General features: G+C 68.6%; 54 protein-coding genes (2 of these 54 running past the window's edge). 37 read left to right on the top strand and 17 right to left on the bottom strand.

Annotated features, from left to right (window positions below; all coding sequences use genetic code 11):
• On the top strand, positions 1–1,763 hold the 3' portion of the coding sequence (locus APZ21_RS02145; RefSeq protein WP_239476454.1) for a primosomal protein N'. Its footprint begins 493 nt before the window's first position; only the last 1,763 of its 2,256 coding nucleotides appear in the window; its start codon lies off the left edge, out of view; it ends in the stop codon at positions 1,761–1,763.
• Positions 1,764–1,767: 4 nt separating this feature from the next.
• Here APZ21_RS02145 and APZ21_RS02150 read toward each other — a convergent pair whose 3' ends face one another.
• The gene (locus APZ21_RS02150) at positions 1,768–2,619 is read right to left on the bottom strand and encodes an alpha/beta fold hydrolase (protein ID WP_054811492.1); all 852 of its coding nucleotides are present in this window, start codon (positions 2,617–2,619) and stop codon (positions 1,768–1,770) included.
• 55 nt (positions 2,620–2,674) lie between these two features.
• On the opposite strand from APZ21_RS02150, the gene APZ21_RS02155 reads away from it, so the two are divergent.
• The 6 genes from APZ21_RS02155 (at position 2,675) to APZ21_RS02180 (ending at position 8,437) form a co-directional block, all read left to right on the top strand.
• The gene (locus APZ21_RS02155; protein WP_082392752.1) at positions 2,675–3,268 is read left to right on the top strand and encodes a TetR/AcrR family transcriptional regulator; all 594 of its coding nucleotides are present in this window, start codon (positions 2,675–2,677) and stop codon (positions 3,266–3,268) included.
• A 111-nt stretch (positions 3,269–3,379) separates the two neighbouring features.
• On the top strand, positions 3,380–4,033 hold the full coding sequence (locus tag APZ21_RS02160) for a PadR family transcriptional regulator (RefSeq protein WP_054811539.1): 654 nt from the start codon (positions 3,380–3,382) through the stop codon (positions 4,031–4,033).
• A 73-nt stretch (positions 4,034–4,106) separates the two neighbouring features.
• Complete coding sequence (locus APZ21_RS02165) at positions 4,107–5,129, top strand: esterase/lipase family protein (protein WP_239476450.1); 1,023 nt, start codon at positions 4,107–4,109, stop codon at positions 5,127–5,129.
• Positions 5,130–5,356: 227 nt separating this feature from the next.
• Positions 5,357–5,920: a peptide deformylase gene (gene def / locus APZ21_RS02170; protein WP_054811494.1), complete on the top strand. Its 564-nt coding sequence runs from the start codon at positions 5,357–5,359 to the stop codon at positions 5,918–5,920.
• A complete protein-coding gene (gene fmt, locus APZ21_RS02175) occupies positions 5,920–6,843 on the top strand; it encodes a methionyl-tRNA formyltransferase (protein WP_054811495.1) in 924 nt (307 codons plus the stop codon). Before def ends, fmt begins: the two co-directional genes overlap by 1 nt.
• Positions 6,844–6,880: 37 nt before the next feature.
• Positions 6,881–8,437, top strand: a complete 1,557-nt coding sequence (locus APZ21_RS02180) for an RsmB/NOP family class I SAM-dependent RNA methyltransferase (protein ID WP_082392753.1) — start codon at positions 6,881–6,883, stop codon at positions 8,435–8,437.
• Positions 8,438–8,652: 215 nt separating this feature from the next.
• Here APZ21_RS02180 and APZ21_RS02185 read toward each other — a convergent pair whose 3' ends face one another.
• Entirely contained in the window at positions 8,653–9,555 is a 903-nt protein-coding gene (locus APZ21_RS02185) for an RNA polymerase sigma factor SigF (protein ID WP_054811496.1), read from the bottom strand.
• Positions 9,555–9,977, bottom strand: coding sequence for an ATP-binding protein (locus tag APZ21_RS02190; protein ID WP_054811542.1), 423 nt, complete (start codon positions 9,975–9,977; stop codon positions 9,555–9,557). Before APZ21_RS02190 ends, APZ21_RS02185 begins: the two co-directional genes overlap by 1 nt.
• Positions 9,978–10,090: 113 nt before the next feature.
• On the opposite strand from APZ21_RS02190, the gene rpe reads away from it, so the two are divergent.
• Entirely contained in the window at positions 10,091–10,744 is a 654-nt protein-coding gene (gene rpe, locus APZ21_RS02195; RefSeq protein WP_054811543.1) for a ribulose-phosphate 3-epimerase, read from the top strand.
• Here rpe and APZ21_RS02200 read toward each other — a convergent pair.
• The gene (locus APZ21_RS02200; RefSeq protein ID WP_082392754.1) at positions 10,719–11,222 is read right to left on the bottom strand and encodes a hypothetical protein; all 504 of its coding nucleotides are present in this window, start codon (positions 11,220–11,222) and stop codon (positions 10,719–10,721) included. The genes rpe and APZ21_RS02200 overlap by 26 nt on opposite strands.
• A gap of 588 nt (positions 11,223–11,810) precedes the next feature.
• On the opposite strand from APZ21_RS02200, the gene APZ21_RS02205 reads away from it, so the two are divergent.
• From APZ21_RS02205 to APZ21_RS02220, 4 genes are all read left to right on the top strand, one after another.
• Positions 11,811–12,434, top strand: coding sequence for a riboflavin synthase (locus tag APZ21_RS02205; RefSeq protein WP_054811498.1), 624 nt, complete (start codon positions 11,811–11,813; stop codon positions 12,432–12,434).
• A gap of 84 nt (positions 12,435–12,518) precedes the next feature.
• Positions 12,519–13,763 carry a bifunctional 3,4-dihydroxy-2-butanone-4-phosphate synthase/GTP cyclohydrolase II gene (locus APZ21_RS02210; RefSeq protein WP_054811499.1) on the top strand — a complete coding sequence of 415 codons (1,245 nt, stop codon included), beginning with the start codon at positions 12,519–12,521 and terminating at the stop codon, positions 13,761–13,763.
• Between the two features lie 25 nt (positions 13,764–13,788).
• Positions 13,789–14,268: a 6,7-dimethyl-8-ribityllumazine synthase gene (gene ribH / locus APZ21_RS02215; RefSeq protein ID WP_054811500.1), complete on the top strand. Its 480-nt coding sequence runs from the start codon at positions 13,789–13,791 to the stop codon at positions 14,266–14,268.
• Positions 14,269–14,286: 18 nt separating this feature from the next.
• A complete protein-coding gene (locus tag APZ21_RS02220) occupies positions 14,287–14,793 on the top strand; it encodes a PH domain-containing protein (protein WP_054811501.1) in 507 nt (168 codons plus the stop codon).
• 123 nt (positions 14,794–14,916) lie between these two features.
• On the opposite strand, the gene APZ21_RS02225 is transcribed toward APZ21_RS02220, so the two are convergent.
• On the bottom strand, positions 14,917–16,857 hold the full coding sequence (locus APZ21_RS02225) for a gamma-glutamyltransferase family protein (protein WP_054811502.1): 1,941 nt from the start codon (positions 16,855–16,857) through the stop codon (positions 14,917–14,919).
• A gap of 270 nt (positions 16,858–17,127) precedes the next feature.
• Between APZ21_RS02225 and APZ21_RS02230 the strand changes: the two genes are divergently transcribed.
• From APZ21_RS02230 to tpiA, 8 genes are all read left to right on the top strand, one after another.
• The gene (locus tag APZ21_RS02230; protein WP_054811503.1) at positions 17,128–17,541 is read left to right on the top strand and encodes a hypothetical protein; all 414 of its coding nucleotides are present in this window, start codon (positions 17,128–17,130) and stop codon (positions 17,539–17,541) included.
• A gap of 41 nt (positions 17,542–17,582) precedes the next feature.
• The gene (gene uvrC / locus APZ21_RS02235; RefSeq protein ID WP_054811504.1) at positions 17,583–19,607 is read left to right on the top strand and encodes an excinuclease ABC subunit UvrC; all 2,025 of its coding nucleotides are present in this window, start codon (positions 17,583–17,585) and stop codon (positions 19,605–19,607) included.
• Between the two features lie 112 nt (positions 19,608–19,719).
• A complete protein-coding gene (gene rapZ, locus APZ21_RS02240) occupies positions 19,720–20,685 on the top strand; it encodes an RNase adapter RapZ (protein ID WP_082392756.1) in 966 nt (321 codons plus the stop codon).
• Complete coding sequence (locus APZ21_RS02245; protein ID WP_054811505.1) at positions 20,682–21,728, top strand: gluconeogenesis factor YvcK family protein; 1,047 nt, start codon at positions 20,682–20,684, stop codon at positions 21,726–21,728. The genes rapZ and APZ21_RS02245 overlap by 4 nt, the downstream gene beginning before the upstream one ends.
• Positions 21,719–22,702, top strand: coding sequence for a DNA-binding protein WhiA (gene whiA, locus APZ21_RS02250; protein WP_054811506.1), 984 nt, complete (start codon positions 21,719–21,721; stop codon positions 22,700–22,702). Before APZ21_RS02245 ends, whiA begins: the two co-directional genes overlap by 10 nt.
• A gap of 302 nt (positions 22,703–23,004) precedes the next feature.
• Positions 23,005–24,024, top strand: coding sequence for a type I glyceraldehyde-3-phosphate dehydrogenase (gene gap / locus APZ21_RS02255; protein WP_054811507.1), 1,020 nt, complete (start codon positions 23,005–23,007; stop codon positions 24,022–24,024).
• 3 nt (positions 24,025–24,027) lie between these two features.
• Positions 24,028–25,242, top strand: a complete 1,215-nt coding sequence (locus tag APZ21_RS02260; protein WP_054811508.1) for a phosphoglycerate kinase — start codon at positions 24,028–24,030, stop codon at positions 25,240–25,242.
• 3 nt (positions 25,243–25,245) lie between these two features.
• Positions 25,246–26,031: a triose-phosphate isomerase gene (gene tpiA, locus APZ21_RS02265; RefSeq protein WP_054811509.1), complete on the top strand. Its 786-nt coding sequence runs from the start codon at positions 25,246–25,248 to the stop codon at positions 26,029–26,031.
• 78 nt (positions 26,032–26,109) lie between these two features.
• On the opposite strand, the gene APZ21_RS02270 is transcribed toward tpiA, so the two are convergent.
• Positions 26,110–26,943, bottom strand: a complete 834-nt coding sequence (locus APZ21_RS02270) for an META domain-containing protein (protein WP_054811510.1) — start codon at positions 26,941–26,943, stop codon at positions 26,110–26,112.
• Positions 26,944–27,022: 79 nt separating this feature from the next.
• Here APZ21_RS02270 and APZ21_RS02275 point away from each other — a divergent pair, with 79 nt between their 5' ends.
• From APZ21_RS02275 to APZ21_RS02285, 3 genes are all read left to right on the top strand, one after another.
• A complete protein-coding gene (locus APZ21_RS02275) occupies positions 27,023–28,657 on the top strand; it encodes an MFS transporter (protein ID WP_054811511.1) in 1,635 nt (544 codons plus the stop codon).
• Between the two features lie 83 nt (positions 28,658–28,740).
• Positions 28,741–28,974 carry a preprotein translocase subunit SecG gene (gene secG / locus APZ21_RS02280; RefSeq protein WP_040708285.1) on the top strand — a complete coding sequence of 78 codons (234 nt, stop codon included), beginning with the start codon at positions 28,741–28,743 and terminating at the stop codon, positions 28,972–28,974.
• Positions 28,975–29,078: 104 nt separating this feature from the next.
• Positions 29,079–29,993, top strand: a complete 915-nt coding sequence (locus APZ21_RS02285) for a LysR family transcriptional regulator (RefSeq protein WP_054811512.1) — start codon at positions 29,079–29,081, stop codon at positions 29,991–29,993.
• Between the two features lies 1 nt (position 29,994).
• Here APZ21_RS02285 and APZ21_RS02290 read toward each other — a convergent pair whose 3' ends face one another.
• From APZ21_RS02290 to APZ21_RS02310, 5 genes are read right to left on the bottom strand one after another with little or no spacing between them, the layout of a single operon-like run.
• Positions 29,995–30,807: a carbohydrate ABC transporter permease gene (locus APZ21_RS02290; RefSeq protein WP_054811513.1), complete on the bottom strand. Its 813-nt coding sequence runs from the start codon at positions 30,805–30,807 to the stop codon at positions 29,995–29,997.
• The gene (locus APZ21_RS02295) at positions 30,797–31,780 is read right to left on the bottom strand and encodes a carbohydrate ABC transporter permease (protein WP_082392757.1); all 984 of its coding nucleotides are present in this window, start codon (positions 31,778–31,780) and stop codon (positions 30,797–30,799) included. Before APZ21_RS02295 ends, APZ21_RS02290 begins: the two co-directional genes overlap by 11 nt.
• 4 nt (positions 31,781–31,784) lie before the next feature.
• A complete protein-coding gene (locus APZ21_RS02300; protein ID WP_239476451.1) occupies positions 31,785–32,672 on the bottom strand; it encodes a metallophosphoesterase in 888 nt (295 codons plus the stop codon).
• Complete coding sequence (locus tag APZ21_RS02305; protein ID WP_054811514.1) at positions 32,669–34,042, bottom strand: ABC transporter substrate-binding protein; 1,374 nt, start codon at positions 34,040–34,042, stop codon at positions 32,669–32,671. Before APZ21_RS02305 ends, APZ21_RS02300 begins: the two co-directional genes overlap by 4 nt.
• Before the next feature lie 42 nt (positions 34,043–34,084).
• A complete protein-coding gene (locus tag APZ21_RS02310; protein ID WP_054811515.1) occupies positions 34,085–35,221 on the bottom strand; it encodes an ABC transporter ATP-binding protein in 1,137 nt (378 codons plus the stop codon).
• Positions 35,222–35,426: 205 nt separating this feature from the next.
• On the opposite strand from APZ21_RS02310, the gene APZ21_RS02315 reads away from it, so the two are divergent.
• Positions 35,427–36,137 carry a DUF8020 domain-containing protein gene (locus APZ21_RS02315; protein ID WP_054811516.1) on the top strand — a complete coding sequence of 237 codons (711 nt, stop codon included), beginning with the start codon at positions 35,427–35,429 and terminating at the stop codon, positions 36,135–36,137.
• 91 nt (positions 36,138–36,228) lie between these two features.
• Here the strand turns inward: APZ21_RS02315 and APZ21_RS02320 are convergent, their stop codons facing one another.
• Positions 36,229–37,251 carry an alpha/beta hydrolase gene (locus APZ21_RS02320; RefSeq protein WP_082392758.1) on the bottom strand — a complete coding sequence of 341 codons (1,023 nt, stop codon included), beginning with the start codon at positions 37,249–37,251 and terminating at the stop codon, positions 36,229–36,231.
• Between APZ21_RS02320 and APZ21_RS02325 the strand changes: the two genes are divergently transcribed.
• From APZ21_RS02325 to APZ21_RS02335, 3 genes are read left to right on the top strand one after another with little or no spacing between them, the layout of a single operon-like run.
• Positions 37,250–37,432, top strand: a complete 183-nt coding sequence (locus APZ21_RS02325; protein WP_054811517.1) for a hypothetical protein — start codon at positions 37,250–37,252, stop codon at positions 37,430–37,432. The two genes, APZ21_RS02320 and APZ21_RS02325, sit on opposite strands and share 2 nt — an antisense overlap.
• A 54-nt stretch (positions 37,433–37,486) precedes the next feature.
• Positions 37,487–38,359, top strand: coding sequence for a glucose-1-phosphate thymidylyltransferase RfbA (rfbA, locus tag APZ21_RS02330; protein ID WP_054811518.1), 873 nt, complete (start codon positions 37,487–37,489; stop codon positions 38,357–38,359).
• 2 nt (positions 38,360–38,361) lie between these two features.
• Complete coding sequence (locus APZ21_RS02335; protein ID WP_054811519.1) at positions 38,362–38,931, top strand: dTDP-4-dehydrorhamnose 3,5-epimerase family protein; 570 nt, start codon at positions 38,362–38,364, stop codon at positions 38,929–38,931.
• 88 nt (positions 38,932–39,019) lie between these two features.
• On the opposite strand, the gene APZ21_RS02340 is transcribed toward APZ21_RS02335, so the two are convergent.
• Positions 39,020–40,486, bottom strand: coding sequence for an MFS transporter (locus tag APZ21_RS02340; RefSeq protein ID WP_054811520.1), 1,467 nt, complete (start codon positions 40,484–40,486; stop codon positions 39,020–39,022).
• An 85-nt stretch (positions 40,487–40,571) separates the two neighbouring features.
• On the opposite strand from APZ21_RS02340, the gene APZ21_RS02345 reads away from it, so the two are divergent.
• Positions 40,572–40,976, top strand: coding sequence for a MarR family winged helix-turn-helix transcriptional regulator (locus tag APZ21_RS02345; RefSeq protein ID WP_054811521.1), 405 nt, complete (start codon positions 40,572–40,574; stop codon positions 40,974–40,976).
• Here the strand turns inward: APZ21_RS02345 and APZ21_RS02350 are convergent.
• Both APZ21_RS02350 and APZ21_RS02355 read right to left on the bottom strand, forming a co-directional pair.
• The gene (locus tag APZ21_RS02350; protein ID WP_239476452.1) at positions 40,973–41,797 is read right to left on the bottom strand and encodes a helix-turn-helix domain-containing protein; all 825 of its coding nucleotides are present in this window, start codon (positions 41,795–41,797) and stop codon (positions 40,973–40,975) included. The genes APZ21_RS02345 and APZ21_RS02350 overlap by 4 nt on opposite strands.
• A 285-nt stretch (positions 41,798–42,082) precedes the next feature.
• Entirely contained in the window at positions 42,083–42,646 is a 564-nt protein-coding gene (locus APZ21_RS02355) for a DUF4282 domain-containing protein (protein ID WP_054811523.1), read from the bottom strand.
• 178 nt (positions 42,647–42,824) lie between these two features.
• On the opposite strand from APZ21_RS02355, the gene APZ21_RS02360 reads away from it, so the two are divergent.
• From APZ21_RS02360 to APZ21_RS02370, 3 genes are all read left to right on the top strand, one after another.
• Positions 42,825–43,328: a hypothetical protein gene (locus tag APZ21_RS02360; protein ID WP_174553623.1), complete on the top strand. Its 504-nt coding sequence runs from the start codon at positions 42,825–42,827 to the stop codon at positions 43,326–43,328.
• Positions 43,329–43,486: 158 nt separating this feature from the next.
• Positions 43,487–45,688 carry a molybdopterin-dependent oxidoreductase gene (locus tag APZ21_RS02365; RefSeq protein WP_054811524.1) on the top strand — a complete coding sequence of 734 codons (2,202 nt, stop codon included), beginning with the start codon at positions 43,487–43,489 and terminating at the stop codon, positions 45,686–45,688.
• A gap of 206 nt (positions 45,689–45,894) precedes the next feature.
• Positions 45,895–46,551: a pyridoxamine 5'-phosphate oxidase family protein gene (locus APZ21_RS02370; protein ID WP_054811525.1), complete on the top strand. Its 657-nt coding sequence runs from the start codon at positions 45,895–45,897 to the stop codon at positions 46,549–46,551.
• Between the two features lie 20 nt (positions 46,552–46,571).
• Here APZ21_RS02370 and APZ21_RS02375 read toward each other — a convergent pair whose 3' ends face one another.
• On the bottom strand, positions 46,572–47,012 hold the full coding sequence (locus tag APZ21_RS02375; RefSeq protein ID WP_156370579.1) for a GtrA family protein: 441 nt from the start codon (positions 47,010–47,012) through the stop codon (positions 46,572–46,574).
• A gap of 167 nt (positions 47,013–47,179) precedes the next feature.
• Between APZ21_RS02375 and APZ21_RS02380 the strand changes: the two genes are divergently transcribed.
• The 6 genes from APZ21_RS02380 (at position 47,180) to APZ21_RS34955 (ending at position 56,021) form a co-directional block, all read left to right on the top strand.
• Positions 47,180–48,640, top strand: coding sequence for a decaprenylphosphoryl-beta-D-ribose oxidase (locus APZ21_RS02380; protein WP_054811550.1), 1,461 nt, complete (start codon positions 47,180–47,182; stop codon positions 48,638–48,640).
• Entirely contained in the window at positions 48,637–49,416 is a 780-nt protein-coding gene (locus APZ21_RS02385) for a decaprenylphospho-beta-D-erythro-pentofuranosid-2-ulose 2-reductase (RefSeq protein ID WP_054811526.1), read from the top strand. Before APZ21_RS02380 ends, APZ21_RS02385 begins: the two co-directional genes overlap by 4 nt.
• A 223-nt stretch (positions 49,417–49,639) precedes the next feature.
• Positions 49,640–51,616, top strand: a complete 1,977-nt coding sequence (locus APZ21_RS02390; protein WP_054811527.1) for an arabinofuranosyltransferase — start codon at positions 49,640–49,642, stop codon at positions 51,614–51,616.
• 49 nt (positions 51,617–51,665) lie between these two features.
• Positions 51,666–52,052, top strand: a complete 387-nt coding sequence (locus APZ21_RS02395; RefSeq protein WP_054811528.1) for a hypothetical protein — start codon at positions 51,666–51,668, stop codon at positions 52,050–52,052.
• 129 nt (positions 52,053–52,181) lie between these two features.
• Positions 52,182–55,556: an arabinosyltransferase domain-containing protein gene (locus APZ21_RS02400; RefSeq protein ID WP_239476453.1), complete on the top strand. Its 3,375-nt coding sequence runs from the start codon at positions 52,182–52,184 to the stop codon at positions 55,554–55,556.
• 306 nt (positions 55,557–55,862) lie between these two features.
• Positions 55,863–56,021: a hypothetical protein gene (locus APZ21_RS34955; RefSeq protein WP_169334860.1), complete on the top strand. Its 159-nt coding sequence runs from the start codon at positions 55,863–55,865 to the stop codon at positions 56,019–56,021.
• A 115-nt stretch (positions 56,022–56,136) separates the two neighbouring features.
• Here APZ21_RS34955 and APZ21_RS02405 read toward each other — a convergent pair whose 3' ends face one another.
• Positions 56,137–56,946, bottom strand: partial view of an arabinosyltransferase domain-containing protein gene (locus tag APZ21_RS02405; protein WP_054811530.1) — the end only. 2,526 nt of this gene lie beyond the right edge of the window; the window shows 810 of its 3,336 coding nt (coding positions 2,527–3,336); its start codon lies off the right edge, out of view; its stop codon occupies positions 56,137–56,139.

A 56,946-nucleotide genomic window follows, 5' to 3' on the forward strand; every position in this document is an offset into this window, starting at 1 on the left:
CAGCTTCCACCTGCGGAGACAGCGTGGATGGCGAGGATTTCACGGATATCGCGGACGACCGGAGTGCCGCTCCCGAGTTCGCCGCGGACAAGGTATCCAGCACCCTGGCGGACACCGCCTCGCCGTCCCCGGAACTACCGTCCTGGACAGTAACGCCTGATGTGCTCGATTCGTGGCGTCGTTACGTTCACGGGGCCGCGTTCGTCACCGCGTTGTCCCGGGGGCGCGGCGTGCGGGCCGCCTGGCAGGCGCTGCCGGGGGAGGATTGGGCCCGGCGGCTGGCCGAACTCGCCGCGACCGTGGCCGCCACCGGACGCAGCGCCGTCATCCTGGTTCCCGACCAGCGCGACCTCGATCGGGTGCTCGCGGAATGTGCCGCCCTGGTGGGTGATTCGGCGGTGGGCTTGTCGGCGGGGCTCGGTCCGGCCGCGCGTTACCGCCGCTGGCTCGCCGTGCTGCGCGGCACCGCGCGGGTGGTGGTCGGCACGCGCGCCGCGGTCTTCGCTCCCGCTGTCGACCTCGGACTACTCGCGATATGGGACGACGGCGACGATACCTACGCCGAACCCCGCGCGCCGTATCCGCACGCGCGTGAGGTCGCCATGCTGCGCGCGCACGAGACCGGCGCCGCCTTCGTCGCCGCCGGATACGCCCGCACCGCGGAGGTACAGGCGGTGGTCGACAGCGGCTGGGCCCACGACCTGGTCGCCGACCGCGCGACGTTGCGCTCGCATACGCCGCGGATCAGCGCGCCGGGCGATTCGGACTTCGCGTTGGAACGCGATCCGATCGCCAGGGCCATTCGCATACCCGGGGTGGCCTTCGCCGCGGCGCGGGCCGCACTGAAGGAGGGCGCGCCGGTCCTGGTACAGGTGCCAAGGCGCGGGTACGTGCCCGCGCTGGCCTGCGCGAAATGCCGGACGCCTGCGCGTTGCCGTCACTGCAACGGTCCGCTGGCCTTGCCGGATGGACGCGGCCGGGCGGATCCGAACGAGGCGCACAGCCCGGCCTGCCGCTGGTGCGGTGTCACCGAGGCGGCCTTCCGGTGCCCGGTCTGTGCATCGCGGGCGTTGCGCGCGGTGGTGACCGGCGCGGTGCGTACCGCCGAGGAACTCGGACGGGCCTTTCCCGGGGTGCCGATCCGCGGCTCTAGCGGTGGCGCGCTGCTCGACAGCGTCGAGCCCGGTCCGCAGGTCGTGGTCGCCACCGTCGGCGCCGAGCCCACGGTGCGCGGCGGGTACGGGGTCGCGCTGCTGTTGGACGGTTGGGCGCTGCTCGGGCGCGCCGATCTGCGCGCGGGCGAGGACACGCTGCGGCGCTGGATGGGCGCGGCGGCGTTGGTGCGCGCCCGCGGTCAGGTGATCGTGATGGCCGAACCGTCCATTTCGACCGTGCAGGCGCTGGTGCGCTGGGATCCGGTCGGTCACGCCCGCGCCGAGGTCGATGCGCGCGCCGAGGTGGGATTCCCGCCCGCCGTGCGCCTGGTCGCGGTGGACGGCGCGACCGAGGCGATCGATGAACTGCTGACCGCGGCCGCGCTGCCCGCCGATGTCGAAGTGCTCGGACCTGTGCCGCTGCCGCCGTTCGCCCGCAAGCCGTTCGCGGGCGATTCCCCGGCGGAGGTGGAGCGGATGATCCTGCGTGTGGACCGTCGGCACGGCGCGGCGCTTTCCCGGGCGCTCGGTGGCGCGTTGGCCGTGCGCAGCACCCACCGGTCCGACGCGCCGCTGCGGGTGCAGGTGGACCCGGTCGACATCGGCTGAGTGATCAGCGCGGGCCGCCCACGTGTTCACCGGTCAGGAATGCCGACATGGCGGTGGCCACGGCATCGGGTCGGTCGAGCATGGAAAGGACGTAGGCGTCCTCGATTTCGACCAGTCGGGCGCGCGGAACGAGCTCGGCCAGACGACGGCCGTGCTCGCGCGGCATGACCTTGCCCGCCGAGGACCACAGGATCAGCGCCTCGCCCTCGAATCGCCGCAGTGCCTCGGTGTGCGCGACGAGTTCGGCTGCCGGGAAGCCGGATCTGGCGTAGGACAGCAGATCCCGGCGGATCAGCGGGTCGCGCAGCCCCGGTTCGGTCCAGCCGCGCACCAGGTCATCGGGCAGCGGTCGTTCGGCCATCCACCCGAACAGCAGCGGTGTCTCGCGCAGCCATCGAATGCGCAACTGGCGCAACGCCATCCACACACCACCGGGCAGGCGACTGGCGAGGGTCGCGGTGCGGCCGGGCAGGCCGGGTGGGAAGTTGTCGAATGCCTCGCAGGGCAGCACGATGAGCCGCGCGACCCGTTCGTCGAGGCCGTAGGAGGTGAGGAAGAGGGCGCCGCCCCAGTCCGAATGGACGAGGGTGACCCCGCGCAGGTCGAGCGCCGCGAGGAATTCGGCGACGAGGCGGTTGAGCCCGTGCAATGTCAGGTCCGCGCCGTCGCGCATGGGTTCGGGATGTGCGCCGAGCGGCAGGTCCGGGCGCAGGTAGCGGAAGCCGCCGGGCAGCCGGTCCAGCACGGTGTCCCAGAGCGTGTGGTTCATGAACAGGCCGTGCAGTAGGACCACGGGCGGACCTTCGCCCTGGTCGAGGTAGTGGATGCGACCCGCGGTGAGTTCGACGGTCGGCATGAGGGGAACCTCCGTTCGAGCGATTGCTCTAGAGCGTTTGCTCTATTCTGGGAGAATGACCGAGCCGATGTCAACCGGTACCCGCGAACGCCTGGCCACGGCCACGGCGGAACTGCTGCGTAGGCAGGGATATGCCGCGACCACCGTCAAACAGATCACCCTCGCCGCCGGTGCGCCGATGGGGTCGCTGTACCACCACTTTCCCGAGGGCAAGCCCCAGCTCGCGGCCCAGGCTCTGCGCACATCGGGTGCGGCGTACATCCAATTGCTGCCCCTGCTGATGGATCCGTACGACGATCTGCGCGAGGCCGTTCCCGCCGCCTTCGCCGCGGCCGCCGAACAGATCGAGAGCAGCGGCTGGATGAACATGTGCCCGGTCGGCACGGTTGCGGGGGAGATCGCCGACAGTGAACCGGATCTGCGCGTTGTCGCGGCGGAGGTGATCGAGTCGTGGATCGCGGTCGGCACGGACTACCTCGCGGGTCGCGGACTGTCCCGAGGCGCGGCCCGCGACCTGATCATGGCGATCCTGTGCGCCCTGGAGGGCGCGTTCATCCTGGCACGGACGCTGCGCTCGGGGGAGCCGCTGCGGGTCGCGGGCGAAGCGCTCGCGACCCGTGTCGACACGCTCCTCGTCGAGTCCGCGTAGTCCGAGGGGGAGGAATACCGGCGCCTCTCCTTGTGTTAGATGCATTGTCGATATATCGTCGATAGTGTGATCAGAACATGGAAGACGCCCGAGGAGGCAGACATGAAGTACATGGAGAATCGAGATTCGGGATGGCGCGGTCGCAGGCGCGGACCCGGCGGCGCGGAATCGGGTCAGGACCGGCACGGCGGTCACCGCCGCGGCGGACGTCCGGGCTTCGGTTCGGAATTCGGGCACGGCTTCGGCCCCGGATTCGGGCCGGGCTTCGGCCCGGGCGCGCATTTCGGCCGCGGCCGGGGGCGCGGCGGTCGCGGACGCCGCGGTGACGTACGCGCCGCGGTCCTGCTGCTGCTCGCCGAACGGCCGATGCACGGCTACGAGTTGATTCAGCAGATCCGTGAGCGCAGTGACGACGTCTGGCGGCCAAGCCCCGGATCGATCTACCCGGCGCTCGCCCAGCTCGAGGACGAGGGTCTGGTGATCATCGACAAGGTCGCGGGGCGCAAGACCGCGAAGTTGACCGAGACCGGCACCGAGTACATCGCCGCCAACAAGGAAGACCTGGGCGATCCCTGGGCCGATGTCAAGGAGGACGTCGGCGAACAGGCCATCGACCTGCGCGGACTCGTCGGTCAGCTGATGGGTGCGGTGGCGCAGGTCGCGGCCGCGGGCACGCCCGAACAGGCGGGCAAGGCCGCCGAGGTGCTCACCGAGGCTCGCCGCTCGCTCTACCGCATCCTCGCCGAGGACGACGTCCAGAAATAAGGGCGACGCAAAAGTTACACAGGAAATACGTCCTCGGCGTACGTGTTTCGAACCATCGGTGCACCATAGTGATATGGGACAACCAACCGGTGTGTGGGGTGGGGACAAGTCACGATTGCGCAGTATGGCGCTCGTCTGCGCCGTGGCCGGAGCCGTATTCCTCGGCTCCGGCGCGGCGCGAGCCGATAGCGAGCCCGATGCCTCGATCTACCGTTCGCCGGATGTGCCGGTCGAATACGCGCCGCCGCAGCCCGATCACCTCGCCGCCGCCTATTATCAGAAGTCGCATCCGAACGTGACCCCGGTGGGCACCAATGATTTCGGCTGTGTTCCCGACGCCGCGCATCCGCGCCCGGTCGTCCTCGCGCACGGCACCGACACCACCGCGTACTCGGATTGGTCGGCCATCGGCCCGCGACTCGTCGCGGCGGGTCTGTGCGTTTTCGCGCTGAATTACGGCGGCGCGCCGGGGGCGGACACCTACGGCACCGAGGATCTGCGCACAAGCGCCCGCCAGGTCGCCGAATTCGTGGACACCGTTCTCGGCGCGACCGGCGCGGCTCAGGTCGATCTGGTGGGGTTCTCCCAGGGCGCCAATGTGACCAGGTACTACGTCAACAAATTGGGCGGCGCGTCGAAGGTGGGGGTCTGGGTCGGCCTCGCCTCGCCGACCTACGGCGGTGTCATGTACGGGCTGGTCCCGATCGCACAGGCCATTCCCGGCGCGCTTGACGTCTTCGCGCGGGTCACCTCGCCTGCCGCGGTGCAGCAGGCGCAGGGTTCGCCGACAATGATCGATCTCAACTCCGGCGGCGACACGGTGCCGGGTCCGCGCTACGTGACCGTCGGCAGCCGCGTCGACGAGATGATCCAGCCGTTCGCCAATATCGCGCTGCGCGGCCCCGGCGCGGAGAACATCGTGCTCCAGGACCTGTGTCCGCAGGATCTGACCGGACATTTCCACCTGGTCTACGACCCCTTCGTCCGTGACCTGCTGCTCGGCATACTCGACCCGGCCGCCGCACCCGACCCGACCTGTGTCGCGGTGCCGCTCGGAACCGGGATTCCCCAGGTCATCATCGCGGGACACTCCTGAGCGGCCGGTCCTCGACCGGGTCATGGGGGCAGGGCGCGACGGCCACGCTCCGGCCCGAGTGCACGGCATCGGGACGGCCGGGCGGAGGTTGGGACACCCCGCCCGGACCGCGTACCGGTTGTACCAGGTCAGCGGGCCGGTCTCGGGGATATCGGCGCTGTCGGCGGTGCTCTCTAGAATGGGACGAGCTGTCCTCCAGACCTGTCGAACCGCTTCCGGGAGCCATTGTGACCATTCAGCCCGTTCGCCTATTCGGCGATCCGATTCTGCGTGCCCGTGCGGCGGAGGTCACCGAATTCGACCGGGAACTGCGTCAGCTGGTCACCGATCTGACCGAGACCATGCACGACGACGGCGGGGTCGGCATGGCGGCGCCGCAGATCGGGATCGGCTCGCGGGTCTTCGTCTACGACACCGGCGACGCGGCCGGACATCTGGTGAATCCGACCTACACGGTGGTCGGCGACGAGGAACAAGTGGGTACGGAGGGATGTCTCTCCATCCCGGGCCTGCGCTACGACACCCGACGCGCGCTGCGAGTGCACGCCCGCGGCGTCGACATGACGGGCGCGCCGGTCGAATTCGCGGCCGAGGGGCTGCTCGCCCGCTGCGTCCAGCACGAGACCGACCACTTGGACGGGGTGCTGTTCATCGACCGGCTCGACCCGGCGGCGCGTAAGGAGGCCATGCGCACCATTCGCGAATCCGACTGGTTCACCGCCGGTATCACCGTCCGCGGCTCTCGGGCGCTCGGCGCGGGGCAGCCGGGACCGTTCGGGCGGGTCCGCTGATGCGCCTCCTCTTCGCCGGTACTCCCGAACCCGCCGTGCCCTCGCTGCGGCGTTTCATCGAATCCGATCGCCACGAAGTGATCGCGGTGCTCACCCGGCCGGACGCGGTCGCCGGGCGCGGGCGCAAGGTCATGCGGTCGCCGGTCGGGCAGCTCGCCGACGAGCACGGCATCCCGGTGCTGACCCCGCGCCGTCCCGCCGACCCCGAATTCGTCGCCGAACTCACCGAATTGGCGCCGGACTGCTGTCCCGTGGTCGCCTACGGCGCGCTGCTGCCGCAGTCGGTGCTCGACATCCCGCGCTTCGGCTGGATCAATCTGCATTTCTCCCTGCTGCCCGCTTGGCGCGGCGCCGCGCCCGTGCAGGCGGCCATCGACGCCGGTGACGAGATCACCGGCGCGTCCACGTTCCGTATCGAGAAGGGACTCGACACCGGTCCGGTCTTCGGCGTGGTCACGGAGAAGATCGCGTTGACCGACACGGCGGGTACCCTGCTGGCCCGCCTCGCCGAAACCGGCGCCCGCCTGTTGGAGACGACCATCGACGGGGTGGAAGACGGCACGCTGCAAGCGATTCCGCAGGCCACCGACGGCGTCACCTACGCGCCCAAGGTCGATACGGAGGACGGGCACATCCGCTGGGATCAGCCCGCGCTGGCCATCGGCAGGCGCGTGCGCGCGGTGACCCCCGCGCCCGGAGCCTGGACCGAGGTCGGCGGTGTGCGCCTGAAGGTCGGGCCGGTCGAGTTGGTCGAGGAAGAACTTCCGATGCGCGCCATCGAGGTGCGCAAATCCGGTGTGTTCGTCGGCACGGCCACCACGGCGGTCCGGCTGGATCAGGTGCAGCCACCGGGCAAGCGCATGATGAATGCCCTGGACTGGGCCAGGGGAGCGCGTCTGGAACCCGGCGCGGTGGTCGAATGAACCGCGAGACGATTCGAACCCGAGCGGAACGGCGATCATGAACCCACAGCACGAATCGGCGGCCTCGGGAGATGGGCGGCGCGCGGGCGGCCGCTCGGATCGTGCGGCGGGCGGTTCGCGGGAGCGCGGTGGCGAGCGCCGGTCGGGCGGTCGCGACGACGGCGCGCGCGGGGGATCGGCCCGGCGAGCGCAGACCGCGCGCGGCAAGGGCGGCCCGGAGAACGCGAGAAAGTCCGCGCGGCCGCGTGATCGGGCATCCGCCGGAGATCCCGTGCGCACGGCGGCACGGGATGTGCTGCGAGCGGTACGGGAACGTGACGCCTACGCCAATCTCGTACTGCCCGGACTGCTTCGCGACCGCGGCATCTCCGGCCGCGACGCCGCACTGGCCACCGAGCTCGCCTACGGCGCGTGCCGGGCACAGGGCACCCTGGACGCGGTGATCGCCGAGGGAGCGGGCCGACCGGTCGCCGAGATCGACGGGCCGCTGCTCGACGTGCTTCGCCTCGGCGTGTATCAGTTGCTGCGCACCAGGATCTGCGCGCACGCCGCGGTGGACACCTCGGTGGCGTTGGCGCGCGCCGAATTCGGCGCGGGCAAGGCGGGCTTCGTCAATGCCGTGCTGCGCCGGGCGGCCGAGCGCGGCGCGCGGGAATGGGTCGAGGCGCTGGCCCCGCGGGATCCGGTGGGACACTTGGCCTTCGAATACGCTCATCCGGTCTGGATCGCCCAGGCATTCGCGGACGCGCTTGGCGAGCGCGCGAATGAACTCGCGGATCTGCTCGCCGCCGACGACGCCCGGCCCGCGGTTCACCTGGTCGCGCGGCCGGGCGATATCAGCGCCGAGGAACTGGCACTGGTCACCGGCGGCGAACCCGGTCGCTGGTCGCCGTATTCGGTGTACCTGGACGGCGGTGACCCGGGTGAACTCGCTGCGGTGCGCGAGGGTCTGGCGGGCGTGCAGGACGAGGGCAGCCAACTGGTCGCTCTCGCGCTGACCAGGGCGCCGCTGATCGGGCCGGACGGCGGCCGGTGGCTGGACCTGTGCGCGGGACCGGGCGGCAAGGCGGTGCTGCTCGGCGCGCTGGCCGCGATCGACGGTTACCGTCTCGACGCCGTCGAACCCTCCGTTCACCGGGCCGAACTGGTCCGCAAGGCGACCGCGGGCCTACCGGTCGAGGTGCACACCGTCGACGGCCGCGCCAGCGGCCTGACTTCCGGCTACGACCGCATTCTCGTCGACGCGCCCTGTTCGGGGCTCGGCGCGCTGCGGCGCAGACCCGAGGCGCGCTGGCGTCGCACCCCGGCCGATGTCCGCGATCTCGTCGTGCTGCAACGCGAACTCCTCACCGCCGCATGGGAACTGCTGCGGCCCGGCGGTGTCGTGGTGTACTCGACGTGTTCACCGCATCTGCCGGAGACGGTCGCCGTCGTCGCCGATCTGGTGCGCCGCACCGGCGCCTTCCAACTCGACACGCGAGAGTTACTGCCCGGCGTCACCGATATCGGCGACGGACCGTCGGCGCAGTTGTGGCCGCACCGCCACGGCACCGACGCCATGTTCCTGGCCGCCCTGCGCAAACCAAAGGACTGATCCGGGCGAGAAGGGTTTCGCGCGCCTGCGGGAGGAGGCCGAGGGCGCGGTGGCGCCGCGCAATCCTCGTGCGCCTCGACCGCGTCGACCCATGGCATTTGCGCGAACTGCTGGACGCGGCGTGATGGATCGTCGCGCCCGCGACGCTGCGGCGAGAGCGCGAGCGAAACGCCTGAGACAAGCGGGAACCCGTGGGCCGCACACGAATCGCGCGTTCAGTCGCGCTGCGAGAGTTCCCGCAGCCGGGCCAGGGTCTTGGCGAGAATGCGCGAGACGTGCATCTGCGAGATGCCCATCTGCTGGGCGATCTGGGTCTGGGTCATGGATTCGAAGAAGCGCATGGTGAGGATGCGGCGTTCTCGTTCGGGCAGCCCGGCCAGCAGCGGGCGGATCGCCACGTATTCCTCGACCCGGTCGAACTGCGATTCCTCCTCGCCCAGGGTGTCAAGCAGCGACGCATCGGTATCGCGCCCGAGCGAGGCCGCGTCGATCGAACTCGGTTGGTAGGCGTTGCCCGCGATGACGGCCTGGGTGACCTCGTCGGGGTCGACGCCGAGTTCGGCCGCGATCTCCTTGGCGGTCGGGGAGCGGCCGAGCGTCTGCGACAACGTGTCGATCGCGGCGCCGATGCGCAGATGGGTCTCCTTGACCCGGCGCGGTACCCGCATGGCCCAGGTGTGGTCGCGGAAATAGCGTCTGACCTCGCCCATGATGGTGGGTACGGCGAAGGACAGGAAGTTGGAGCCGCGCGCGACGTCGAAACGGTCGACCGCGTGCACCAGCCCGACTCGCGCCACCTGCGTGAGATCGTCGAACGGTTCCCCGCGTCCGCTGAACTTGCGGGCGATGTGATCGGCGAGCGGAATGCAGCGGTTGATCAGTTCCGCGCGCCGCGCGCTGTGTTCGGCCGAGCCCGGCGCGCTGGCCGCGAGTTGCGCGAAGATCGCGCCGAGATCGTCGTAGCCACCCGCGACAGAACCGACCTCCTCGACGGTTTCGGCGTCCTCGGCGGCGTCCTCGGTGTCTTCGGTGGCGGTGATTTCGGTGGTCGTCTCGTCGGGTTCCTCGGTGGTCGTCGGTTCGCTGCGTCGTGCCCGGTGGGTATCCTGCTCCGCCACTACGCCTTCCCTCGGACCCGACGGAACTCGACCGTCGTCGGATATCCGGAAGCCGTCGTATCGAATGGTTCCTGGGTCGCCTCGACCGAATCGGTGAGGGTGCGCAGCACGTGCCAGCCGAAACTGCGCTGATCGGGTAGCCCTTCGGTGGCCGCGGTGCCGCTGACGTTGACGTGCAGTTCGGTCTCGCCGATGGTGAAGCGGCAGAGCAGGCTCGTCTCGGGCACGGCGATCGCGATCAGCGTCGAACACACCTCGTCCACCGCGAGTCGGATATCGGCGACCTCGTCGAGCGTGAAATCGCTGAGTAGGACGAGGGTTTCGGCGAGCCCGCGCACGATGGGCAGCTGTGTGACCGATGCGGCCACCCGAATCTCCACCGGGGTGCTGTAGATCCCCTGTTCCGCCGAAATGTTGATCACCTTGTGAAGGCTACCCATTCGCGGCGGGCGCAATCAGCGTTTGGGGGTGGCCGGACGCCGAAACGGCGGCGGTACACTGCGGCATTGTGACGTTCACCCGCCCGGCCGTGCCGATGATCGCCCCTTCCATTCTGTCCGCCGACTTCGCGAATCTCGCCGGGGAGGTCCGCGCGGTAGCCGGGTCGGACTGGCTGCACGTCGACGTGATGGACGCGCATTTCGTGCCGAATCTCACCCTCGGACTCCCGGTCGTGCAGAGTCTGCTGAAGGCCACCGACATTCCGCTGGACTGCCACCTCATGATCGAGGACCCGGCGCGCTGGGCGCCGCCCTATGCCGAGGCGGGCGCGCACAATGTGACCTTCCACGCCGAGGCGTCCGACGATCCGATCGCGGTGGCCCGCGATATCCGCGCCGCGGGGGCCAAGGCGGGGCTCTCGGTCAAGCCGAACACCCCGATCGAGCCCTACCTGGAGATCCTGCGCGACTTCGACACCCTGCTCGTGATGAGCGTCGAACCGGGTTTCGGCGGGCAGTCGTTCATTCCCCAGGTACTGGAGAAGGCGCGCGTGGTGCGCAATCTGGTCGACGCGGGCGAACTGCGGTTGATCGTGGAGATCGACGGCGGCATCAACGCCGACACGATCGAACAGGCCGCCGAGGCGGGTGTGGACTGCTTCGTCGCCGGGTCGGCGGTGTACAATACGGCCGATCCGGGCGCCACCGTCCAAACTCTGCGCACTATCGCGGCGGCGCACCGCGCTTAGCCGACACGGCCCGGCCGATACCGCGCGCACGGCCCAGCTCCAGGGCCGCGTCGACCACCCGTGCCAGTCGCGGCGGCGGCGCCGCGGGTGCGGGCGGCTCGATCCAGATGCGGTATCCGGTGCGCTCGTCCTGCGGCGAGGGCAGCACGACCTGACTGCCCGAACACGCCACGGTGGCGTAGAGGCGGAACAGTTCGGCCGAAGCCGGGGCGCCGATGCTGTCGGGCTGTCCCGGTCCGGTGATGAAGGTCCAGCGTCTGGCGCGGGGATGGTCGACGACCGGCGCCGTCAGGTGCTCGCCGAGCAGCAGTGACCGGACCCGGTCGCCGAGATCGGCGGGCATGGTGATCGCGCCGTAGCGGGCGCCGATGTGCAGCAATATGCGGCGTGAGGTGGGATCGATCGACGCGGGCATCTGGAATTCGCGTCGGTATTGCACACAGCGAACTTCCAGCGTCGAATCGAGAAGTGTGGTCACGCCGTACCCCCCATTGTGTCGCATTCGTTCTGACCCACCATGCGGTCCGTACTTTCTCGCGTCGTCGATGTCGGCCGGGGCGAACTCCGGGATATCCGCCGCTCCCGGGAGAAGATGGGCGCTGCATTCGCGCTGACCTGGCTCGATCCGTAGCTCGGGAAACGGAGGTTGAACCGGGGGAATCAGCCGCGTAACCATGGTGCGTCCATTTCCGCTGACGGGCAAGCAATATGTGTGAGCGTGTTCTCGGATGGGTATCGACCCGTTACCGACTTTATCCGCCGTAGGTGACTTCCATTCGTTCGGTATCGAAAGTCCGGCTTAATAGTTCCCCGCGCAAGCTGGACGTCGAATTATCGGCCGGAATATCCGTAATACCGTCCGGTTTCCGGCGTGCCCGCCGCCGGGCGGGCCGCATTCCGGGAGCGCGGTCGCGTGCGACCCGTCTCTGTGATACCGCACATGTTGGCTACGACCCCTCGTCGTTAGGCTGGGGGACGGGTACGGACCGGCGAACAGGTCCGGGAATAGCGCAACCGGCCCCGGCTGTTGGCGTAACCGTACGTACACCAGAACAGGAGCGTCAGGATGTTCACAGGCATCGTCGAGGAATTGGGCGAGATCGTCACCGTCGAACGGTTGGCCGACGCCGCCCGCCTGACGATCAGGGGCAAACTCGTGACCTCCGATGCCGGACACGGCGATTCGATCGCGGTGAACGGCGTGTGCCTGACGGTCGTCGACGTCGTGGACGGTGACAGCTTCACCGTGGACGTCATGCGCGAGACGCTGAACCGGTCCGGTATCGGCGGGCTCGAGGCGGGCGCGCGGGTGAATCTGGAGCGCGCCGCCGCGCTGAACAGCAGGCTGGGCGGGCATTTGGTCCAGGGCCACGTCGATGGCACCGGCACCGTGCTCGCGCGCACGCCTTCGCAGAACTGGGAGGTGGTGCGGATCTCCCTACCGGACGCGATCGCCCGCTATGTGGTCGAGAAGGGCTCCATCACCGTGGACGGCATCTCCCTCACGGTCTCGGGACTCGGTATCGGCGACGAGCCCGCCGCCGACGGCAATCGCGACTGGTTCGAGGTCTCGCTCATTCCGACCACGCTGTCGCTGACCAATCTGGGCGCCGCCCCGGTCGGGGCACGGGTCAATCTCGAGGTCGACGTCATCGCCAAGTACGTGGAACGGCTCCAGCAGCGCGGGTGATGCGCGCGGGTGGGGGTCGGTCGGTGCGCGCCACCCAGGCTTTACTGTAGTGAGGCACCTATTTCGAGATGGAGCACAGCAGACGTGACCAGGTTGGACACCATCGAGCGCGCAGTCGCCGACATCGCCGCGGGTAAGGCCGTCGTCGTCGTCGACGACGAGGATCGCGAGAACGAGGGCGATCTCATATTCGCGGCCGAGAAGGCCACCCCCGAACTCGTGGCCTTCATGATCCGCTACACCTCCGGTTACATCTGCGTTCCGCTCATGGGCGAGGACTGCGACCGGCTCGGTCTGCCCCCGATGTACGCCCAGAACCAGGACAAGCACGGCACCGCGTACACCGTCTCGGTCGACGCACGCGAGGGCATAAGCACCGGTATCTCCGGCGCCGACCGGGCCACCACCATGCGCCTGCTCGCCGATCCCAACGCCAAGGCGGACGATCTGACCCGGCCCGGACACGTCGTGCCGTTGCGCGCCAAGGACGGCGGCGTGCTGCGCAGGCCGGGCCACACCGAGGCCGCGGTGGATCTGGCGAGGATGGCCGGGCTGCGTCCGGCTGGCGTGATCTGCGAGATCGTCAGCCAGAAGGACGAGGGCCATATGGCCCGCACCGAGGAACTGCGGATCTTCGCCGACGAACACGATCTCGCGCTGATCTCCATCGCCGACATGATCGCCTGGCGGCGCAGGCACGAGAAGCAGGTCATCCGTATCGCGGAGGCCAGGATCCCCACCGCGCACGGCGAATTCATGGCCGTCGGCTATCAGAGCATCTACGACGAGGTCGAACATGTCGCGCTGGTGCGCGGCGACATCACCGACGGCGAGGACATCCTGGTGCGGGTGCACTCGGAATGCCTGACCGGCGATGTGTTCGGCTCGCTGCGCTGCGACTGCGGACCGCAGCTCGACGCGGCGCTGGAAATGGTGGCGGGCGAGGGCCGCGGCGTCGTGCTCTACATGCGCGGACACGAGGGCCGCGGTATCGGCCTGATGCACAAGTTGCAGGCGTATCAGCTCCAGGATTCCGGGCACGACACCGTCGACGCCAATCTGGAACTCGGCCTGCCCGCCGACGCGCGCGACTACGGCACCGGCGCGCAGATATTGGTCGACCTCGGTATTCGATCCATGCGGCTGCTCACCAACAATCCGGCCAAGCGGGTCGGGCTGGACGGTTACGGTCTGCGCATCACCGAGCGGGTGCCCATGCCGCCGCGCGCCAACGCCGAGAATCTGCGGTACCTGCGCACCAAGCGGGACCGGATGGGCCACGATCTGATCGGGCTCGACGAACTCGATCTGGGCGAGACCGCCCAGTGACCGGGACACGAAAAGGCGGACATCGATGAGCGGCACCGGCGTACCCAGTTTCGAGCTGGCGGATGCCAAGGACCTCAAACTCGGCATCGTGGCCTCGCGCTGGCACACCCGGATCTGCGACACCCTGGTGGCGAACGCGCAGCGGGTGGCCGAGCAGGCCGGGCTCACGCAGATCACCGTGGTGCGCTGCGCCGGTGCGATGGAACTGCCCGTCGTCGCCCAGGAGTTGGCGCGCAACCACGACGCGGTAGTCGCCCTCGGTGTGGTGATCCGTGGTGGCACACCGCATTTCGAATACGTCTGCGATGCGGTGACCGCCGGTCTGACCCGCGTGTCGCTGGACGCGGCGACTCCGGTCGCCAACGGCGTGCTCACCACCGATACCGAGGAGCAGGCGCTCGATCGTGCCGGACTGCCGGGATCGGCCGAGGACAAGGGTGAGCAGGCGTGCGCCGCGGCGCTGGATGCCGCGCTGACCCTGCGCGGTCTGCGACAGTTCGCCTGACCGATGCCCGTCGTCCGTATGTGGAGAAGGAACCCCGCCCCGGCGGGGGCGGGCTCGGAGTGGGAGTGGGAGGTGCGCCCCCGCCGGTCCGTGCGCACGGCGTGGATCGTGGCGATCGTGCTGGTCGTGGTCTTCGGAATCGGCGGCATCTGGCTGCGCTCCGGGTCCACCGGCGTGAACTTCCGGGTCGTCGACCAACTCGCCATGATCGGCATCGGCATCCTGCTTGCCTGTGCCGTCCTCATGCTGACCCGGCCGCGGGTGCGCGCCGGAGCGCGCGGTGTCTCGGTGCGTAACGTGCTGGGCGACACCGAATTCGAGTGGAAGGACATCCGCGGCGTCAGCTTCCCGGAGCGCAAGTCCTGGGCTCGCCTTGAACTGGTGAACGACGACTACGTTCCCCTGCTGGCCATCCGCGCCAACGACAAGGACCACGCCGCCGACGCCATGGACCGCCTGCGCGCCTTCGGCGCAACCTACGCCACCGGCCGCAATCCCCGGGCGGACGACGACTCCGGCGCCTGACCCGCGACCGGCGCAATCCTCGCGGTCTCATACTGCGGGCGCGCTGGCCCGCCGTCCATGGTGGTTCGCGCGACGGGACCGGCGGCGTCGAGGGGTTTCCGCCGCCGGTCCCGGCGCGTCGCCTCAGCGCGTGTCGCCGAGCACGGCACCCTCGCGGCGTGGATCGGCGCCGCCGATCCAGCCCGGGCCGTCCCGGTGCAGGGCGCTGAGGCCGCTGGATTGCGGTGCGACCGAGACCTGATGGCCCAGTTCGCGCAATCGTCGCACCAGCGGGTCGTGATCGCCGTTGTCGGTGGCGTCGACGGCGGGATGTTCGCCGCCGACTCCGGTGGTTGGGCTGTTGCCCGCGCCGAAGGAGACCGCCGAGACGGCCCGTTGCGGGTCGAGTCCCCAATCGATCATGGCGACGAGGGTTTTGACGACGAATTGGATGATGACCGAGCCGCCGGGTGAGCCGGTCACGTAGCCGAGATCCCCGCGCGATCCGTCGGGCGCGCGGTCGAATACGAGGGTCGGGCTCATCGAACTGCGCGGCCGCTTGTTCGGTTGCAGTCGATTGGCGACCGGGACGCCGTCGGAGCCGACCGGATCGGCCGAGAAGTCGGTGAGCTGGTTGTTGAGGACGAATCCGTCGACCATGTGGAAGGAGCCGAAGGCGGATTCGACCGTGGTCGTCATGGCCGCGGCATTGCCGTAGCGGTCGACCACCGAGATGTGGCTGGTGCCGTGTTCGGGCGGCTGCGGCCCGGTGCCCAAGGGGACCGGACCCAGATCGCCGGGCTGGGCGGTGCCCATGCTGTGCCCGGGATCGATGAGTCCCGCGCGCTGTCTCAGGTAGTTCCGGTCGGTCAGCGCGTTCGGCGAATTGCCCGGCAGCGGAACGAAATCGGTATCGGCCACGTACTTGTTGCGATCGGCGTAGGCCAGTCGCTCGGCTTCGGAGATCAGGTGCACGGCCTCGGGTCTCGGAACGCCGCCGTCGCGGTCGAGGCGATCGGGTTTCAACGACGCGAGGTCGAAATTCTCCAGAATCCCGAGGGTAGCGGCCACGGTGACGCCGCCGGAGGACGGCGCGGGCATGCCGCAGATCTCCCGGCCGCGATAGTCGGTGCACAGCGCGGTGCGCTTCTCGGCTCGGTAATCGGCCAGGTCCGTGGTGCTGAGCTGCGCGGGAGTGCGCCCGCCCGCGGTGGACCCGGCGGCCGCGACGATGTCCTGTGCCACGGCGCCGGTGTAGAACGCCCGCGGACCCTCGCTCGCGATGGCGCTCATGGTCTTGGCCAGCGCCGGATTGTTCAGCACGGTGTCGGCGGGCTTCGGGCTGCGGTCGGGCTCGAGGAAGTACGCCCGCGCGGATTCGTCGACCGCGAGGTCGCCCGCGGATTCGGCGATCTGGCCCGCGAGTCGCGCGCTGATGGGGAAACCGCGCTCGGCGAGTTCGATGGCGGGGTCGAACAGTTCGCGCCAGCCGAGTCGGCCGTGTTCGGCGTGGGCCTGTTCCAGCAGGCGCAGCACGCCGGGCACGCCGATGGATCGGCCGCTGGCCCGAGGGTTGGGGCGGGGTTCGGTGCGGTTGTCGTCGCTGATCCAGCGCAGGTAGTTCTCGGTGGCCGCGGCGGGCGCGGTCTCGCGTCCGTCGTAGGCGTCGACGGAGCGTTCGCCCGCGTCGTAGTACAGCAGGAACGCGCCGCCGCCGATGCCGGATGCCTGCGGTTCGACCAGCCCGAGGACCATCTGCGCCGCGACCAGCGCGTCCGCGGCGGTGCCGCCGTCACGCAGGATCTCGCAGGCGACCTTGGTGGAGATCGGGTTGGCGGTGGACACCGCGTAGGTCGCGGTGCGGACCGGCGTCATGCCCGCGCGGTACCCGGAGGCGATCTCCGGATTGACGGCGATATCGGCGGAAGTGGCGCCGCCCGCGGCCGCGGCGGTCACCGGCGTGCCGTTGGGGCGCGCGACACAGCCGTCGGCGGTGTCGCCGCCGGTGGAACATCCGGTCAGCAGGCCCCCCGCGAGCAGTGTGGCCGCCAGCGCCCCGATCCAGGCGTGTCGCGCTAGGTCCATCCACGGACTGTAACCCCGGATCTGTGGGGAGGCAGCGCTTTCCGCCTCGACGGGCGCACCGGACAGGTCCGATCGATTCGAATAGCGGTGCGCCCGAATGGGTTCCGATCGGTGTCGTGACCTCGAACGTCACCGTCCGAACATGATCGACATGTGTCGAAATGTGAGCTATGTCACAGTGTCGCGGACTCGTCGTGCCGGGTATGTGATGTGAATTACCGTTCGCTCTCGTACGGCCGGAACAGGGCATGTTCGACCCGAGGGGTTGTCATGGTGACATACATCGATGCGGTCCGATTCGATCGGCCCGCGCCCCGGCGGATGCCGCGGTCGGTACGCGAAGCCAGGGAAGCGGCGCTCGGCGCGGCCGGATTCGGCATCCTCTACCCGGTGGTCCTCGGCATGACCGTCGGCGGCGCCGCGGCGTGGGGCGGTGCGCTGCAATTCGCGCCGGGCGTACTGCTCGGCGCCGTCGCACTCGGCTTCGACCGTGGCGATCCGCGCCTGCGGCACGCGGCGTTGCTACTGGCCGTTCTCCAGTTCGCGGTGGGTCTGCGGGTCTCGGGTGTCTCGGGTCTCGGCGTGGTCGCGCCGGTCACGGTCTGCTACGCGTGGGGCATCGCGGCGGCGGTGTGCTACCTGCTGTGCAGGCCCGAGGCCAAGGAGTGGTTCGGCGCGGCCTGAGCCCGCGCGGACCTGTCGGAGTACGTCGATAGGCTGGATCGGTGGCAGATCCAGCGACGTACCGGCCTTCGCCGGGCACGATTCCCGTCGAACCCGGTGTCTACAAGTTCCGGGACGCGCACGGACGGGTCATCTATGTCGGCAAGGCCAAGAGCCTTCGCGGTCGCCTGAATTCCTATTTCGCCGACGTGGCGTCGCTGCACCCGCGGACAAGGCAGATGGTCACCAGCGCCGCGGCCGTCGAATGGACCGTCGTCTCCACCGAGGTGGAGGCGCTACAGCTGGAATACAACTGGATCAAGGAATTCGATCCGCGCTTCAACGTCCGCTACCGCGACGACAAGTCCTATCCGGTGCTCGCGGTGACCTTGAACGAGGAATATCCGCGCCTGTTCGTCTACCGGGGCGCGCGCCGCAAGGGCGTGCGCTATTTCGGTCCCTACGCGCATGCCTGGGCCATCCGGGAGACGCTGGATCTGCTGCTGCGGGTGTTCCCGGCCCGCACCTGCTCCAATGGAGTCTTCAAGCGGCACAACCAGATCGGCAGACCGTGCCTGCTCGGCTACATCGACAAGTGCGCCGCGCCCTGTATCGGTCGGGTCAGCGCCGCCGAGCACCGCCGCATCGTCGAGGACTTCTGCGACTTCCTCGCGGGCCGCACCGACCGCATGGTTCGTGAGCTCGAACGGCGCATGCACGAGGCGGCCGAGGATCTCGATTTCGAGACCGCCGCGCGCCTGCGCGACGACGTGCAGGCGCTGCGCCGGGCGTTGGAGAAGCAGGCGGTGGTGCTCGGCACCGGAACCGACGCCGACGTGATCGCCTTCGCCACCGACGAACTCGAGGCCGCGGTGCAGATATTCCACGTGCGCGACGGCCGGGTGCGCGGCCAGCGCGGCTGGGTGGTGGACAAGTCAGGGGACGCGGTCGACACCGCCGAGGCCGGCGGGGCGATGGCGGCGCTGGTGGAGCAGTTCCTCACCCAGTTCTACGGCGAACAGGCCGCCCACGTCGAACAGAGTCCCGACGAACAGCCCGCGACCGTGGTGCCGCGCGAGGTGCTGGTCCCGGAACTGCCCGCAGGCGCCGAACAGATCCAGGAGTGGCTCGCCACACTGCGCGGGTCGGCGGTGACCCTGCGGGTGCCACAGCGCGGGGACAAGAAGGCGCTGGCCGACACCGTCGCGCGCAATGCGCAGGAGGCGCTGGCCCAGCACAAACTCAAGCGCGCGGGCGATCTCACCTCACGATCCGCGGCGTTGCAGGACATCCAGGACGCGCTCGAACTCGATAGCGCGCCGCTGCGGATCGAATGCGTCGACATCAGCCACGTCCAGGGCACCGACGTGGTGGCCTCGCTGGTGGTCTTCGAAGACGGGCTACCGCGCAAGTCCGATTACCGTCACTACACCATCCGGGAGGCCGCGGGGGAGGGCCGCTCCGACGACGTCGGCAGTATCGCGGAGGTGACGCGGCGGCGTTTCGCCCGGCTGCGGCGCGAGCGCGACGCGGCCGAACGCGAGGAACTCGACGCCGACGCACCGGACGCGGGCGCCGATCCGTACGGCGCCACCGAACCGACCTCGCATCCCGGCATCGATCCGAACACCGGGCGGCCGCGCCGATTCGCCTACCCGCCGAATCTGTACGTGGTCGACGGCGGCGCACCCCAGGTCGCCGCGGCCGCGGAGGTGCTCGACGAACTGGGCATCACCGATGTCGCGGTCATCGGTCTGGCCAAGCGGCTCGAGGAGGTGTGGGTACCGGGGGAGCCGGACCCGGTCATCATGCCGCGCAACAGCGAGGCGCTGTTCCTGCTGCAACGGGTGCGCGACGAGGCACACCGCTTCGCCATCGCCTTCCACCGCAGCAAACGCTCGCGCCGGATGACCGCGTCGGCACTGGATTCGGTGCGCGGACTCGGTGCGGCACGCCGGACCGCGCTCGTCACCCACTTCGGCTCGGTCGCAAAGCTCAAGGAGGCCACCGTGGAACAGATCACCGAGGTACCGGGCATCGGCGTAGCAACCGCGAAGGCGGTGCTGGCGGCGCTGCACGGGCAATAGCCCGGTATCGGTGCACCCGACGAACGCGTTTCGCGTACGTTGTGTGTCTGCGCCCGATACCGAAACCCGGTGCGACATGATCGAAAGGCACCCCACACAGATCCGGTAGGACATGACACGCGTCGAATCGAACAACAGTGCGGGCATTCGGCAGCCCATTGCGGGCGGTGGTAGCCAGGAGCCCAGTGGTCGGCAGGAACAGGTCGAGGTCGTCATAGTCACCGGTCTCTCCGGTGCGGGTCGCGGCACCGCCGCGCGCGTACTCGAGGATCTCGGCTGGTACGTCACCGACAACCTGCCGCCCGAACTCTTCGGCCGCATGGTCGAGCTCGGTATCTCCGCCCAGCCGCCGATCACGCGGCTGGCCCTGGTCATGGATGTGCGGAGCAGATTCTTCACCGATGACCTCACGGGGGTCATCGAGCAGTTGCGCGCCCGCGGCGTTCGCACCCGCGTGCTGTTCCTCGAAGCCTCCGACGATGTGCTCATCCGGCGCTTCGGATTCGCGCGCCGCAGGCATCCGCTGCAGAGCGAGAGCGCCGACGGTACGTTGTCGGCGGGTATCGCGGCGGAGCGCATCAGGCTCTCCGCGGTCAAGACCGCCGCCGATCTCGTGATCGACACCACCGAGCTGTCGATCCACCAGTTGCACCGGAAAATGGAGGAAGCCTACGGGGGCGGCGCGCCTGCCGCATTGCAACTCACCGTGCAGTCCTTCGGCTTCAAGTACGGGGTTCCGTTGGACGCGGACATGGTGTTGGATGTGCGTTTTCTACCCAATCCACATTGGATTCCCGAACTCAGGGAACATTCGGGACAGGACAGCGTGGTCAGCGAATACGTGCTGTCGCGGCCCGGCGCGGCCGACTATCTGCGGACCTGCTGCCACCTGGTGGACCTGACGACGAATGGCTACCGCCAAGAGGGGAAGCGATATATGACGGTGGCAGTGGGCTGCACCGGAGGCAAACACCGCAGCGTGGCGATCGCCGAGGCGCTCGGCGAGTCGATGGGCGCCGAGTCGGGCGGGTCGGCCGATGTCGTGCGGGTCGTACATCGGGATCTGGGGCGCGAATGACAGGGCGGGAAACCGATCCCGCCATCGTCGCTCTTGGTGGCGGACACGGTCTGTACGCGACACTGTCCGCGGTGCGTCTGTTGACCGCGAAGATATGCGCGGTGGTCACGGTCGCCGACGACGGCGGCTCCTCGGGCCGTCTGCGGTCCGAACTCGGCGTGATCCCACCGGGCGATCTGCGGATGGCGCTGGCCGCGCTGGCCGAGGATCCCGACGGCGTATGGGCCCGCACCGTTCAGCATCGTTTCGGCGGAACCGGTGCGCTGGCCGGACATTCGGTCGGTAACCTGATCGTCGCCGGCCTCACCGAAGTGCTCGGCGATCCCGTCGCGGCGCTGGACGAGGTCGCGAAGATGTTGCGTATCACCGGTCGGGTACTGCCGATGTCGCCGATCGCGCTCGATATCGAGGCCGATGTTTCTGGCCTGGAAGCCGACCCGCGGGTGAGTCGCTGCATTCGCGGGCAGGTTGCCGTGGCGACGACACCCGGAAAGGTTCGCCGGGTCCGGCTGATTCCGTCCGACCCGCCCGCGAGCCCGCAGGCGACCTCGGCCATCGAACACGCCGACGTGGTGGTACTCGGTCCGGGATCGTGGTTCACCAGTGTGATACCGCACGTTCTCGTTCCGGGATTGCACGAGGCGCTGGTGTACACGCGGGCACGAAAAGTGCTGGTCCTGAACCTGGCGGCGGAACCGGGGGAGACTGCCGGCTTCTCGGCGGAACGGCATCTGCATGTATTGTCCCAGCACGCACCCGAATTCGTGGTCGACGACGTTCTGGTGGACGCGGGCTCGGTTGCGGAAGGCCGGGAACGCGAACATGTGGCCAGGGCTGCCGAACAGTTGCGGGCGCGAGTAACCTTCTCCGAAGTCGCCGAAGCGGGAACGGACCGGCATCACCCCGGAAAGCTTGCCGCCGCACTGGATCAACTGATCCGGCAACCTCGGCCGCAAATGGCAGGGCTTCGAGTCGAAGGGCGGCACATGGGCGCGGATGTGCGGTCCGGGTTGGGTGGAAAGGAGCGCGTCTCGTGGCGATGACAGCCGAAGTGAAAGACGAGCTGAGCAGGCTCGCGGTGTCGCAGGTGAGTTCCCGCAAGGCGGAGTTGTCCGCCCTGTTGCGATTCGCGGGCGGCCTGCACATCGTCGGCGGGCGGGTGATCGTCGAAGCCGAAGTGGACATGGGCTCCATCGCACGACGGCTACGCCGGGAGATCTTCGAGCTGTACGGCTACGGCTCCGACGTGCACGTCCTCGGTGCGGGCGGATTACGGAAGACCTCGCGCTATGTCGTGCGGGTCTCCAAGGAGGGCGAGGCGTTGGCCCGCCAGACCGGTCTGCTCGACGTGCGCGGCCGTCCGGTGCGCGGACTGCCCGCCCAAGTGGTCGGCGGCAGCATCGCCGACGCCGAAGCGGCTTGGCGCGGCGCGTTTCTCGCGCACGGCTCGCTGACCGAACCGGGGCGTTCCTCGGCGCTCGAGGTGAGCTGCCCCGGACCCGAGGCGGCGCTGGCGCTGGTCGGCGCGGCTCGGCGGCTCGGCATCACCGCCAAGGCCCGTGAGGTGCGCGGCACCGATCGGGTCGTGGTGCGCGACGGCGAGGCGATCGGCGCGCTGCTGACCAGGATGGGCGCGCAGGACACGCGGCTCACCTGGGAGGAGCGCCGGATGCGGCGCGAGGTCAGGGCGACGGCGAACCGGCTGGCCAATTTCGACGACGCGAACCTGCGTCGCTCGGCGCGCGCCGCGGTCGCGGCCGCGGCGCGGGTTGAGCGCGCACTCGAGATCCTCGGCGAGGACGTGCCCGACCATCTCGCGGCGGCGGGCAAGCTGCGCGTGCAGCATCGCCAGGCGTCGCTGGAGGAACTCGGGCAGCTCGCCGATCCGCCCATGACCAAGGACGCGGTCGCCGGGCGCATTCGGCGTCTGCTGTCCATGGCCGACCGGCGCGCCAAGGATCTCGGTATCCCCGACACCGAATCCGCCGTCACCGCCGAACTGCTCGACGACGCCTGATCGCGGCGCCGATCGCTCCCGCCGGGCGCGATCGGCCTTCGCGGGTGACCGATCCCGAGCGGTTACGAGAAGTTCACGCGTCCGGGCGAGCGCCGAAGCGGTTCAGGGGGATTGCGCGAATTGCTCGCGCCGCCGCGCGGATGATCTTGCCCGGCACGGGGCCACGAGCTGCGATAGCCGACCGATATGGCGCATGTCCTACGAGCTCACGAATGCCAGGTGGATGTCGGAGAGATTCGCGTCGGGCGTTACTGTGAGGGGGGCATCGGAATGAATCCGCTTGAAAGCTGAGGAGCGATAACGTGACTGTCCGGGTAGGCATCAACGGCTTCGGTCGTATCGGACGTAACTTCTTCCGGGCGGTGGAGGCGCAGAAGGCGCTCGGCACCACCGACATCGAGATCGTCGCGGTCAACGACCTCACCGATAACGCGACCCTCGCCACGCTGCTGAAGTACGACTCGATCCTCGGCCGTCTGCCGCAGGACGTGTCGCTGGACGGCGAGGACACCATCGTGGTCGGCGACCGGCGGATCACCGCGCTGGCCATCAAGGAGGGCCCATCGGCCCTGCCCTGGGGCGATCTGGGCGTCGACGTGGTCGTCGAATCCACCGGCATCTTCACCGACGCCACCAAGGCCAAGGGTCACCTGGCCGCGGGCGCCAAGAAGGTCATCATCTCGGCCCCGGCCAAGGGTGAGGACCTGACCGTGGTCATGGGCGTCAACGACGGCCGGTACGACGGCAGCCAGAACATCATCTCCAATGCCTCGTGCACCACGAACTGCCTCGGCCCGCTGGCCAAGGTCCTCAACGACGAGTTCGGCATCGAGCGCGGTCTGATGACCACCATCCACGCCTACACCCAGGACCAGAACCTCCAGGACGGTCCGCACGGCGACCTGCGCCGCGCCCGCGCCGCCGCGCTGAACATCGTGCCGACCGGCACCGGCGCCGCCAAGGCCATCGGCCTGGTGCTGCCCGAGTTGCAGGGCAAGCTCGACGGCTACGCGCTGCGCGTCCCGGTCCCCACCGGCTCGGTCACCGATCTCACCGCCACCCTGCGCAAGTCGGCGACGATCGATGAGATCAACGCCGCGTACCGGGCCGCCGCCGAGGGACCGCTCAAGGGCATCCTGAAGTACAACGTGGATCCGATCGTGTCCAGCGACATCGTCACCGATCCGCACTCGTCGATCTACGACGCGCCGCTGACCAAGGTCATCGACGACCAGGTCAAGGTCGTGTCCTGGTACGACAACGAGTGGGGCTACTCCAACCGCATCGTCGACCTCATCGGTCTCGTCGGCAAGTCGCTCTGACGCATGGCGATCAAGACACTCCAGGACCTCCTGGCCGAGGGTGTCGAGGGTCGGGGCGTGCTCGTGCGCTCCGACCTGAACGTCCCCCTCGACGACAAGGGCGACATCACCGATCCCGGCCGCATCATCGCCTCGGTGCCCACGCTGAAGGCGTTGGTCGAGGCCGGTGCGAAGGTGATCGTCACCGCGCATCTCGGCCGTCCGAAGGGGGAGCCGGACCCGAAGTTCTCCCTGGCTCCGGTGGCCGCGGCGCTGGCCGATCGGCTCGGCCGCAATGTGCAACTGGCGGGTGATGTCGTCGGCTACGACGCGCTCTCGCGCTCGGAGGGCCTCACCGACGGTGACGTGCTGCTGCTGGAGAACGTGCGCTTCGATCCGCGCGAGACCAGCAAGGACGACGCCGAACGCGGCAAACTGGCCGCGGCGCTGGTGGAACTCGTTGGCGAGGACGGCGCGTTCGTCTCCGACGGCTTCGGCGTCGTGCACCGCAAGCAGGCATCGGTCTACGACGTGGCCGCGCTGCTGCCGCACTACGCGGGCACACTGGTCGCGGCGGAGGTCGAGGTGCTGGCCGAGCTCACCGAGCATCCGCAGCGTCCGTACGCGGTGGTGCTCGGCGGCTCCAAGGTCTCGGACAAACTGGCCGTGATCGAGGCGCTGGCCCCCAAGGTCGACACCCTGGTGATCGGCGGCGGCATGTGCTTCACCTTCCTTGCCGCGCAGGGGCTTCCGGTCGGCACCTCGCTGTTGCAGGAGGAGATGGTCGATACCTGCAAGGGGCTGCTCGAGCGCTACGCCGATGTCATCCACCTGCCGCGCGACATCGTGGTGGCCGACAAGTTCGCCGCCGACGCGGAGTCGAAGGTGGTCGCGGCCAACGAGATCCCGGACGGCTGGATGGGCCTCGACATCGGCCCGGAGTCGGTGGACCGGTTCGCCGCGCTGCTGACCGAGGCGAAGACCGTGTTCTGGAACGGTCCGATGGGCGTGTTCGAGTTCGAGAAGTTCGCCGCGGGCACCCGCGGGGTCGCCGAGGCGATCGTGACCGCTAGCGGCAAGGGCGCGTTCACCGTGGTCGGCGGCGGCGATTCGGCCGCGGCCGTGCGCACCCTCGGACTCCCGGAGGACGGGTTCTCGCACATCTCGACCGGCGGCGGCGCCTCCCTGGAATACCTCGAGGGCAAGGAATTGCCCGGTATCGCGGTACTGGAGGGCTGAGCGATGGCACGTAAACCGCTCATCGCGGGCAACTGGAAGATGAACCTCAACCACCTCGAGGCCATCGCGCTCGTCCAGAAGATCGCCTTCGCGCTGCCGGAGAAGTACTTCGCCAAGGTCGACGTGACGGTGATCCCGCCGTTCACCGACCTCCGCAGCGTGCAGACCCTGGTCGAGGGCGACAAACTGCTCATCACCTATGGCGCGCAGGATGTCTCGACGCACGACGAGGGCGCCTACACCGGTGAGATCAGCGGCGCCATGCTCGCCAAGCTGGGTTGCTCGTTCGTCGTGGTCGGCCATTCCGAGCGTCGGCAGTACCACACCGAGGACGACGCCACGGTGCTCGCCAAGGCCAAGCAGGCGCTCAAGTACGGCATCACCCCGATCGTCTGCATCGGCGAGGGCCTCGGCGTCCGCGAGGCGGGCACGCACGTCGAGTACAACCTCGAGCAGTTGCGCGGATCGCTGAAAGGTCTGACGGCCGAGGAGATCTCGCAGATCGTGATCGCCTACGAGCCGGTCTGGGCCATCGGCACCGGCAAGGTCGCCACCCCCGCCGACGCGCAGGAGGTGTGCGGCGCGATCCGCGCGGAGCTCGTGCAGCTGGCCTCGGCTGAGGTCGCCGCGCAGGTCCGGGTGCTCTACGGCGGTTCGGTGAACGCCAAGAACGTCGGTGAACTGGTCGGCCAGAGCGATATCGACGGCGCGCTGGTCGGCGGTGCGTCACTCAAGGGCGACGAATTCGCGACGCTGTCGGCGATTGCCGCGGGCGGCCCGCTGCCCTGAGCACGACGGCACGAACGAGGCCCGCGGATCCACTCGGACCCGCGGGCCTCGCGCATTGTCGGTCCGCTCTTTGGAGGATCAGGCCGCTGCCTGGAAGGTCAGACCGCTGCCATTGTCGTTGCGCAGGATGAGGCTGTCGCCCTCGACGGTGGTGGTCGCGGTCCCGTCCAGCGCCTTCAGTACCGCGTTCTCGACCTCCATCACCTCCGGCGCGCACGTCATCTTCGTGGTCGCGACCTGGAAGGTGACCGGTGATCCGTTCGGATCCACCCGCGCCGTGCCGGTGAGCCGATTGCATCCGGCCATACCGGTGACCGCACCGTCCTCGGCGATGGTCAGGTCCGGGCGCAGGTCGGTGATGGTCTGGGAGGTGGTGTGGGCCTGCGGGGTGGTGATGCCGGTGACGATCCACCGGGTGCCCTTCAGCGGCCGGTTCGACGTGGCGACCTGTTTGTCGACGAGGGTCACCGTCCGGTCCGGGGTGCGCAAGGTCAATGTCGAGCCGTCCAGCTTCCAGGCGGGAGCGGCGTTCAGCAGATCGGCTACCCACCGGTCGGCGTCGGCGCGCGGTGGCGGACAGCCCACGAGGGTGCTCGTGAGTTGGCCGACTCGCATGTTGTCGCCGTCGAAGCTCACCGAACCCGCGGCCGTGTTGCAGCCCGCGTTCGCGCTGAGGCGGTCAGCGGCGAAGATCAGGGTCAGCGGGCCGTCCCCCGGAATCGGGGTGCCCTCGACCGCGGTGGAGACGTAGCTGTGTCCCATCGGGGTCGCGGGGGGCTTCGCCGTGGTGACCGGCGGCGGCGTGGCGGTCGTGGTCGAGGACGCCGTGGTGGACTCCGAGCCCGAGCAGGCCACGGCGGCGAGGGATACGAGCAGCAGGAGCGGTGCGAGACGCGCGCGTGATGCCGTCATGGCAGCGATGGTACCCACGCCGTGGCGATTGCCGGACCGGTGCCGGTTCGCGCACCGCGCGCGCCGATGGCGGCCGGCTATGCTGTGCCGAGTGACGACCGCCGACGCGAGGGCCCCGCTGTCGACCTGGGCGCCGCTGCGATCGCCGATCTACCGGGCGCTGTGGGTGGCGCAGCTGGTCTCCAATCTCGGTACCTGGATGCAGACAGTCGGCGCGCAGTGGATTCTGGTCGACGAGCCGAATGCCGCGGCCTTGGTGTCACTCGTGCAGACCGCGATCACCCTGCCGGTGATGCTGTTGTCGATTCCGTCCGGGGTGATCGCCGATCTGGTGGACAGACGCCGCCTGCTGTTGACCGCGCAGTCGGCGATGGCGGTGCTGGCGGGCGTGTTGGCGTTGTCGACCGCCACCGGCCAGACCACTCCCGCGGTTCTGCTCACCCTGCTGTTCCTGCTCGGTTGCGGGCAGGCGCTGACCGCACCGGCCTGGCAGGCCATCCAACCGGAGTTGGTCCCGCGTACACAGATTCCCGCGGCGGCGGCGCTCGGCAGCATGAACATCAATATCGGGCGCGCGGTGGGTCCGGCCATCGCGGGGGTGCTGGTCTCGCTGTCCGGGCCGACGCTGGTCTTCGCGTTGAACGCGGCGTCCTTCGGCGGCATCGTGGCGGTGCTGCTGTTCTGGCGGCGACCGGTGACCGACCGGGCGCTGCCGAGTGAGCGCCCGCTGGCGGCATTGCAGGCGGGCACCCGTTTCATCCGCGCGGCCCCGGCCATCCGCCGGGTGCTGCTGCGATCGATCCTGTTCATCGCCCCGGCCAGCGCGCTGTGGGCGCTGCTTCCGGTGATCGCCCGCGACGGACTCGGTCTGTCCTCCGCCGGCTACGGTGTCATGCTCGGCGCGCTCGGTGTCGGCGCGGTACTCGGCGCGCTGGCGCTGTCGAGGATTCGCGCCGCACTGACCCCCACCCAGCGCCTGACCGCCGCGGCGGTGCTGTTCGGCACCGCCACCGCGGGAGCGGTGCTGCTGCGTTCGCTTCCGGTGGTGCTCGTGCTGCTGGTTGGCGCGGGTCTAGCCTGGCTGCTCGCCATGTCGACGATGAACTCCACCATGCAGCTGCTGCTGCCCGCGTGGGTGCGGGCCCGCGGGCTGTCGGTGTACATGCTGGTCTTCATGGGCGGTCAGGCCGTCGGCTCGCTGGTGTGGGGCCTGACCGCGGGCGCGATCGGCACGGTGTCGGCCCTGCTGATCGCGGCGGTCCTGCTGGCGGGCAGCGCGCTGAGCAGTATCTGGTTGCCGATCCGCCACAATGCCGAGGAACTGGATCTGACGCCGTCGGCGTTCTGGCCGGAACCGCAGATCGTGGTGGAACCCGATCCCGAGGACGGCCCGATCATGGTGCTGCGGACCTATGACGTACCCGTCGAGCACACCGAGGAGTTCGTCGCGGCCATGGTCTTCGTCGGCCGTTCTCGTCAGCGCACGGGGGCGATGGAGTGGCGGCTCTACCGTGACCTCGGCCGCCACGATCGGTACGTGGAGGCGTTCGTGGTGCGTTCGTGGGCCGAGCACATGCATCAGCACCAGGTCCGGCTGACCGCGCAGGACCGGTTGCGTGAGGAGGACGTGTCGCGGTTCACCCGGGGCGAGGACCACGTCACCCATCTGGTCGCGGTGCCGCCGTATCGGGCCTCAGGTCGCGCACCGCGGTGACCGCGTCGGCCGAGGTGAGCGGGGTCGCGCCGGACCGGGGGCCGTGTGGGCGCGCGCGGCGGGCACCCCATAGACTGATCGGCATGCGGATGTTCCTGGATATCCTCCTGATCATCACCAGCCTGCTGCTGGTGCTGCTGGTGCTGCTGCACCGCGCCAAGGGCGGAGGTCTGTCCAGTCTTTTCGGCGGCGGCGTGCAGTCGAGCCTCTCGGGTTCCACCGTCGTGGAGAAGAATCTCGACCGCGTGACCGTTTTCACGGGCGTGGTGTGGCTCATCGCGATTCTCGGAATCGGTCTGGAGATCAAGTTCTCCTGATTCCCGGCAACCACTCGGCCATCCAGCCGGTCTCGCTCGTTACCGTTTGATTCATTCCCGGTTACGTGACGGCATTACGGTGGCGAGGACGGGAAGGAGTCGGTATGGAGCTCCGGCATCTTATTTCGTTCCTCGCTCTCGCGGAGGAACTGCACTTCGGTCGCGCGGCACAGCGTCTGCACCTCACCCAGCCGAGTCTGAGCGCGCAACTCCAGAAACTCGAGCGATCGCTCGATGTTCAACTGGTGTCGCGCAATTCGCACGAAGTGCGGCTCACCGCGGCAGGCCGGGAATTCGAGAATCAGGCCAGGCTGATCGTCGCGCAGATGGATCGCGCCGCCGAGGTGGCCAAGGCGGCGGCCGCGGGCCGGTCAGGATCACTCAATATCGGGTACAACCTGCCCGCCAGCAGACATGTGTTGCCGGATGTGCTGTCCAAGATGGCCTGCGAACATCCCGACGTGGTGATCTCGCTGTGGGAGAAGCGCACCGGACCGCAGCTCGCGGCGCTGCGCGAGGGCACACTCGACATCGCCCTGGTGTACGGGCACCCCACCACGGCCGAATTCCGTTATCGCCGACTGCTGAACCGCATTCCGCTGGTGGCGGTGGTGGGGCGCACCCATCACTGGGCCGGCCGCTCGGGCGTGCGTTTCGCCGAACTCGAGGACCAGCGCTGCGTGCTGTTCGCCAGGGAGCAGTGTCCGGCCATGTACGACTCGATCTTCCGTGCCGCGGCCGACAATCGGATCAGTCTGGACGTGGCACAGGCCGCCGACGATCCCGGGGCGACCATGCACATGGTCTCGGTGCGCCCGTTCGTCGGCTTCGCTTCGCTACCGCGGGCGCAGTCCATGCAGTTGGGCGGACCAGACAGCGCGGCCGTGGCGGTCAAGCTTCTCGACCCGGTGCCAACGCTCGATCTGTTCGCGGTGTGGCGGTCCGAGGAGACCAATCCGGCGGTGGAACTGTTCCTCGACTGCGTCGCCGCACGCAGCGGCGACGCAGTCGCGGTCTGACTCATTTCAGTCCGGAGCGCACGAAGGCGTTGACGATATGACGCTGCAACACCAGGTACATCAACAGCACGGGTAGGCAGGCCAGGCCCGCCACCGCCATCATCGGGCCCCATTGTTCGCCCTCGGTGCCCATGAAGCTGCGCAGCCCCAACTGGAGCACTCCATTGGAGCGGCGCATGACCACGGCGGGCCAGAAGTACTCGTTCCACGCATTGATGAAGAGCAGGATCGTCAGTGCGGCCAGCGCGGGCCGCAGATTCGGCACCACGACCGTCCACAGGATCGACCAGGACGAGCGTCCGTCGATCTTCGCCGCGGCGACGAGTTCCTTCGGGAAGGCCGCCATGTGCTGGCGCAGCAGCAGCACCGCCAGCGCCGAACACAAGGTGGGCAGGACGACGCCGATCAGCGTGTTGATCAGGCCGAGCTGGTTGAGCAGCACGTAGTTCGGCAGCATCGTGACCTGGAACGGCACCAGCCAGATGCCGACGAATCCGAGGTAGAGGAGCCGTTGCAGCGGGAAGGTGTACATGGCGAAGGCGTAGGAGGCCAGCAGCGCGATGAGCAACTGCGCGACCGCCGACAGGATCGCCACGGTGAACGTGTTCAGGATCAGACCCGCCACGTCCACCTTGTGGGCGGCGTCGATGTAGTTGTCCACCGACAGCGGCCACGGCACCAGCGACAGCGACATCACATCGGACGGTCTGCGCAGCGATGTGGCGAACAGCCAGTAGATCGGGAAGACGCACACCAGCGCCGTCACGGCGAGCAGCAGGTGGCTGCCGATACCGCGCAATCGCTCAATCATCATGGAAGGACACCCTTTCCGACAACCAGACCAGACCGCCCGCCAGTACGCCGAACCCCACGAACAGCAGCACGCCGGCGGCGGCGCTGAGACCCGCGTCGAAGCTGTGGAAGGCGTAGTCCCAGAGCAGGTAGTAGATGTTCGTCGTGGCCTGCGACGGACCGCCCTGCGTCATCGAGTCGATGATGGGGAAGGTCAGCGTCGGGGTCAGCAATACGGTCGTCAAGACCAGGAACAGCAGGGTGGGGGACAGCATCGGCATGGTGATCCAGCGACGGATCTGACTCGAGGATGCCCCGTCGACCCGGGCCGCCTCGTCGTAGTCCGGGCTGATGCCCGCCAAGCCGGCCCACACCACCAGTACGGCGAATCCGAGCAGCTGCCAGCCGGTGATGACGATGATGACGGCCTGCGCGGTATCCACGTCGTACACCCAGTTGCGGTGGGAACCGGTGATCCGGCCGACCACGCCACCGCCGGGATGCAGCAGCCAGCGCCAGACCGCGCCCGCCGCGACCGGCGCGACCAGGAACGGCGCGAAGATGAGCGCCTGGTACACGGTTCGGGCGCGCTGGCCGACCTTGCGGCCCGCCAGCGCCAGCGCTACCGGAAGGATGACGGTGAAGGGGAGCAGTCCGCCGATGAGCACGGCGGTGCGGCCGAGGGAATCCCAGAAGGCGGGAAGGTCGAACAGCCGTTCGTAATTGGCCGTGCCGACCGGTTTCATCGGTGCGCTCGGCAGCAGATTCCACGAATAGGTGGACAGTTCGACGGCCTGGAACAGCGGGCGGTAGGTCCATATGACGAGCATGGCCAGCGCCGGGGAGAGATACAGGTAGGGAACGAGACCGCGCAACCCGCGCCGCAGCAGCGAACGGGTGCGGGAAGCGGTGACCGCGGGCCGGGACCCGTCCGTCACCGGGTCGACGCCGGCTACGGCGTCGACCGGTGCGGACGGGTGTTCGATGACGAACATCGGATCACCGGTGCTCGGCCAGCGCGGCCAGTTGGTCGAGCACGTCCTCGAGTGCGCGGTCGTAGACCGGTGCGGCCGGGGTGAGATCGACCGCCGCGGCGATCATGCCCTCGTCGGTGACCTCGATGCGGGAGTAGCCGAATCCGGCGAAACCGCGGTGCCGGCCCGAGGGCGGGAAGGTGTCGGTGCGGAACGACAGCGGCGTGCCGAGCCACACCGGAACCCCCGCAAGGGCGGAGGCTCCGGTGAGGTGATTGTGACCGCAGAGGATCATGCCGACATCTGTGCCCGAGAGCGCCTCGGCGAGCTGCCGGGGCTGCTCGAGGCGCAGCATGTTCGAACTCGGCATGGGCGAGCGAACCGGTGGATGGTGCAGGACCAGCAGGGTGCCGCGCGGTGCGGGGGCACTCAGCTGGTCGGTCAGCCACCGGATCTGCTCGAGTTCGAGTCGTCCATGGTGATGGCCCGGAATCGTGCTGTCGAGGGCGATGATCCGCATTCCGGCGACCTCGAACACGCTGTCGAGGGGCTGGTCGGGGTCAACGTCGCGATCGAGCAGTTCGGCGCCGAAGGCGACGCGCTCGTCGTGATTGCCCATGACATACACGACTTGGGCGCCCAGAGTCGCGGCAACGGGGTCGACCGCTGCCCGCAGGCGTTGGTAGGCCAGAGGGGAACCGTCGTCGGCCAGATCGCCGGATAAGACGATGGCGTCGACAGCGCGCCCGGCTCCGGCGATGTGCTCCATCGCCCTTACCAGGTTGGCGTGGGTGTCGACCTCGCCGTGCACCAGTTCGCCCTCGGCCCTCAGGTGGGTATCGGTCAGCTGGATGACCGTGATCCCGTCTGCGGGGTCGTGGTTGGTCATCGCGCCGTTGCCGCGGGCGCTCATGCGGCCGGGAGGAGTTTGCGGCCCTGATCCTGCGCGGCGGTCAGGGTGGACTTGGGGTCCTTACCCTGGAAGACGACCGCTTCGACGGCGTCCATCATGCCGTCGCGGATCTGCAGGTAGTTCGTGCCGGGCATGGAGACCCAGGGCTCCATGTTGCCGAGCTGCGCCACGTTGGGCTCGAACAGCGGGTTCTTCTTCGCCCATTCCTGCAGACCGTTGGGATCGGTCATCAGACCCGTGCGCAGCGGCAGGTAGCCGATGCCCTGCGAGATCTTCACGTACGCGGCCTCACTGGTGAGGTACTTGATCAGTTCCCACGAAGCGCGCTGCTTGGCCGGATCGTTGGACAGGATGTAGAGCGAGGCGCCGGAGTTGGTCGGCACGGTCGGCTTGCTGCCGTAGGAGGGCATCGGCGCGGCGCGCAGATCCCACTTGTCCTTGGCGCCCTTGACGAAGGTGCCCTGGACGGCGCTGGTCTCGAGGATCATGCCGATCTCGCCGCGGCCGAAGGCCTCGTAGCCCTGCTTCTGCTGGAGCACCGGCATGCCGCCGGACTTCACCAGATCCTGCGCCTGGCGCACGACCTCGACCGCCGCGTCGTCGGCGTAGGTCAGGGTGGTGCGGTCCTCAGAGATCACCCGGCCGCCGTTGGAGCGGACCATCGACTGGAAGCACCAGTCCTTGGCGGTCTTGGTCAGGCAGTCGATGTAGACGCCGTCCTTGCCGGTCTTGCCGTGGATGGCGTTGGCCGCGTCCGCGACCTGCGCCCAGGTCTTGGGCGGGTTGGCCGGGTCGAGGCCCGCCTCGGTGAACAGCGTGGCGTTGTAGTACAGCACCGGGGTGGAGAACACGAACGGCACGCCGTAGGTCTGGCCCTTCCAGTCGGCCAGGGTGCGCGCGCGGGGGGCGTAGGCGTGCGGGTTGCCGTCGAAGTTCTTCTGCACCTCGGACTTACCCACCAGCGCGTCCAGCGACTTGGCCTGCAACTGGTTGATGGTGAAGTCCAGATCGCTGAAGCCGAGCTGCGCCACGTCCGGCGGGGTGCCCGCGACCATCTGGTTCTGGATGCTCGAGATGGTGTCGGTGGCCGGGTTGGGGCTGTTGCCCTGCGGCTTCTGCGCGACGACCTTGATATTGGGGTGCTTGGCCTGGAAGTCGGAGATGAGCGCGTTGAAGGTGTCGGTCCACGCGCCCGCCAGACCGTAGTTGTAGGACTCGAAGACGATCGAGACCTGCTGGTCCTTACCGAGTTCCGGAATCGTCGCGGTCGGTGCCGCGGAATCGTCGGTGGTACTGCCCAATCCGCCACAGGCGCTGACCGCGAGTGCGGTACTCAGCGCGAGGCATACGGCAGCCAATGTGCGTTTCACGGGTGATGCTCCTGATGTGGTGTGTGATACCGGGGTTCGGCTTCAGGCGACCGGGACTTCGGCGCGCACTGGAATCGGGTCCGGCGTGTTGGCCTGCCAAGTCAGGCGCTTGCCGGATTCGTGATGGAAGAGGTGAATGTCGGCGGGGTCGAGGCTCAGCGTGACGTGTTCGCCGACCGCCACGGCCGCGGGTCGCGGGATCCGGGCGCACACCTCGTTTCCGCCGACGGTGAGGTGCACGACCTCCTCGCTGCCGAGGTTCTCCACCATCGTGACCGTGCCGCGCACGGCGCCCGCGCCGCCACCGAGACGCAGTCGCTCCGGGCGGAATCCCGCGGTGACGGCGGACTCGCCGATGGTGTCGATGTCGTCGCCCGCGTCGACGGCCAGCGGACTGTCGAGTCCGTCGGCGATCACGTGCAGGCGTCCGGCGCGCGCGACGACCGTGGCGGAGAGCAGATTCATCGGCGGTGCGCCGAGGAAGGTGGCCACGAACGTGGATCGCGGGCGATCGTAGAGTTCGGTGGGCGGGCCGACCTGCTCGACCTGTCCGTCGTTGAGCAGGGCGATGCGGGTCGCCATGGTCATGGCCTCGACCTGGTCGTGTGTCACGTACAGGAAGGTCGAGCCGAGTCGACGGTGCAGGCCGATCAGTTCGGCGCGGGTCGCGCTGCGCAACCGGGCGTCCAGATTCGACAGCGGTTCGTCCATGAGGAATGCGCCGGGATCGCGAACCATGGCGCGCGCCAAGGCGACTCGCTGACGCTGGCCACCCGACAGCGCCGCCGGGCGACGGTCGAGCAGCGGCGTCAGCGCCAGGGTCGCGGCGACCTCGGCGACGCGTTCGGCGATCTTCGCCCGCGGCACGCGCCGCGACTTCAGTGGGAAGCCGATATTGCGCGCGACCGTCAGGTGCGGGTACAGCGCGTAACTCTGGAAGACCATCGCCAGATCACGTTGCTGCGGAGCCACATCGGTGATGTCACGTCCGTCGAGCAGGATTCGACCCGAGGTCGGGGCCTCGAGTCCGGCGATCATGCGCAGCAAGGTGGACTTACCGCAGCCACTCGGGCCGAGCAGCACCATGAACTCGCCGTCGGCGATGTCGAGGTCTACCTCGCGTACCGCGTCGGTCGCGCCGAACCGTTTGGTTACAGCTTCGATCTGCAGCCGGGCCACCCCGGATCTCCTTCGCTCGGATCCGCCGTATTGACATCGGCCAGTCTCAGCCGGGCGGACATCGCGCGCGGGTGCGATAGGCAACGCCGATCGCGCGAATCGAGAGGGTCGACCGCGAACGCGGAGAGGGTCGAGATCGGTGACTGTGTGGTCGCTACGTGCACCCGGGTACGCCCGGACTCCAGAGATTGAGGTAATACCTGATATGAAGGTCAAGCTGACCGCAACCGCCGCGTTACTGATCGCGGCACTCGGCATCGCCGCCGGTAGCGCGACCGCCGCGCCGGAGGCCGAAAGCGTCAATTTCACGGCGCAGGCCACCGACAGCCAGACCCTGATCACGACCGACTCGGGCTCGATGGATGTCGAGAACGGCGTGTTCAAGATCAAGGCCGCCAATGGCACCACCGTCGCGGGCACGGAACTGAAGTTCCGTCTCGACGACTTCGAGTTCCCGATCGCCGCCGACATCGAGGGCCGCAACGCGACCCTGACCCCGCAGCTCGCGGTGGAGAAGGCGACCTACAAGCCCGTCGCCCTGCCCTACGAGGATCAGGCGCCGTGGAAGACCGACTACGAGCGTGAGCAGGCCGCTTGGAGCCGTCTGACCTCGACCATCGCCATGGGCGCCGCCATCGGCACCCTGGTCGGCGGTCTGTCCGGCGGCGCGGTGGGCTGCGTGCTCGGCGGTATCGCGGGCGCGACCGTCGCCTCCGCGACCATCGCGGGTCTGTTCGGTCCGTTCATTCCGGCTGCGGCGCTGGGCTGCCTCGGCGGCATCATCGCCGTCGGTGCGCTCGGCACCATCGCCGGCCAGATCCTGGTGACCGCCCCGGTGGCCATCGCGGCGGCGATCCAGTACTTCACCACCATCAACCAGCCTGCCCCGAAGCCGGCGCCCGCGCCCGCGAAGTAATCCCGACCGGTATAACCGCATAGCGGATTACAGAGAACCCCGCCCCGAATCAATCCTCGGGGCGGGGTTCGGCTCGTCCGGCCGACCATGATCAGGCCGTCCGAGCCCGCTCGGACGGTGCGACGATATCGCGCACGAATCGCGCCACCCTACCGAGAGCGGCTCGGCCCTCGGGCAGATTCGGCGCGATGGCGGTGAACGCGTGCACCTGTCCGCGCCACAGCTCCACCGAATTCGGCACGCCCGCGGCGGTCAGGCGGGCCGCCATCAACTCGCAGTCGAAGCGCAGCACCTCCTCCTCGGCGGCGATGAGCAGCACCGGGGGCAGTCCGGCCAGCGCGCCGTTGACCGGGGACAGCATCGGATCTATCACGCCGTCTACCTCCGCGCCGAGCCGCGCGACCTCGCGCAACGCCGTCAGCGGGATATACGGATCGCGATCGACGAATTCGTACCCCTGTTTGGCGACACAGTCCAGATCGAGCAGTGGGCTGAGTCCGATCAGTCCGGCCGGGATCGGCAGACTCGATTCGACCGCCGCCAACGCGGTGGCGAAGGCCAGGTATCCGCCCGCGGAATCGCCCGCGAAAACCACGCGCGCCGGGTCGGCGCCGCGCGAGAGCAGCCAGCGGTAGGCGGCGAGACAGTCCTCGACCGACTGCGCGATCGTCCGCCGCGGCAGCTGCCGGTATTCGACGTTCACCACCGCGAGTCCGGTGCGCCGGGCCAGACTGGCCGCGACCGGCCGGTGCGTCTCCAGTCCGCACAGCGCGAATCCGCCGCCGTGCATGTAGAGGACCGCGCCGTGCCGCAGCGCGCGACCGGCCCCCGCTGGGCGGATGATCTCCAAGCGGAAACCACCCATGCTCACCTGCTCACGGTCGATGCCGCGGGGGCGCGGGCGCAACCTCGCGAGGGTGTCGACGGCGAAGGCGCCGATCGGAATGGTGGTCCGCGTGATCGGGGCGACGCGGAGTAACGGGCGCACCAGACCTCGGCACGTCGCCAGCAGTAGGCGCGATGACAGGCTCGGGCCGTGCGGATTCATCACCGCGGGCCCGCCGAACGTGTATTCGCCGAGCGCGGGCTGGCTGATTTCGGGTTCGCTGGTCATGCGCACCAACCTCATCCAGGCAAGCCGCATCGAACCGGCCATTGCCCGGGGCGATGTCGGCATTGACATCTCATACAACGTCACTTCGTACGCCGTCTATCCAGCAGACCACGTGATAGTGACCTATGCAACAGAATCGTCCGAACACGCGACGCGCGTAACCGTCGTGATGATTTCGTAGGCGAGTCGGAACCTGACCGATTCCGGTCCCGGCTCGTACGGCAGACTCCAGGGCATGCGCGGAATCATCTTGGCGGGCGGCACCGGATCGCGGCTGCACCCGATCACGCGCGGGGTGAGCAAACAGCTGGTCCCGGTATACGACAAACCGATGGTCTACTACCCCCTTTCCACCCTCATGCTGGCCGGGATCAGAGACATCCTCGTGATCACCACGCCCGAGGACGCCGCGGCCTTCTCCCGCCTGCTCGGCGACGGCGCACAGTTCGGCGTCAGCATCACCTACGTGGTCCAGCCCGAACCCGACGGCCTCGCCCGCGCTTTCGTCCTCGGCGCCGATCACATCGGCGGCGAATGCGCGGCACTGGTCCTCGGCGACAATATCTTCCACGGACCCGGACTCGGCACAAGCCTGAACCGCTTCGATGGACTCGACGGCGGCGCGGTATTCGCCTACTGGGTCTCCGATCCCACGGCCTACGGCGTGGTCGAATTCACCGACGGCCGCGCGGTGTCGATCGAGGAGAAGCCGAAGAAGCCGCGCTCCAACTACGCCATCCCGGGTCTGTACTTCTACGACAACGATGTCGTCGAGATCGCGCGCGGCCTGCGGCCCTCCGCGCGCGGCGAATACGAGATCACCGATATCAACCGTGCCTATCTGGCACAAGATCGGCTGCGGGTGGACGTGCTGGCCCGCGGCACCGCCTGGCTCGACACCGGCACCTTCGATTCGTTGCTCGACGCCGCCAACTACGTGCGCACCATCGAGGAGCGCCAGGGTCTGAAGATCGCCGTACCGGAGGAGGTGGCCTGGCGGATGGGGTATATCGACGACGACGATCTGCGCGCCCGCGCGGAACCGCTGGTGCGCTCGGGATACGGCAGGTACCTGCTCGACCTGCTCGAGCGCGGACGGGATTGGTGAGCATGGAGATTCGCGAACTCGCGGTGCCGGGCGCGTGGGTGGTGACCCCGCGGGTCTTCCGCGACGAGCGCGGCTGCTTCGCGGAATCGTTCAAGGCATCGGAATTCGAGAAGGCCACCGGCAGGCCGTTCGAGCTGTGCCAGGTCAACCTTTCGGTGTCCGCGGCGGGCGTGCTGCGCGGCATCCACTACACCGAGGACCCGCCCGGCCAGGCGAAATACGTGACGTGTGTGCGCGGCGCGTTCCTCGATGTGGTGGTGGATCTGCGTCCGGGATCGCCGAGCTTCAGGCGCTGGGACAGCGTGCTGCTCGACGATGTCGCGCGCCGGTCGGTATTCCTGTCCGAGGGGCTCGGCCACGCGATCCTGTCGCTGGAGGACGAATCCACCGTCACGTACCTGTGCTCGCTGGAGTACAGCCCCGAATTCGACCGCGAGGTCGACGCGTTCGATCCCGAATTGGCCATCGACTGGCCGACCGTCGGACGCGACGGCGCACCGCTGACCTATCTGCGCTCGCCCAAGGACACCGCGGCTCCGCCGCTGACACGAACACCGCGGCCCCGCCGCTGACACGGACACCCCGGCCCCGCCGCTGACACGCGCGCCCACGCGGACGGATGCCACGCCGTTCGGGCGTGGCATCCGCGTCTGGGCCGGGTCAGCCGACGAGTTGGAGTTCGGGCTCGGTCTTGTCGTCCTCCCGCCGTCGGATACGCGGCGCGAAGGCGAGCAGCGCGATGAGCGCGCCGACGATGGCGACGCCCGCCACGAATTCCAGCCCGGGCCGGAAAGTGTCGAGTATGGCCGCCGGTGAACCGTCGCCGGCCGTCCGCGAGGTCACGATCGCGGTCGTCACCGCGAGGACGACGGCCGCGCCGACCTGCATGGAGGTCTGGAGCACACCGGCCGCCAGACCCTGTTCGTCGTCATCGATGCCGTTGGTGGCCTGGATGTTGATGGCCGGGAAGCCGACCCATCCGATGCCGATGAGCAGGATCGCGGGCAGCAGCATCGCCAGGTACGACGGTGCGGTGTCCAACCGCAGGAACAGCAGGTAGCCGACGGCCATCACCGACAGGGTGACCCCGATGATCGGGCCGGTGCCGAAGCGGTCGACGAGCCGATCGGAGAAGAAGGCCGATCCGACGACCAGCACACCGACCGGCAGCAGCGCCATGGCCAGCTTCAGCGGCGACCAGCCGAGTGCGTCCTGTAGGTAGATGGTCACGATGAACTGCCAGCTGAAATAGGAGCCCGCCACCGCGACGATGGCCAGTGCGGCGCGCACCAGGGTCGTCTTGCGCAGGATGCCGAGTCGGACCAGCGGATACCTGACCCGCTTCTCCACCGCGACGAACGCGGCGAGCAGCGCGGCGGTGACCAGGAAGGACACGATCGTGCGGACGGAGGTCCAGCCCGCCTCGGGTGCGCTGACCACCGTGTAGACCAGCAGCAACATGCCCGCGGTCGACAGCAGCGCGCCGAACAGGTCGTGACCGCCCTCTTCCACGCCCTCGTCCTTGGGCACCAGCGCATAGGCCGCGACCAGCGCCGCGAGGGCGATGGGGACCGGGAGCAGGAAGGTCCAGCGCCAGCCGACGCCGGTCATGAGGCCGCCGAACAGCAGGCCCATGGAGTAGCCGCCCGCGCCGAACACGGTGTAGATGGACAGCGCCTTGTTGCGCGCGGGCCCTTCGGCGAAGTTGGTGGTGATGATCGACAGGCCGGTGGGCGCGGTGAACGCGGCGGCCAGACCCTTGACGAACCGGGTGAGGATGAGCAGCGGTCCCGAGCTGACCAGGCCGCCGAGCAGGGAGGCGACGGCGAAGACGGCCAGGGCGATGAGGAAGACCCGGCGGCGGCCGAGCAGGTCGGCGGTCCGTCCGCCGAGCAGCAGCAGGCCGCCGTAGCCGAGGACATAGCCGCTGACCAGCCATTGCAGGGTGGAGGTCGACAGGTCGAGTTCGGCGCCGATGGACGGGAGGGCGACTCCGATCATCGAGACGTCGAGTCCGTCGAGGAACAGCACGATGCAGAGGGTGATCAGCATGCCCCAGAGCCGGACGGACCAAGCGGTGGGATCGGTCGCCGTCGAGGCGGCCGAGAGGGGTGCCGGTGAAGTCATGCGGAGGACATTACATGCGTGCACATTAGATTCCAACACATTAAATGCATTTGCATGTATAGGATCGAGCGACTAGGATGGCCCCATGCCGAAGACGTCGACGCAGCCCGCTTGGCGCCCGGACGCGCCCACCGGGCTCGTCGGCGAATGGCGGCAACTGCTCGAACGGCATGCCACCGTGAGCTGCGCACTGGAGAAAGCGCTGCAACAGCACGACATCGGCCTCAGCGAATTCGAGACCCTCGACCGGCTGGTGGACGCGAACTGCGGCGACTACCGCATGAGTGATCTGGCTGGCGACATCCACCTGAGCCAGAGCGCGCTCTCCCGCGCGGTGGCCCGCCTCGAACGCGACGGACTCGTCGAGCGCAGCATGTGCGCCGAGGACCGCCGCGCGGTCTTCGTCTGCCTCACCGAGAAGGGGCGGGCGCTACACGCGCGCGCGTTACCCACCCACCGGACGGTGCTGGCCGAGAATTGGGAGCGCTAGTCGAGTACGGTCCTCGCGTCCACCGCGGCGGCCCTGATATCGGTGAACGCCTTGCGGTAGCGCTCGATCTCGGCCTCCTTGTCCAGGTACACCGGACCGGTGAACGCCTCGATGTAGACCACCGGCGGTTCCGTACGCTCCCCCGAGCGGCCCTCCGGGAACTCCAGCACGGTGAACCGGCCCGAGTCCATACCGGTGTGATAGCCGGATTCGGTGGGCACCACGAGAATTCGCACATTCGGCAGATCGCACATGCGCCGCAGATGGTCGCGCTGCGCGGCCGCGACCTCCGTGCCGCCGATACCGTGCCACAGCGCGGACTCGCCGATCACCGCGTCCAGGTGCAGCGGCGACTCCGAGCGGGTCAGCAGTTTCTGCCGCGCCGCCCGCAACTGCACCCGCCGATCGATCTCCGCGCTCGAGGCCTGCGGCCGCGCGCCCGCGTGCAGCGCCCGGCTGTACGCCTCGGTCTGCAAGAGGCCGGGAATCAGTCCGTCCTCGTAGGTGTACAGCCGCCGGGCCGCTTCCTCGAGTCCGATGTAGACATCGAAGCCCTCGGCGATCACATCGCTGTAGGCGGTCCACCAGCCGCGCGCCTTGGTCTCGCGGGCCAGTGCGGTCAGGGTGCCGACGAGATCGTTCGGCGCGCCGTAGACCTTGCACATGGCCTCGACGTCGAGGCTGCGCAGGGATGTCTGCCCGGTCTCGATGCGCCAGATCTTGGCTTCGGACCACTCCAACTGCTGTGCGGCCGCGCGCGTCGTCATCCTGGCGCGATTGCGCAATTCCCGCAGGTGGCGGCCGAGCTGCCGTCTCGGCATCGTCGAGCCCGTCGTTCCGTGCGGTAAAGCCATGCTTCCCCCTCGCGCCATGCGTCGATTCGACCCGGCGCTCCTCCAGACCCCCGGCACGACGCTTCCAATCGGGCGCCCGCGACGAGCGGGCGGTGACCCGGACAGCATTGTTTCACAGTCGATCTGACATAGTGCCCACTCGGTGACTCAGGTAGGTCAGTGCCACACTCGAGCCAAATCAGTTAACAGAACGCAGTTTCCGTCAATTCTGTCGAGTTGTCCACTTGCGTGCCCCTCGGCCGACCGAGCCGACTACTTGCGGGTACCGCGGCCGCGGAATCGCCAGAACTGCACGGCGCGCACGTCCTCGGAGAGCTGGTTCACCGGTTCGGCCACATCCGAGAGCGCCTGGAACAGGTCGTCGGCCAGGTCGCTGATGTGCTCGACCCGCGTCGCCAGACGCGAGGCGTTGACCAGGAACTCCAACATCAGGCGAACCGCCGCGGCGATGGTGAGGCCGAGCGGTATCGCGACCAGGGCCGCCAGCACCCCGAGCACCGCCGAGACCTGCCACATCAGCACCGTCAACGCGATCGGGACCGCGATGGCGAAGACGAGTCCGAGCATGTAGGCCAGCGGCAACAGGGTTCGGGTGACCGGGCGCCGGAACTGCACATCGAGCAGGCCGCGGGCGGCGCGCACCGCCCACTCCCGAAAGGCGCGCGGACTCGTGAAGGGTTCGGCGGGGCGGTCCTGCGCGTCCGTCTCCGCGGCGCCGTCACGTCGCGCCGATGCCCGCCACGCGATCCATCGTGACCCGGTCTCGTGTTCGGCCGCACCCGATTCCGTCACCGAGCCGCCGGTCTCATCGCTCATGTCGTGATCCTTCCCGCAATTCGACGACGGACCAACCGGAACGACTTATCGGTAATAGCAATAGAACATTGAATGAGACGAAACATACAGTTCGAAATTTCTTTGGAAACACCCGTAACGCGGAGACCGGTGCGCGTCGATACCCCCCGTGAACGCAGACCCAAAGATCTACCGGGGAATGGAGAAAACAGTGCGCACCACGTTTCCGACTTCCGTCTCGGCGGCCGAGATGACCGCTGCAGCGCAGGACTACAGCCGGCGCGGGTGGACGGTCGCCGAAACGGCCAACGGACTCTGCCTGATCACCGATGGCGAGGTATCGGGTGTCGAGGTCAGCGGCAAGCTGGCAGGTGATGTGCGCCGATTCCTCCGCGCGAACAACCTCTCCGGCCCCGTGATCGAGATCCCCGGACCCGAGCGCCGCGAGATCCACCTGGTCACCGGCCTGCGCAAGGCCACGATGGCCTTGGAGGCGCTGCGCGAGGCGGGCGCCACCGTCTACACCGACGGCGACGGCATCGCCCTTCCGCCCACCCAGATCTCCGCCGCCGGCGCCGCGCAGTGGAGCGTCTCCCCGCAGCAGGCTCGCTGGCTGCCCCCGGTCGTCGCCATCGCCGCGGCCGTTCGTTCCGCGCGGTCCCGTCGCCGCACCGGCGAGACACTGACCAGCGTCGCCTGCTGAACCGGCCCGAACACCGCCTGCTCGGCAGGCCGAAGCCGTCGCCCTCGACGTTTCGCGATCGGGCCTGCGTTCAGGGTCTGAACCGTCGAGTACCGCGACCGCCGGGCCGGTACCGGTCTGCCCCTTCCCGCATGACCCATCGCGCGCGATGATTGGGTATGGCCGAAGTCACCACATTCCGTAATCTGCTGCGCACCTGTCCGCTCTGCGAGGCGGTGTGCGGCCTCGAGATCACCCTCGACCCCGACGATCACGTGACCTCGGTACGCGGCGACAAACACGATCCCTTCAGCCGCGGCTTCGTATGTCCCAAGGGCGCCAGTCTCGGCCATCTCGACGAGGACCCCGACCGGGTCACCGAACCGCTCATCCGTGATCGGGAAACCGATACCTGGCGCACCGCGACCTGGGCCGAGGCATTCGACCACATCGCGCGACGCCTACCGCCGATCATCGCCGAGCACGGACGGCAATCGGCGGGGATATACGTCGGTAATCCCAACGCGCACACCGTCGCGGGCGTGTTGTACGTACCGGCGCTGATCCGCGCGCTCGGCACCAAGAACCTCTATTCCGCCAGTACCTCGGACCAGATGCCCAAACAGGTCGCCTGCGGACTGATGTTCGGCGACCCACTGGTCGTACCGGTGCCCGATCTGGATCGCACCGACTACCTGCTGATGCTCGGCGCGAATCCGCTGGAATCCAATGGATCGCTTTGCACCGCACCCGATTTCCCGGGCAGGCTCAAGGCGCTGCGCCGACGCGGCGGACGTTTGGTCGTGGTCGACCCCCGGCTGACCCGCACCGCGAAACTGGCCGACGAGCACCTGTTCATCCGGCCCGGCAGCGACGCCTATCTGCTGTTCGGCATCGTGCGGACGCTGCTGGAGGAGAATCTGACCGACATCCGGTTCGAGGTCGACGGCCTCGACGAAGTGCGAGCGGCCGCCGCGTATTTCGGGCCCGACGTGGTCACCGCCCACACCGGGATACCCGCCGAGACCGTGTCCCGGCTCGCGCGCGAACTCGCCGCCGCCCCGACGGCCGCGGTGTACGCCCGAATCGGCACGTGCACCGCCGAATTCGGCACGGTCAGCCAGTGGCTGGTCGAGGTGATCAATGTCCTCACCGGCAATCTGGACCGCCCCGGCGGCGCCATGTTCGCCGCGCCGGCGGCGAGCGGCATCGTACGCACCAAACCGTTCCGCACCGGGCGCTGGCACAGCCGGGTGCGCGAGCTGCCGGAGTCGATGGGCGAATTGCCGGTCGCGACACTGGCCGACGAGATCCGCACGCCGGGTGCGGGACAGATCCGGGCGATGGTCACCGTGGCGGGCAATCCGGTGCTGTCCGCGCCCGGCGGCGCGCGCCTGGCCGACGCGTTCGCCGGACTCGAGTTCATGGTGAGCGTGGATCGCTACGTGAACGAGACCACCCGTCACGCCGATGTGATCCTGCCGCCGCCGCGTCCGCTGCAATCCCCGCACTACGATTTCGCACTGCTGCAATTCTCGGTGCGCAACTACGCCAGGTACTCACCGCCGCTGGTGCCGTTGGCCGCCGGTCAGCCCTCCGAGGCACAGGTGATCGCGACACTGGCCGCGGTGGTGAGCGGGCAGCCGCACACCGGCGACCCGATGACCGCGCTGGACGAGATGATCATCGCGGGCACACTGCATCAGGCCGGTATGCCGCAGCGCCGCACCGAACTCGACGGCGAGACCACCACCGAGCAGCGCATCGACATGATGCTGCGGCTCGGCCCCTACGGCGAGTGGAACGACAACCGCGTCGACTGCGGTGTGCCGGGCGGACTGAATCTGCGTGCGCTGCGGGAGAATCCGCACGGACTCGATCTCGGACCACTGCGCCCGCGGCTGCGTGCGGCGCTGCTGACCGCGTCGCGGCGGGTGGACCTGGCACCGCCGCCGCTGCTCGCCGACGTGGCGCGCATGCGGACCAAATCGCTCGACGGCGCACCGGAATTCGTACTGATCGGGCGGCGGCATCTGCGTTCGAACAACAGCTGGCTGCACAATGTCGCGACGCTGGTCAGCGGGACGAATCAATGTACGCTCCAGGTCAATCCGGCCGATGTGGCGCGGCTGGGACTCGGTCGGGAGTGCGTGGTGAAATCCGCGGCGGGCACGCTGACCGTCCCGGTGGAGCCGACCGAAGCGATCATGCCGGGCGTGGTGAGCCTGCCGCACGGCTGGGGTCACGCCGAGAACCCGCAGACCGTCGCGAAGGCCAACGCGGGCGTCAATGTCAATGCGCTGACCGATGACTCGGTGGTCGACGCACCGTCGGGCAATGCCGTGTTCAACGGCGTCCCGGTGACGCTGACACCCGCCTGATCGACGTCCGTCGCTTATCCGCGACGCTTCCGGCCGTCCGAACAAATCCGGGCGGTCGGAATGGGCAAACTCTCGGAAACCCCACTGGCAAATCGCCGTCGAGTCCATTTCCGTCCCCGAATCCACCGCTGCGCGTGAGCCGAGTCACCTAAACTGGACAAGGTTTCGATCGAAGTATCCGTATCACGGCTACCAAGGGGGCGGAGATGCACGGAGCGCGATACGGCAGCGACGGCGAGCACGAACTCCAGGACCGGCACGGCAGCAGGGACCGGGCCGAACGGTTCTATTCGGAGCAGATGTGCGACCGGCTCGACTCGACAATGATCGAGTTCATCGCGCGAATGGATATGGCCTTCATCGCGACCAGCGACAAACACGGGGAATGCGATACCACTTTCCGTGCGGGCACGCCCGGATTCGTACATGTCGTCGACGCGCATACGATCGCCTATCCCGAGTTCCGTGGCAACGGGGTGATGGCCAGTATGGGCAATATTCTGGAGAATCCGCATATCGGAATTCTTTTCATCGATTTCGTGCGCGATCTCATCGGCTTGCACGTCAACGGTTCGGCCCGCGTCGTCGAGGACGCGGCGCTGCGGGCGCGGGTCGCCGACCTGCCGCGGCACAGCGGCGGACGCACGGTCGGGCTGTGGGTGGTGGTCGGCGTGGAGGAGGCCTACATCCACTGCCGCAAACACATACCGCACCTGGTGCCCGCGGCCCGCGAACAGCGCGATTGGGGCACCGACAGCACGCGCGCCAAAGGCGGCGACTATTTCGGTATCAAGGCCCAACGACAGGGCGGGGGCGCGGAGCTGGTCCCCGCGCTGCCCGGCGCGACGCTCGGCAGGGCTTGAAGATCGGCGGGGCTTGAATATCAGCGGAGCTTGAAGATCACCAGTCTCTGCACCGCGAAATTGATCACGGTCGCGGTGCCCTGGGCGATCACGAAGGCCACGGTGAGCTGCCACGGCCGCTCACCCAGCACGTTCACCATGAGCTGATTGATGCCGACCTGCACCCCGAAGGTGGTCGCGTAGAGCGCGACCACCGCCACGAAACGGGCGCGGCTCGGCGGCGCCTGGAACGTCCAGCGCCGGTTGATGAGGTAGGCCGTCGTGGTGCCCGCGACGAAGCTGATCGCCTTCGCACCGCTGGTCGGCAGGCCGACCACGATCTTGAGGAACAGATAAAGCCCGTAATCCACGACCGCCGACAGACCACCGGTGACGGTGAACCGGATGATCTGGGTCTTGAGGCCGAGTTCGCCGTGTGCGGACACATCGGCGCCGACGGGGATGCCGTATGCCCCGACCAGGGCCGCTTCGGCGGCGGGCGCGTCGGTCTCGGCCGTCGAAGGGGGACGGGATTCGGCTTGCACGGCCAAGAGCTTAACCGCCCCGCGGTGCCGGGATAGCCGGGAGCATACCTGGGACTACGACGACATCGGTCCGGCTCCCGGCGATACCTGTAGCCTCTATGCCGATGTCCACGAAAGTTTCGACCTCCACCACCACAACCGGTGACGAAGGGTCCGCGCGGCCGGCGTCCGACTACGCCTTACCCACGCGGCACCGCGAGTTGACCGGGTGGGGTCGCACCGCCGCAACCTCCGCCGAAGTGCTGTCGACGCCCGATCCCGAAGTGATCGCCAAGGCCGTCGCGATGGTCGCCGAGGACAACGACGGCAAGCCGGCCCACCTGCGTCGCGGCGTCATCGCCCGCGGACTCGGCCGTTCCTACGGGGACAACGCCCAGAACGCGGGCGGCCTCGTCGTCGACATGACCGCGCTGAACAAGATCCACCGCATCGACCGGGACACCCGGCTCGTCGACGTGGACGCGGGCGTGAACCTCGACCAGCTGATGAAGGCCGCGCTGCCGTTCGGCCTATGGGTCCCGGTGCTACCAGGAACCCGGCAGGTCACCGTCGGCGGCGCCATCGGCTCCGATATCCACGGCAAGAACCATCACAGCGCGGGCAGCTTCGGCAACCACGTGCGCTCGATGGAACTGCTCACCGCGGACGGCACCGTCCAGCACATCACGCCGCGCCGCAACGCCAAACTCTTCTGGGCCACCATCGGCGGCTGCGGGCTCACCGGCATCGTGCTGCGCGCCACGATCGAGATGACACCCACCGAGACGGCGTATTTCATCGCCGACGGCGATGTCACGGCGACGCTGGACGAGACCATCGCCTTCCACAGCGACGGCTCCGAGGACCGCTACGAATACAGTTCGGCTTGGTTCGACGCGATCAGCCCGGAACCGAAGCTGGGTCGCGCGGCCATCTCACGCGGCAACCTGGCCACACTCGACCAGCTGCCGCCGAAGCTGCGCAAGGACCCGCTGCGTTTCAACGGAAAGACCTTCCTGACGCTGCCGGACGTCTTCCCCAACGGCCTGGCCAACAAGTACACCTTCACCCCGATCGGTGAACTCTGGTACCGCAAGGCGGGCAGCTACCGCAACAAGGTGCAGAGCCTGACCGCCTTCTACCACCCGCTCGACATGATCGGCGAGTGGAACCGCGGCTACGGCTCCAACGGCTTCCTCCAGTACCAGTTCGTGGTGCCGCCGGAGTCGGTGGACGAGTTCAAGCGCATCATCATCGACATACAGCGGTCCGGGTTCTACTCGTTCCTCAACGTGTTCAAGCTCTTCGGCCCCGGCAACCAGGCGCCGCTGAGCTTCCCCATCCCGGGCTGGAACATCTGCGTCGATTTCCCCATCTCCCCCGGGCTCAACGAATTCGTCACCGATCTGGACCGGCGGGTGCTCGAATTCGGCGGCAGGCTCTACACCGGCAAGGATTCGCGGACCACCGCGGAGACCTTCCACAAGATGTATCCCCGGATCGACGAGTGGATCAAGGTCCGCCGCAGTGTCGACCCCACAGGCGTTTTCATGTCCGATATGGCGAGAAGGCTGGAGCTTCAGTGATCAATGCCGTAGGCAACCCGCAGACCATCCTGCTGCTGGGCGGAACCTCGGAGATCGGCCTCGCGATTTGCGCGGAGTACCTGAAGAAGGGGCCCGCGCGCATCATCCTCGCGGCACTGCCCAACGACCCGCTGCGCGACGGCGCGGTCGCCCAGATGAACGCGGCGGGCGCGAACGCTGTCGAGGTCATCGACTTCGACGCGCTCGACCCCGGCAGTCACCCCAAGGTCATCGACGCGGCATGGGACGCCGGTGACGTCGATGTCGCCATCGTCGCCTTCGGCCTGCTCGGCGATGCCGAGGAACTGTGGCAGAACCAGCGCAAGGCCGTGCAGATCGCGGAGATCAACTACACCGCCGCGGTGTCGGTCGGCGTGCTGATCGGCGAGAAGATGAAGGCGCAGGGCTACGGGCGCGTCATCGCCATGTCCTCGGCCGCCGGTGAGCGGGTGCGCCGCTCCAATTTCGTGTACGGCTCGACCAAGGCCGGACTCGACGGTTTCTACCTGGGTCTCGGCGAGGCGCTGCGGCCGTTCGGCCCGCGCGTGCTGGTGATCCGTCCCGGACAGGTGCGCACCCAGACCACCCTCGCGCACTGGAAGGCGACCGGGGCCAAGGAAGCCCCGTTCACCGTCGACAAGGAAGAGGTCGCGGCGCTGGCGGTCGCGGCGTCCGAACGCGGCAAGGAGCTGATCTGGGCTCCGGGCATCTTCCGCTACGTGATGATGATCCTGCGCCACATTCCGCGCCCGATCTTCCGCAGGCTGCCCATCTGAGATGACCGCACGACGGTGAGCCGCATCGCGTTCCGTTGGGAACCGGTGCGGCTCTCGTTTTCCCGTCGGGTGGTTACCATCGTCGCGGCTGCGCTCCAGCGGTCATCACGAGACGGAGCCGAATGCGAACCGGAGGCGTAATGCGAGTAGTCGGACCGATCCCCACCGGTCACACCGATGGTGGGCCCGACATGGTCGCCCGGCGGTTCGGGTCGGTGCGCCGATGACGACCGCCGCCGAGACCGCGTCCGCCCGGCCATCGCGCATCGCGGTACTCGGTCGCCATCTCGCCTCGGGACTCGGTGAGGCCGCCCTCGCGGTGATCGTCGCGGTCGTGGTGGCCGCGGTCGGGTTGTTCGCCTTCACGCTGGTGGACTGGCCCGCCTTCAACTCCTCCAACGTGACCCGCGCGCTGACCACCGTGGGTCAGGTCGCGGCCGCGGTCGTGCTGGTCGCGGCTATCACGCTCATCCGGCTGCGCCGGTGGCCGTGGGTCGCGAAACTGCTGTCCTGGGTGGGCATCTCGGCCTTCGTGACGGTGACCCTCGGCATGCCGCTCGCGGCGACCAAGCTGTACCTGTTCGGCGTGTCGGTGGACCAGGAGTTCCGCACCGAATATCTGACGCGGCTGACCGACAGCGCGGCGCTGCGGGATATGACCTATGCGGATCTGCCGCCGTTCTATCCGGCGGGCTGGTTCTGGGTCGGCGGCCGGGTCGCGAATGTGCTCGGCATGGACGGCTGGGAGGCGTTCAAGCCGTACGCGATCGGATCGCTCGCGGTCGCCGCGGTGCTCGCCCTGGTGCTGTGGACGCGGCTGATCCGGGCGGACTGGGCGGTCGCGGTGACCGCGGCGACCGTCGCCGTCGGCGTCGCCTTCGCCGCGCCCGAGGCGTACAGCGCGGTCATCGTGCTGCTGCTGCCGCCCGCCCTGGTACTCGCGTGGGGCGCCATCCACCGGCCCGCCGCGGGCGACGCGACCGCGGACGGCTGGGGCGCGGTGATCGGGGCCGGCTGCTTCCTCGGCCTCGGCGCCACCTTCTACACCCTCTACTTCCTGGTCGCCGCGTTCGCGATCTTCCTGATGGGACTCGTCGCAGCCGGACTCGCGGTGCGCGAGCGGCGGCAGACCGCGCGAGCCGCACGGTCGCCCGCGCCGGAGGCGGCGTGGCGCGCGGCGGTGTCGCCGATTCTGCGCACGGTCGTGATCGGGGTGATCGCGGGCGTGCTCGCGCTCGTCGTGTGGCTGCCGTACGCGCTGAAGGCGCTGACCACGACGGTGGCGAGTTCCGGCACGGCCATGCACTATCTGCCGCCGTCCGGCGCCGAACTGCCGCTGCCGATGGCGCAGTTCTCGCTGCTTGGCGGTCTGTGCCTGGTCGGGACCGTCTGGTTGGTCGTGCGCGCGGGTTCCTCGCGGCGGGCGCAAGCGCTCGGAATCGGCGTGGTCGCCATCTACCTGTGGACCCTGCTGTCCATGCTCGCGACCGCCGCGGGCACCACGCTGCTGTCCTTCCGGCTCGAAGCGCCGTTGCTCGTCCTGCTCGCCGCGGCGGGCGCCTTCGGCTTCGTGGAGGGCGCGCGGGCGATCTACCGGGCATTCGACGAGCCGCGCCGATTCCGTACCGCGGCCGTGGCGCTGGCCCTGATCGGCGCGATGGCCTTCGTCCAGGACATTCCGCACGTGCTGACGGCCGAGATCACCACCGCCTACACCGATACCGACGGCAACGGCGAGCGCGGCGACCGTGGCAAGGAATCGGCGGTGTGGCACTACCGCGATATCGACGCCGCGCTGCTCGCCCAGACCGGCCGCCCGCGCGACGAGACGGTACTGCTCACCGCGGACACCAGCTTCCTGTCCTTCTACCCCTACTTCGGATTCCAGGCGCTGACCTCGCACTACGCCAATCCGCTCGCCGATTTCGCGGGCCGGGCCGAGACCATCAAGCGGTGGAGTCGAGCGGGCTCGCCCGCCGAACTGCGCGCGCAACTGGATCAGACACCGTGGCGGCGACCCGACGCCTTCCTCTTCCGGCGCAGCGGCGAGAGCTACACGCTGCGGCTGTCGGAGGACGTCTATCCCAACGACCCCAATGTCAAGCGCTACACCGTCGCCTTTCCGGCGGAACTCTTCGCCGATCCCGCCTTCAGAGTGACCGATATCGGGCCGTTCACGCTGGTCACGGTGGTCCACTAGGGCGGACTCCGCCGGGTGCGCGGCGGCACGGGGTTGAGATCGGGCGCGCGTGGATACCCCTTGGGGCAGTTGCCCGCCCACCCTCGGCCGCTCGGATCGCGATTCGCACCGGGCGCGCCTAGGGTGGGCTGGTTCGCTGGCGGGCGGCTATTTCGTCGGCCCGACGAGCCGGGACAAGAAGGGCATATACGGTCCCGAGTTCCTGCCGACCATGGCGCTGCTGGTTCGCGTCCACGACACCGGTGTCATCCCGCCGATCGGTCAGGACGAGCGCGCCGAGGCCATCGCCGACCTCAATTCGTGGCGCGCCGACGTGCTGGTGCTGCCCGGGACCAGCAATGCCGACGCGCTGCGTTCGGTGGTCACCCAGTTGGTCGGATTCGCGCCGACCCGGGTTCAGGACGTCTGGGTCTGGAATGTGCGGCAACTGCGGTGAGACCACGGCGTCTCGCCGACGGCCGCTCGCGTACGGCGCCGTCGTGGCGGCGACCGCCCTCCTCGTCCTCCGTACCGCCGCACACGGTGGCTAGCATGAACCCCCGTGCGACCGGACCGAGCGACTCCCGTGTTTGACCGTTACCGCCTGATCGCCATCGTCTCCGGGCTCCTCGGATTCGTCTTGGCGCTGCTGACCCCGCTGCTGCCGGTCCGCCAGGATCAGGCCACGCTGGACTGGCCGCAGGTGGGCAACACCACCGATGTCGCCGCGCCGCTGGTCTCCTACGAACCCCTGCGGCTGCGAGCCACCCTGCCCTGCTCGGTGCTCTCGGCGCCGGTCACCGGTGGCGCCGAACCGGGCGGCGCGCCGTCACCGGGCGCGGAGCCGGGCGGCGGCCGGGGACCCGGCGCCTCACGCACGCTGTTGTCCACCATCGCGGTGGCCTCCGGCCAGGCGGCGACCAAGGGGCTGGTGGTCTCGGTCACCGACGGCACGCTCGCCGTGGTCCAGCGCGATATCCCGTTGCTGTCCGCACCGGTCGAGGAGATCGCCGCGTGCACCGCGATCACCATCGACTCCACCGCCGCCGCGACCACGGTCGAATTCACCGGGGCGCGGCGCGCGGACGGCACACCGTTCCGCACGTCACTGCCGCGCGACGTCCGCCCGCAGGTCGTCGGCGTGTTCACCGACCTGGATGGCGCGCAGGTCGCCGCGGCCCGGGTGCACCTCGACATCGACTCGCGCTTCTCCTCCACGCCGACCACCCTGAAACTGCTGGTCATGATCGCGGCGGCGATCTGCACGGTGATCGCGCTGTTCGCCCTGCACATGCTCGACACCTCCGACGGCCGCCGGGCGCGCCGCTTCCTGCCCGCGCACTGGTGGCGCTTCGGCCTCGCCGACGCGGCGGTCATCGGCACGCTGGCGCTGTGGCACGTCATCGGGGCCAACACCTCCGACGACGGCTACATCCTCAATATGGCCCGCGCCTCGGAGCATTCGGGCTACATGGCCAACTACTACCGGTGGTTCGCGGTGCCGGAGGCGCCGTTCGGCTGGTCCTACGAGGCACTGGCCTGGATGACGAAGATCTCCGACGCCAGCCCGTGGATGCGGCTGCCGACGCTGCTCGCGGGCGTGGTCTGCTGGCTGGTGATCAGCCGCGAGGTGCTACCCCGGCTCGGGGCGCGGGTGCGCCGCCACCGGATCGCATTGTGGACGGCGGGACTGGTCTTTCTCGCCTTCTGGCTGCCGTACGACAACGGTTTGCGCCCCGAACCGCTCATTGCCGCGGGCGCCCTGCTGACCTGGTGCTCCATCGAACGCGCCATCGCCACCGGGCGGCTGCTGCCCGCCGCGATCGGCGTCATGATCGCCGCGTTCTCCCTGGCGGCCGGTCCCACCGGGCTCATCTGCATCGCCGCGCTCATCGCCGGGTCGCGGCCGGTGCTCCAGATCATCGTCAAGCGGGCACAGGGCGCGCTGCCGCGGCGGATCGCCGACGGCGCGGAGGCCGCGCCCGCGGACACCGCCCGCCGCGCCCTGCCCGCGCTGGTGTTCCGGTACGCGGCCCTGCTCGCGCCCGGACTGGCCGCGGGCACGCTGGTACTCATCGTGGTCTTCGTCGATCAGACCCTGGCCACGGTCATGGAAGCGACCCGGGTGCGCACCATCGTCGGCCCCAACGTGGCCTGGTTCGACGAACGCACCCGCTGGGATTCGCTGCTCATGCTGTCGCCGGACGGTTCGCTGGCCCGGCGCTTCGGCGTCCTGCTCATGCTGCTGTGTCTGCTGGTCTGTGTGCTCCAAGTGCTGCGCAAGGGCCGGATACCGGGCACGTCGCGCGGTCCGTCGGTGCGCATCCTCGGCATCGTCTTCGCCTCGCTGCTGCTCATGATGTTCACCCCGACCAAGTGGACCCATCACTTCGGCGTCTACGCCGGACTCGCGGGTTCGCTGGCCGCACTGGCCGCGGTCGCGGTGGGCAGCACCGGAATTCGCGCACCACGCAATCGGGCGCTGTTCGCGGCGGCGGTGCTGTTCGTGCTCGCCATCACCTTCACCGGCTCCAACGGCTGGTGGTACGTCTCCAGTTACGGTATCCCGTGGTGGGACAAGGCTCCGCTGGTCGCGGGCAAGGGCATATCGACGCTGTTCCTCGGACTCAGCGCGCTGGCCCTGCTGTGGGCGATCTGGCTGCACTATCGCGAACCGTATCGCCGGGACACGCCGCCGAACCGCTTCGACCGTTTCGCCTCCGCGCCGCTGACCATCGCCGCCGCCGTACTCGTGCTGTTCGAGGTGGCCTCGCTGGCCAAGGCCGCGATCACCCAGTATCCCGCGTATTCGATCGCCAAGTCGAATATCGAGTCGTTGGCGGGTGATTCGTGCGGTCTCGCCAATGACGTACTGGTGGAGACCGATACGGCCGATTCACTGCTGCTGCCATACGTCGGCTCCCCCGCCGACGGCCTGTCGGCCCCGCCCGCGGACGGGGCGACGGCGACGAAGGGCTTCACCCCCAACGGCGTCGCCGCCGACCTCACCGCCGACGCGGAGGAAACCGTGACCGGCGGCGCGAATTCGGTCGACAAGGATTCCGACAACAAGACCACCAACACCACCGGTGCGGGGACCGGCGGCGGCACCAGCGAGCAGGCGGGTGTCAACGGCAGCACCGTCGCACTGCCGTTCGGCCTCGATCCCGCTCGCACCCCGGTCCTCGGCAGCTACCAGGACGACGGCGAACAGCGGCAGGCTCGCCTCGAATCACAGTGGTACCGACTCGATCTGACCGACAGCATGCGCGACGATCCCGCCTATCGAGTGCTCGTGGTCACCGCGGCGGGCCGCATCCGCTCGGTCGACGCCGACGGCGTGCTCACCTACGGCCAGGAGCTTCGGGTGGAATACGGTGTGCGCGAGGCCGACGGCCGGATGACCGTGCTCGGTTCGGTCGATCCGCTGGACATCGGACCCGCGCCGTCCTGGCGCAATCTGCGGGTGCCGCTGGACCGGCTGCCGCGCGAGGTGAACGCGGTCCGGCTGGTCGCGGTGGACAACGACATCACGCCCAGGCAGTGGCTGGCGGTCACCCCGCCGCGCCTGCCCCGGCTGGCGAGTCTGAATTCGGTTGTCGGATCGCGGGATCCGGTGCTGCTCGACTGGCACGTGGGATTGGCGTTCCCGTGTCAGCGCCCCTTCGACCATCATGACGGCGTGGCCGAGGCGCCGCGGTGGCGCATTCTGCCGGACCGAGTCGGCTCCGACGCCTCCAATGCGTGGCAGGACGATATCGGCGGCGGACCGCTCGGCTGGACGGGTCTGCTGGCGAAGTCGCGGACCGTGCCGAGTTATCTCGAGCACGACTGGGCCCGCGACTGGGGTTCGCTCGAGCAGTTCACGCCCTACGATCCGAGCGCCGCGCCCGCGACCATCGGCGTGACGGTCGAGAATCGTAACGGTTGGTCGAAACAGGATCCCATTCGGATTCGTTAGCCTCGCCGATTCGGGCGCGACCGACCCAGACAGCCGCAGAGGCGTTGCCGACCCGGCGGATTTCCGCCGGGTCGGCCTACCGCACACCCGCCGAACTCCACCAATTCGGACATGATGTATCACTATTCACGAATGCCGGGAATTGTGATGCGCAGCACAATAACTGGAGACACGCCGGGGACCGTCCGATCACCGTGAGTCGACCGAAACCTCCTCATACAGCGTGGGTTTCATCGGGGTGACGCCTCAGTAACCGATGATCGGATTGCCAGGCGGATGACAGTTTGGGAACGTACTGTTGTGGGTATGACAGCAGCCTTCGATGACATGGATCTGCGCGATCTCGTCGACCTGCTCACAGATGACGAGAAGCGCGAATTACGCCCGGCGGTGCTTCGGGTGCTCGGCCGCCTCCCCTCCCAGGAGGTGTTGCGCCGCGAACTCGGCAGGCGCATGAAGGTATAGCGCGTCCGCCCGAACCACCGCACTACGCAGAAACCACCGCAGTACGCAGAACCGCCGTGGAACGCAAAGGGGCCGTAGCGTCGAACGACGCCACGGCCCTCCTACTTTCCGGCGGCTAGAACACCCGCAGCTGTCCCGGCGACCAGAGACCGGACCTGGTCACGGTGCCGGTATCGAGTTTCGCCGGTTTGGCATTGCGGCCGTACTGGTCGTAGCGCTCGAGCGAACCCCAGTCGCGCGCCCAGTCGTCCTTCATGTAGGTCGGCACCGTGGTCGACTTGGCCAGCATCTGCGTGAATCCGAGCGGACCGCCGAACTCCTCGGCCTGCCAGGTGTTGGTGGAGCTGATCGCCAGCGGCCGGTCCGGCAGGATGCGGTAACCCGGCACCTCCGCGACGCCGTCGCGGTGGTCGAACGGACGCTGGCACGGGAACTGCAAGCCGACCGCCCAGTCCAGCAGCACCGGCTGCTCCGAACCGATGAGGCTGTTGAGCGATTCCAACTTCGGCATGCGCGGCGGCGTGAAGGCCAACCACTGGTCACCGATGAGAATCGGGTCGTTGGCGACGATGCGCACCGCGTCGGCCTCCGGCGCGATCTCGTCCAACGGCACCCGCAGATTGCGCCACGACGGGAACGGGCCGATATCGCGCGGCATATAGTTGCCGAGCTGCTCGACCGACCCGTCGGGAAGGCGCTTACCGTAGTCGACCGTCAACGACTGGCCGTACTTCATCGCGCCGGTGTCGTCGAAGGACATGATGCGCCCCGCCGCCGAAATGACCACCAGCGGTTTGTCGGCCGACCTCGGCGCCAGCTCGTACCAGCTCGAGGTCAGGCGCGCGGGCTGCTGCACACCCTCCTGATAGCTGCCCATCACCGGCGTGGTCGCCGGGTCGAGGCCGAACGGCAATGCGACGGTGCT

It is taken from the genome of Nocardia arizonensis, assembly GCF_001310275.1.
In the GTDB taxonomy this organism is placed as follows: domain Bacteria; phylum Actinomycetota; class Actinomycetes; order Mycobacteriales; family Mycobacteriaceae; genus Nocardia; species Nocardia arizonensis.

Excerpts from the sequence above, each read along its gene's own strand:
- APZ21_RS02150 (WP_054811492.1), bottom strand. The coding sequence starts at position 2,619 with ATGCCGACCGTCGAACTCACCGCGGGTCGCATCCACTACCTCGACCAG.
- APZ21_RS02155 (WP_082392752.1), top strand. The coding sequence starts at position 2,675 with ATGACCGAGCCGATGTCAACCGGTACCCGCGAACGCCTGGCCACGGCC.
- APZ21_RS02160 (WP_054811539.1), top strand. The coding sequence starts at position 3,380 with ATGGAGAATCGAGATTCGGGATGGCGCGGTCGCAGGCGCGGACCCGGC.
- APZ21_RS02165 (WP_239476450.1), top strand. The coding sequence starts at position 4,107 with ATGGGACAACCAACCGGTGTGTGGGGTGGGGACAAGTCACGATTGCGC.
- fmt (WP_054811495.1), top strand. The coding sequence starts at position 5,920 with ATGCGCCTCCTCTTCGCCGGTACTCCCGAACCCGCCGTGCCCTCGCTG.
- APZ21_RS02180 (WP_082392753.1), top strand. The coding sequence starts at position 6,881 with ATGAACCCACAGCACGAATCGGCGGCCTCGGGAGATGGGCGGCGCGCG.
- rpe (WP_054811543.1), top strand. The coding sequence starts at position 10,091 with ATGATCGCCCCTTCCATTCTGTCCGCCGACTTCGCGAATCTCGCCGGG.
- APZ21_RS02205 (WP_054811498.1), top strand. The coding sequence starts at position 11,811 with ATGTTCACAGGCATCGTCGAGGAATTGGGCGAGATCGTCACCGTCGAA.
- ribH (WP_054811500.1), top strand. The coding sequence starts at position 13,789 with ATGAGCGGCACCGGCGTACCCAGTTTCGAGCTGGCGGATGCCAAGGAC.
- APZ21_RS02220 (WP_054811501.1), top strand. The coding sequence starts at position 14,287 with ATGTGGAGAAGGAACCCCGCCCCGGCGGGGGCGGGCTCGGAGTGGGAG.
- APZ21_RS02225 (WP_054811502.1), bottom strand. The coding sequence starts at position 16,857 with ATGGACCTAGCGCGACACGCCTGGATCGGGGCGCTGGCGGCCACACTG.
- APZ21_RS02230 (WP_054811503.1), top strand. The coding sequence starts at position 17,128 with ATGGTGACATACATCGATGCGGTCCGATTCGATCGGCCCGCGCCCCGG.
- rapZ (WP_082392756.1), top strand. The coding sequence starts at position 19,720 with ATGACACGCGTCGAATCGAACAACAGTGCGGGCATTCGGCAGCCCATT.
- APZ21_RS02245 (WP_054811505.1), top strand. The coding sequence starts at position 20,682 with ATGACAGGGCGGGAAACCGATCCCGCCATCGTCGCTCTTGGTGGCGGA.
- APZ21_RS02260 (WP_054811508.1), top strand. The coding sequence starts at position 24,028 with ATGGCGATCAAGACACTCCAGGACCTCCTGGCCGAGGGTGTCGAGGGT.
- tpiA (WP_054811509.1), top strand. The coding sequence starts at position 25,246 with ATGGCACGTAAACCGCTCATCGCGGGCAACTGGAAGATGAACCTCAAC.
- APZ21_RS02270 (WP_054811510.1), bottom strand. The coding sequence starts at position 26,943 with ATGACGGCATCACGCGCGCGTCTCGCACCGCTCCTGCTGCTCGTATCC.
- APZ21_RS02275 (WP_054811511.1), top strand. The coding sequence starts at position 27,023 with ATGCTGTGCCGAGTGACGACCGCCGACGCGAGGGCCCCGCTGTCGACC.
- secG (WP_040708285.1), top strand. The coding sequence starts at position 28,741 with ATGCGGATGTTCCTGGATATCCTCCTGATCATCACCAGCCTGCTGCTG.
- APZ21_RS02285 (WP_054811512.1), top strand. The coding sequence starts at position 29,079 with ATGGAGCTCCGGCATCTTATTTCGTTCCTCGCTCTCGCGGAGGAACTG.
- APZ21_RS02290 (WP_054811513.1), bottom strand. The coding sequence starts at position 30,807 with ATGATGATTGAGCGATTGCGCGGTATCGGCAGCCACCTGCTGCTCGCC.
- APZ21_RS02295 (WP_082392757.1), bottom strand. The coding sequence starts at position 31,780 with ATGTTCGTCATCGAACACCCGTCCGCACCGGTCGACGCCGTAGCCGGC.
- APZ21_RS02300 (WP_239476451.1), bottom strand. The coding sequence starts at position 32,672 with ATGAGCGCCCGCGGCAACGGCGCGATGACCAACCACGACCCCGCAGAC.
- APZ21_RS02315 (WP_054811516.1), top strand. The coding sequence starts at position 35,427 with ATGAAGGTCAAGCTGACCGCAACCGCCGCGTTACTGATCGCGGCACTC.
- APZ21_RS02325 (WP_054811517.1), top strand. The coding sequence starts at position 37,250 with ATGCGCACCAACCTCATCCAGGCAAGCCGCATCGAACCGGCCATTGCC.
- APZ21_RS02320 (WP_082392758.1), bottom strand. The coding sequence starts at position 37,251 with ATGACCAGCGAACCCGAAATCAGCCAGCCCGCGCTCGGCGAATACACG.
- rfbA (WP_054811518.1), top strand. The coding sequence starts at position 37,487 with ATGCGCGGAATCATCTTGGCGGGCGGCACCGGATCGCGGCTGCACCCG.
- APZ21_RS02335 (WP_054811519.1), top strand. The coding sequence starts at position 38,362 with ATGGAGATTCGCGAACTCGCGGTGCCGGGCGCGTGGGTGGTGACCCCG.
- APZ21_RS02340 (WP_054811520.1), bottom strand. The coding sequence starts at position 40,486 with ATGACTTCACCGGCACCCCTCTCGGCCGCCTCGACGGCGACCGATCCC.
- APZ21_RS02345 (WP_054811521.1), top strand. The coding sequence starts at position 40,572 with ATGCCGAAGACGTCGACGCAGCCCGCTTGGCGCCCGGACGCGCCCACC.
- APZ21_RS02350 (WP_239476452.1), bottom strand. The coding sequence starts at position 41,797 with ATGCCGAGACGGCAGCTCGGCCGCCACCTGCGGGAATTGCGCAATCGC.
- APZ21_RS02355 (WP_054811523.1), bottom strand. The coding sequence starts at position 42,646 with ATGAGCGATGAGACCGGCGGCTCGGTGACGGAATCGGGTGCGGCCGAA.
- APZ21_RS02360 (WP_174553623.1), top strand. The coding sequence starts at position 42,825 with ATGGAGAAAACAGTGCGCACCACGTTTCCGACTTCCGTCTCGGCGGCC.
- APZ21_RS02365 (WP_054811524.1), top strand. The coding sequence starts at position 43,487 with ATGGCCGAAGTCACCACATTCCGTAATCTGCTGCGCACCTGTCCGCTC.
- APZ21_RS02370 (WP_054811525.1), top strand. The coding sequence starts at position 45,895 with ATGCACGGAGCGCGATACGGCAGCGACGGCGAGCACGAACTCCAGGAC.
- APZ21_RS02380 (WP_054811550.1), top strand. The coding sequence starts at position 47,180 with ATGTCCACGAAAGTTTCGACCTCCACCACCACAACCGGTGACGAAGGG.
- APZ21_RS02390 (WP_054811527.1), top strand. The coding sequence starts at position 49,640 with ATGACGACCGCCGCCGAGACCGCGTCCGCCCGGCCATCGCGCATCGCG.
- APZ21_RS34955 (WP_169334860.1), top strand. The coding sequence starts at position 55,863 with ATGACAGCAGCCTTCGATGACATGGATCTGCGCGATCTCGTCGACCTG.